At 58.6% G+C, this 57195-nt stretch carries 55 protein-coding genes and 6 tRNA genes (2 of these 61 running past the window's edge); 45 read left to right on the top strand and 16 right to left on the bottom strand.

Going from position 1 to position 57195, the window contains the following annotated elements; genetic code table 11:
• From ABHT90_RS02120 to folB, 20 genes are all read left to right on the top strand, one after another.
• On the top strand, positions 1-488 hold the 3' portion of the coding sequence (locus tag ABHT90_RS02120) for a peptide ABC transporter substrate-binding protein (protein ID WP_117770485.1). The gene continues 1189 nt to the left of window position 1, outside the view; 488 of the gene's 1677 nt are visible here — the last part of the coding sequence; its start codon lies beyond the left edge, outside the window; it ends in the stop codon at positions 486-488.
• 156 nt (positions 489-644) lie between these two features.
• Complete coding sequence (locus ABHT90_RS02115) at positions 645-1682, top strand: ABC transporter permease (RefSeq protein WP_022094885.1); 1038 nt, start codon at positions 645-647, stop codon at positions 1680-1682.
• Positions 1683-1696: 14 nt separating this feature from the next.
• A complete protein-coding gene (locus ABHT90_RS02110; protein ID WP_035138881.1) occupies positions 1697-2632 on the top strand; it encodes an ABC transporter permease in 936 nt (311 codons plus the stop codon).
• 2 nt (positions 2633-2634) lie between these two features.
• Complete coding sequence (locus ABHT90_RS02105) at positions 2635-3726, top strand: ABC transporter ATP-binding protein (protein ID WP_022094887.1); 1092 nt, start codon at positions 2635-2637, stop codon at positions 3724-3726.
• The gene (locus ABHT90_RS02100) at positions 3726-4754 is read left to right on the top strand and encodes an ABC transporter ATP-binding protein (protein WP_022094888.1); all 1029 of its coding nucleotides are present in this window, start codon (positions 3726-3728) and stop codon (positions 4752-4754) included. Before ABHT90_RS02105 ends, ABHT90_RS02100 begins: the two co-directional genes overlap by 1 nt.
• A gap of 593 nt (positions 4755-5347) precedes the next feature.
• Positions 5348-5437, top strand: a tRNA-Leu gene (locus tag ABHT90_RS02095).
• A 59-nt stretch (positions 5438-5496) separates the two neighbouring features.
• A complete protein-coding gene (locus ABHT90_RS02090) occupies positions 5497-7842 on the top strand; it encodes a GAF domain-containing SpoIIE family protein phosphatase (RefSeq protein ID WP_346981417.1) in 2346 nt (781 codons plus the stop codon).
• A gap of 78 nt (positions 7843-7920) precedes the next feature.
• The gene (locus tag ABHT90_RS02085; RefSeq protein WP_346981416.1) at positions 7921-8667 is read left to right on the top strand and encodes an anti-sigma factor antagonist; all 747 of its coding nucleotides are present in this window, start codon (positions 7921-7923) and stop codon (positions 8665-8667) included.
• Positions 8668-8772: 105 nt separating this feature from the next.
• Positions 8773-8848 (top strand) — tRNA-Gly (locus ABHT90_RS02080).
• A 34-nt stretch (positions 8849-8882) separates the two neighbouring features.
• Positions 8883-8956, top strand: a tRNA-Cys gene (locus ABHT90_RS02075).
• A gap of 42 nt (positions 8957-8998) precedes the next feature.
• Positions 8999-9074 (top strand) — tRNA-Gly (locus ABHT90_RS02070).
• A gap of 303 nt (positions 9075-9377) precedes the next feature.
• On the top strand, positions 9378-10637 hold the full coding sequence (locus tag ABHT90_RS02065) for an IS256 family transposase (protein WP_430393361.1): 1260 nt from the start codon (positions 9378-9380) through the stop codon (positions 10635-10637).
• A gap of 95 nt (positions 10638-10732) precedes the next feature.
• The gene (locus ABHT90_RS02060; protein ID WP_346981414.1) at positions 10733-12466 is read left to right on the top strand and encodes a glycoside hydrolase family 13 protein; all 1734 of its coding nucleotides are present in this window, start codon (positions 10733-10735) and stop codon (positions 12464-12466) included.
• A 141-nt stretch (positions 12467-12607) separates the two neighbouring features.
• Positions 12608-12683, top strand: a tRNA-Gly gene (locus ABHT90_RS02055).
• Between the two features lie 3 nt (positions 12684-12686).
• Positions 12687-12761, top strand: a tRNA-Val gene (locus ABHT90_RS02050).
• A 612-nt stretch (positions 12762-13373) separates the two neighbouring features.
• Positions 13374-15596 (top strand): anaerobic ribonucleoside-triphosphate reductase, encoded by a 2223-nt coding sequence (gene nrdD, locus ABHT90_RS02045; protein WP_055309732.1) that lies wholly within the window; start codon positions 13374-13376, stop codon positions 15594-15596.
• 427 nt (positions 15597-16023) lie between these two features.
• Positions 16024-16605 (top strand): anaerobic ribonucleoside-triphosphate reductase activating protein, encoded by a 582-nt coding sequence (gene nrdG, locus ABHT90_RS02040; RefSeq protein ID WP_346981413.1) that lies wholly within the window; start codon positions 16024-16026, stop codon positions 16603-16605.
• 66 nt (positions 16606-16671) lie between these two features.
• The gene (gene folE, locus ABHT90_RS02035; protein ID WP_022094399.1) at positions 16672-17229 is read left to right on the top strand and encodes a GTP cyclohydrolase I FolE; all 558 of its coding nucleotides are present in this window, start codon (positions 16672-16674) and stop codon (positions 17227-17229) included.
• 1 nt (position 17230) lies between these two features.
• Positions 17231-17812 (top strand): HD domain-containing protein, encoded by a 582-nt coding sequence (locus tag ABHT90_RS02030; RefSeq protein WP_175406008.1) that lies wholly within the window; start codon positions 17231-17233, stop codon positions 17810-17812.
• A 43-nt stretch (positions 17813-17855) separates the two neighbouring features.
• Positions 17856-18341: a dihydroneopterin aldolase gene (folB, locus tag ABHT90_RS02025; protein ID WP_346981412.1), complete on the top strand. Its 486-nt coding sequence runs from the start codon at positions 17856-17858 to the stop codon at positions 18339-18341.
• 6 nt (positions 18342-18347) lie between these two features.
• On the opposite strand, the gene ABHT90_RS02020 is transcribed toward folB, so the two are convergent.
• Together ABHT90_RS02020 and ABHT90_RS02015 are read right to left on the bottom strand one after the other, a co-directional pair.
• Positions 18348-19124: a M48 family metallopeptidase gene (locus ABHT90_RS02020; protein ID WP_346981411.1), complete on the bottom strand. Its 777-nt coding sequence runs from the start codon at positions 19122-19124 to the stop codon at positions 18348-18350.
• Between the two features lie 74 nt (positions 19125-19198).
• Entirely contained in the window at positions 19199-20212 is a 1014-nt protein-coding gene (locus tag ABHT90_RS02015; protein WP_117640822.1) for a dipeptidase, read from the bottom strand.
• 120 nt (positions 20213-20332) lie between these two features.
• On the opposite strand from ABHT90_RS02015, the gene ABHT90_RS02010 reads away from it, so the two are divergent.
• From ABHT90_RS02010 to ABHT90_RS02000, 3 genes are all read left to right on the top strand, one after another.
• Complete coding sequence (locus ABHT90_RS02010) at positions 20333-20761, top strand: FKBP-type peptidyl-prolyl cis-trans isomerase (RefSeq protein ID WP_117640821.1); 429 nt, start codon at positions 20333-20335, stop codon at positions 20759-20761.
• Between the two features lie 3 nt (positions 20762-20764).
• Positions 20765-21343, top strand: a complete 579-nt coding sequence (locus ABHT90_RS02005; RefSeq protein ID WP_195232125.1) for an urease accessory protein UreE — start codon at positions 20765-20767, stop codon at positions 21341-21343.
• An 84-nt stretch (positions 21344-21427) separates the two neighbouring features.
• Complete coding sequence (locus ABHT90_RS02000; RefSeq protein ID WP_195232124.1) at positions 21428-22225, top strand: HAD-IIB family hydrolase; 798 nt, start codon at positions 21428-21430, stop codon at positions 22223-22225.
• A gap of 15 nt (positions 22226-22240) precedes the next feature.
• On the opposite strand, the gene ABHT90_RS01995 is transcribed toward ABHT90_RS02000, so the two are convergent.
• From ABHT90_RS01995 to ABHT90_RS01975, 5 genes are all read right to left on the bottom strand, one after another.
• The gene (locus ABHT90_RS01995; RefSeq protein ID WP_195232123.1) at positions 22241-22621 is read right to left on the bottom strand and encodes a Fur family transcriptional regulator; all 381 of its coding nucleotides are present in this window, start codon (positions 22619-22621) and stop codon (positions 22241-22243) included.
• Between the two features lie 61 nt (positions 22622-22682).
• Positions 22683-23093: an acylphosphatase gene (locus ABHT90_RS01990; protein WP_346981410.1), complete on the bottom strand. Its 411-nt coding sequence runs from the start codon at positions 23091-23093 to the stop codon at positions 22683-22685.
• Positions 23094-23095: 2 nt separating this feature from the next.
• A complete protein-coding gene (locus ABHT90_RS01985) occupies positions 23096-24202 on the bottom strand; it encodes a Gfo/Idh/MocA family protein (protein ID WP_346981409.1) in 1107 nt (368 codons plus the stop codon).
• Between the two features lie 73 nt (positions 24203-24275).
• Positions 24276-24812 carry a ribonuclease HI gene (gene rnhA / locus ABHT90_RS01980; RefSeq protein WP_117848769.1) on the bottom strand — a complete coding sequence of 179 codons (537 nt, stop codon included), beginning with the start codon at positions 24810-24812 and terminating at the stop codon, positions 24276-24278.
• Between the two features lie 48 nt (positions 24813-24860).
• Positions 24861-25763, bottom strand: coding sequence for a LysR family transcriptional regulator (locus ABHT90_RS01975; protein WP_346981408.1), 903 nt, complete (start codon positions 25761-25763; stop codon positions 24861-24863).
• Between the two features lie 273 nt (positions 25764-26036).
• On the opposite strand from ABHT90_RS01975, the gene ABHT90_RS01970 reads away from it, so the two are divergent.
• The 3 genes from ABHT90_RS01970 to ABHT90_RS01960 all read left to right on the top strand — a co-directional run bounded on the left by ABHT90_RS01970 (position 26037) and on the right by ABHT90_RS01960 (position 28832).
• Positions 26037-27347, top strand: coding sequence for an O-acetylhomoserine aminocarboxypropyltransferase/cysteine synthase family protein (locus ABHT90_RS01970; RefSeq protein ID WP_346981407.1), 1311 nt, complete (start codon positions 26037-26039; stop codon positions 27345-27347).
• Positions 27348-27659: 312 nt separating this feature from the next.
• Positions 27660-28436, top strand: coding sequence for a hypothetical protein (locus ABHT90_RS01965; RefSeq protein WP_346981406.1), 777 nt, complete (start codon positions 27660-27662; stop codon positions 28434-28436).
• A 189-nt stretch (positions 28437-28625) separates the two neighbouring features.
• A complete protein-coding gene (locus ABHT90_RS01960; RefSeq protein ID WP_346981405.1) occupies positions 28626-28832 on the top strand; it encodes a hypothetical protein in 207 nt (68 codons plus the stop codon).
• A gap of 110 nt (positions 28833-28942) precedes the next feature.
• Here the strand turns inward: ABHT90_RS01960 and ABHT90_RS01955 are convergent, their stop codons facing one another.
• Both ABHT90_RS01955 and ABHT90_RS01950 read right to left on the bottom strand, forming a co-directional pair.
• Positions 28943-29866 carry a ketopantoate reductase family protein gene (locus ABHT90_RS01955; protein WP_346981404.1) on the bottom strand — a complete coding sequence of 308 codons (924 nt, stop codon included), beginning with the start codon at positions 29864-29866 and terminating at the stop codon, positions 28943-28945.
• A 113-nt stretch (positions 29867-29979) separates the two neighbouring features.
• Positions 29980-30174: a cyclase family protein gene (locus tag ABHT90_RS01950; RefSeq protein ID WP_055309748.1), complete on the bottom strand. Its 195-nt coding sequence runs from the start codon at positions 30172-30174 to the stop codon at positions 29980-29982.
• 163 nt (positions 30175-30337) lie between these two features.
• Here ABHT90_RS01950 and ABHT90_RS01945 point away from each other — a divergent pair, with 163 nt between their 5' ends.
• The 6 genes from ABHT90_RS01945 to ABHT90_RS01920 all read left to right on the top strand — a co-directional run bounded on the left by ABHT90_RS01945 (position 30338) and on the right by ABHT90_RS01920 (position 36909).
• The gene (locus ABHT90_RS01945; protein WP_346981403.1) at positions 30338-31528 is read left to right on the top strand and encodes an aldo/keto reductase; all 1191 of its coding nucleotides are present in this window, start codon (positions 30338-30340) and stop codon (positions 31526-31528) included.
• A gap of 88 nt (positions 31529-31616) precedes the next feature.
• Complete coding sequence (locus tag ABHT90_RS01940) at positions 31617-32636, top strand: Gfo/Idh/MocA family protein (RefSeq protein ID WP_346981402.1); 1020 nt, start codon at positions 31617-31619, stop codon at positions 32634-32636.
• A 153-nt stretch (positions 32637-32789) separates the two neighbouring features.
• Positions 32790-33656, top strand: coding sequence for a deoxyribonuclease IV (locus tag ABHT90_RS01935; RefSeq protein ID WP_195544140.1), 867 nt, complete (start codon positions 32790-32792; stop codon positions 33654-33656).
• Between the two features lie 147 nt (positions 33657-33803).
• The gene (locus ABHT90_RS01930) at positions 33804-34664 is read left to right on the top strand and encodes an ABC transporter substrate-binding protein (protein ID WP_148345627.1); all 861 of its coding nucleotides are present in this window, start codon (positions 33804-33806) and stop codon (positions 34662-34664) included.
• 118 nt (positions 34665-34782) lie between these two features.
• Positions 34783-36144 carry an ABC transporter permease subunit gene (locus ABHT90_RS01925; RefSeq protein WP_346981401.1) on the top strand — a complete coding sequence of 454 codons (1362 nt, stop codon included), beginning with the start codon at positions 34783-34785 and terminating at the stop codon, positions 36142-36144.
• Between the two features lie 12 nt (positions 36145-36156).
• Positions 36157-36909 carry an amino acid ABC transporter ATP-binding protein gene (locus ABHT90_RS01920; protein ID WP_006234381.1) on the top strand — a complete coding sequence of 251 codons (753 nt, stop codon included), beginning with the start codon at positions 36157-36159 and terminating at the stop codon, positions 36907-36909.
• 117 nt (positions 36910-37026) lie between these two features.
• On the opposite strand, the gene ABHT90_RS01915 is transcribed toward ABHT90_RS01920, so the two are convergent.
• A complete protein-coding gene (locus tag ABHT90_RS01915) occupies positions 37027-37446 on the bottom strand; it encodes a flavodoxin (protein ID WP_346981400.1) in 420 nt (139 codons plus the stop codon).
• Positions 37447-37492: 46 nt separating this feature from the next.
• Positions 37493-38197 (bottom strand): DUF3793 family protein, encoded by a 705-nt coding sequence (locus tag ABHT90_RS01910; protein ID WP_161144863.1) that lies wholly within the window; start codon positions 38195-38197, stop codon positions 37493-37495.
• Between the two features lie 175 nt (positions 38198-38372).
• Here ABHT90_RS01910 and ABHT90_RS01905 point away from each other — a divergent pair, with 175 nt between their 5' ends.
• On the top strand, positions 38373-38756 hold the full coding sequence (locus ABHT90_RS01905; protein WP_346981399.1) for a heavy-metal-associated domain-containing protein: 384 nt from the start codon (positions 38373-38375) through the stop codon (positions 38754-38756).
• Positions 38757-38782: 26 nt separating this feature from the next.
• On the opposite strand, the gene ABHT90_RS01900 is transcribed toward ABHT90_RS01905, so the two are convergent.
• Together ABHT90_RS01900 and ABHT90_RS01895 are read right to left on the bottom strand one after the other, a co-directional pair.
• The gene (locus tag ABHT90_RS01900; protein WP_022094427.1) at positions 38783-39208 is read right to left on the bottom strand and encodes a hypothetical protein; all 426 of its coding nucleotides are present in this window, start codon (positions 39206-39208) and stop codon (positions 38783-38785) included.
• Positions 39201-40706: a Y-family DNA polymerase gene (locus ABHT90_RS01895; protein ID WP_052044227.1), complete on the bottom strand. Its 1506-nt coding sequence runs from the start codon at positions 40704-40706 to the stop codon at positions 39201-39203. The genes ABHT90_RS01900 and ABHT90_RS01895 overlap by 8 nt, the downstream gene beginning before the upstream one ends.
• 224 nt (positions 40707-40930) lie before the next feature.
• Between ABHT90_RS01895 and ABHT90_RS01890 the strand changes: the two genes are divergently transcribed.
• Both ABHT90_RS01890 and pgi read left to right on the top strand, forming a co-directional pair.
• Positions 40931-41455, top strand: coding sequence for an iron-containing alcohol dehydrogenase (locus tag ABHT90_RS01890; protein ID WP_035138860.1), 525 nt, complete (start codon positions 40931-40933; stop codon positions 41453-41455).
• 199 nt (positions 41456-41654) lie between these two features.
• The gene (gene pgi / locus ABHT90_RS01885; RefSeq protein WP_035138859.1) at positions 41655-43349 is read left to right on the top strand and encodes a glucose-6-phosphate isomerase; all 1695 of its coding nucleotides are present in this window, start codon (positions 41655-41657) and stop codon (positions 43347-43349) included.
• 141 nt (positions 43350-43490) lie between these two features.
• On the opposite strand, the gene ABHT90_RS01880 is transcribed toward pgi, so the two are convergent.
• From ABHT90_RS01880 to ABHT90_RS01870, 3 genes are all read right to left on the bottom strand, one after another.
• A complete protein-coding gene (locus ABHT90_RS01880) occupies positions 43491-44795 on the bottom strand; it encodes a VirD4-like conjugal transfer protein, CD1115 family (protein WP_346981398.1) in 1305 nt (434 codons plus the stop codon).
• Complete coding sequence (locus tag ABHT90_RS01875; RefSeq protein WP_022094432.1) at positions 44788-45405, bottom strand: ATP-dependent Clp protease proteolytic subunit; 618 nt, start codon at positions 45403-45405, stop codon at positions 44788-44790. The genes ABHT90_RS01880 and ABHT90_RS01875 overlap by 8 nt, the downstream gene beginning before the upstream one ends.
• A 63-nt stretch (positions 45406-45468) precedes the next feature.
• Positions 45469-46515 (bottom strand): hypothetical protein, encoded by a 1047-nt coding sequence (locus ABHT90_RS01870; RefSeq protein ID WP_346981397.1) that lies wholly within the window; start codon positions 46513-46515, stop codon positions 45469-45471.
• Positions 46516-47133: 618 nt separating this feature from the next.
• Between ABHT90_RS01870 and deoC the strand changes: the two genes are divergently transcribed.
• The 10 genes from deoC to frlD all read left to right on the top strand — a co-directional run.
• On the top strand, positions 47134-47808 hold the full coding sequence (gene deoC, locus ABHT90_RS01865) for a deoxyribose-phosphate aldolase (RefSeq protein ID WP_346981396.1): 675 nt from the start codon (positions 47134-47136) through the stop codon (positions 47806-47808).
• Between the two features lie 149 nt (positions 47809-47957).
• Positions 47958-48800 carry a Cof-type HAD-IIB family hydrolase gene (locus ABHT90_RS01860; RefSeq protein ID WP_195624775.1) on the top strand — a complete coding sequence of 281 codons (843 nt, stop codon included), beginning with the start codon at positions 47958-47960 and terminating at the stop codon, positions 48798-48800.
• Between the two features lie 63 nt (positions 48801-48863).
• Positions 48864-49523 carry an HAD family hydrolase gene (locus ABHT90_RS01855; RefSeq protein WP_320677784.1) on the top strand — a complete coding sequence of 220 codons (660 nt, stop codon included), beginning with the start codon at positions 48864-48866 and terminating at the stop codon, positions 49521-49523.
• A gap of 150 nt (positions 49524-49673) precedes the next feature.
• Complete coding sequence (locus ABHT90_RS01850) at positions 49674-50417, top strand: GntR family transcriptional regulator (protein WP_117629749.1); 744 nt, start codon at positions 49674-49676, stop codon at positions 50415-50417.
• A gap of 218 nt (positions 50418-50635) precedes the next feature.
• A complete protein-coding gene (locus ABHT90_RS01845) occupies positions 50636-52099 on the top strand; it encodes a YfcC family protein (RefSeq protein ID WP_195239145.1) in 1464 nt (487 codons plus the stop codon).
• Positions 52100-52108: 9 nt separating this feature from the next.
• On the top strand, positions 52109-53692 hold the full coding sequence (locus ABHT90_RS01840; protein ID WP_346981395.1) for an amidohydrolase: 1584 nt from the start codon (positions 52109-52111) through the stop codon (positions 53690-53692).
• A 1-nt stretch (position 53693) separates the two neighbouring features.
• Positions 53694-54545, top strand: a complete 852-nt coding sequence (locus ABHT90_RS01835; RefSeq protein WP_346981394.1) for a sugar phosphate isomerase/epimerase family protein — start codon at positions 53694-53696, stop codon at positions 54543-54545.
• 61 nt (positions 54546-54606) lie between these two features.
• Positions 54607-55575: an SIS domain-containing protein gene (locus tag ABHT90_RS01830; RefSeq protein WP_117800382.1), complete on the top strand. Its 969-nt coding sequence runs from the start codon at positions 54607-54609 to the stop codon at positions 55573-55575.
• A gap of 14 nt (positions 55576-55589) precedes the next feature.
• Positions 55590-56453 (top strand): PfkB family carbohydrate kinase, encoded by an 864-nt coding sequence (locus ABHT90_RS01825; protein ID WP_006234359.1) that lies wholly within the window; start codon positions 55590-55592, stop codon positions 56451-56453.
• Positions 56454-56574: 121 nt separating this feature from the next.
• Positions 56575-57195 carry the 5' portion of a fructoselysine 6-kinase gene (frlD, locus tag ABHT90_RS01820; RefSeq protein ID WP_195239143.1) on the top strand. It continues 180 nt past the right edge of the window, so 621 of the gene's 801 nt are visible here — the first part of the coding sequence; its start codon is at positions 56575-56577; its stop codon lies beyond the right edge, outside the window.

Genomic DNA, 57195 nt, shown 5'->3' with positions numbered 1-57195 from the left:
GGGATCGTGGCATTAGCGTGACCCTTTCCTACAACCAGGACGGCGGTCACAAGGAGATCATGGAGTCCATCATCGGTGACCTCGCCAAGGTTGGCGTTACCGCTGTCTCCGATACCCCTGAGTGGTCTGCCTTGCTCGAGCAGTACCAGAACTTTAACTATCAGTTCGGTCGTCTGGGTTGGATTGCCGACTACCCGATTATGGACAACTTCCTGTATCCGCTGTTCCACTCTGATTCCCTCGGTGGCGACAACCGCTCCGGTTACAACAACCCCGAGTTCGACGCCAAGGTCGACGAGGCTCGTACTATTGTTGACGACGAGGAGCGCGTCGCTAAGATGCAGGAGGCCGACGCTATGGTCGCTGCCGACTGCCCGGTCATCCCGGTGATGTTCTACACGCACACCATCGTCGGCTCCGATCGCATCAAGCACCTCTATGTCGATCCGCAGAAGCACGCCGAGCTGGGTACCGCTGAGCTCGCCTAAGAGTTTGCAGCTTCCGTGAGGGTCAAGTATTTACGTAGACCTCATGGGAAACATACAGTTCTCCCTAACCTGGGGTAAACTGGCTGATGGTAATTTTGGGATGCCGGTCTGGCGATCGGCATCCCATTTAGGTTAATCCCTAGATAGGGGAGTGGTATGGGTAAGTACATCGTTAAACGTGTGCTTCAGTTCATCCCGGTATTTTTGGGCGTTACGCTGATTCTGTTCGCCCTTCAGAATATCGTGCCGGGAGATCCGATCAAGCTGATCGGTGGAGACAAGGCTCTGTCCCCCGAGGTGGAGCTTCAGCTTCGCGTCCGCTATCACCTGGTCCAGTCGGACGAGGACGGCAACGCGATCCTTGACGAGAACGGCGACCCCGTTCAAACGTCGCTCGTGGACCGTTACTTGTATTACATGAACGGCCTGCTTCATGGCGATCTGGGCAATTCGTATCAGCGCAAGCTGCCGGTTACGGAAATCTTTGCCCAGAAGTATCCGTATACGGTCAAACTTGCCGCGTGCGCCATCGTGCTCGAGGCAATTATGGGTATCGGCGCGGGTATCATTTCGGCGGTAAAGCGTTATTCCTTCTGGGATATTTTGGTAACGCTCACCACGTCGATCCTCGTTGCGGTCCCGGCCTTCTGGCTCGGTATGTTGCTGCAGCTGTTCTTTGGCGTCATCCTCAAGGACGCTACGGGCGGTGCAATCTCCATGCCGATCTCGGGTGCCGGCGGTTCCAGCTCTCAGTATCAGGATTGGATGCACTATGTGCTTCCGACCATTACGCTGGCTTCGGTTTCGACCGCTTATGCCGCCCGCATTATGCGCTCGCAGCTGCTTGACGTCATGAACCAGGATTACATCCGTACGGCAAAGGCCAAGGGTCTCTCCAATCGCGCGATCATCGTCAAGCATGCGCTTAAGAATGCACTCATCCCCGTCGTTACCTATATTGGTGTCGACTTTGGCGGCATGCTTTCGGGCGCCATCCTGACCGAGACGGTCTTTAACTGGCCCGGTATCGGCTATGAGGTCTATCGCGCCATTAGCATGCGTGACTGGCCCATCGTTATGGGCGGCGTTACGCTCATCGTTGTCGTCGTCATGGTGATCAACCTGCTCGTCGACATTAGCTATGCATTCCTCGACCCGCGCATCCGCCTTGGCGGTCCGTCGGATAAGGCCTAAGGGAGGTACGTCTCATGCAGGAAACTGATTCTCAGTCTCAGGAGCAGGCTACCGCCACCAAGGCCGCATCTGCTCCCGCGAAGTCCCGCACGCTGTGGGGCGACGCTTTTAAGCGTCTTCGTAAGAACAAACTCGCCGTTATCGGTGTCTGTTGGATCATCATCGTCGTTGTGGTTGCCCTGACCGCAGATCTGTGGGCTAAGCCCTGGCTCGGTTCTCCGACGGCTTCCGACTCGACCACCATGGCCGAGACGTCGCTGCTGGCTCCGTGTGCAGAGCACCCGTTTGGCACCGACGCCCTTGGTCGTGACATTCTCGTCCGCGTTATCTACGGTGCGCGCGTTTCGCTGTCTGTCGGAATTATGGCCACCGCGATTTCCACGCTGATCGGTCTGGTCATGGGTGCTCTGGCCGGTTTCTACGGCGGCATCTGGGATACGATCATCATGCGCTGTGCGGACATCTTCCTGGCGTTCCCGTACGTGCTGTTCGTTGTCGCCATGATCGCCGTTATCGGCCGCGGTCTTCAGAACGTCTTTATCGCCATCGGTATTCTCGGCTGGCCTTCGATTGCGCGTGTCTTCCGCTCTGCGATCTTGACCGTCAAGGAAAACGACTATGTTGATGCTGCGCGCGCGATGGGTGCATCTGATGCTCGTATCGTCGTGCGTCACATCTTCCCGAACTCCGTCGCCTCCATCGTGGTCTACGCGACCATGAACATTGGTGGCGCCATCCTGACCGAGTCTGCTCTGTCCTTCCTCGGCATGGGCGTTATTCCGCCTACGCCTTCGTGGGGCTCCATGATTCAGGACGGTCAGCAGTATCTGCTGACTGCTCCCTGGATGATGATCATGCCCGGTCTGGCAATTCTCTCGACGGTGCTCGCCTTCACCCTGCTGGGTGACGGTTTGCGCGACGCCCTCGACGTCAAGATGAAGGACGCATAAGGATGAAGAAGAACAAGAACTATGTGGACCTGAAGGACCAGCCGGTTCCCGAGGGCCAGCATCTGCTCGAGGTCGATGACCTAAAGATGTATTTCCACACCGAGGATGGCGTCGTTCGCGCTGTCGACGGTGTCTCCTACACGCTCGATCGCGGCGAGACCCTGGGCGTCGTCGGTGAGTCCGGCTCCGGTAAGTCCGTGACTGCCATGACCATCATGGGCCTTATCTCGATGCCTCCGGGAAAGATTGAGGGCGGCGACGTTCGCTATCGCGGTCGTTCTATCCTCGAGATGACCGAGGAAGAGATGCAGCACATTCGCGGTAACGATATCGCGATGATCTTCCAGGATCCTATGACCTCCTTGAACCCGGTCTATAAGATCGGCAAGCAGGTAGGCGAGGGTCTTCGTCTGCACCGTGGCTACTCCAAGCAGGAGGCGCTCAAGCGCGCCACCGAGCTTTTGGACCTCGTTGGCATTCCCGAGCCCGAGAAGCGCGTCAATGAGTATCCGCACCAGTTCTCTGGCGGTATGCGTCAGCGCGTCATGATCGCTATGGCTCTTGCCTGCGATCCCGATATTCTGATTGCCGACGAGCCCACGACTGCCCTGGACGTTACCATTCAGGCTCAGATTATCGAGCTCATGCAGGAGATGCAGGAGAAGAACGGCAACGCCATTATCATGATTACCCATGACCTGGGCGTCGTTGCCGATATGGCCGATAAGATCATGGTTATGTACGCCGGCCGTCCCGTCGAGTTCGGTACTGCTGAGGAAATCTTCTACGAGAGCCGCCACCCCTACACCTGGGGCCTTATCCGCTCCATCCCAGAGCAGGCCATCGAAGAGAAGAAGCCTCTTACGCCGATTCACGGCAACCCGCCTTCGCTCATGAACCTGCCCGAGGGCTGCGTATTCTCTCCTCGTTGTCCCTATGCGACGGACAAGTGCCGCAAGCAGCGCCCCGAGCGCGTTGTCACCGAGTCCGGCCACTATTCTGCGTGCCACTACTCCGGTGACCCCGAGTTCCTCAAGAACGCTCCTGAGACGTCCCGTACGCGCAAGGATTCCAAGAAGGGAGGCGAGGCGTAATGGCAGATACCAACGAGCGTACTCCGCTGCTGAAGGTCGAGCACCTCTCTAAGGAGTTTCCCGCTGAGTCCGGCATGTTCGCCAAGCGTTTTTCCAAGCGTGTCGTCTCTGCTGTGAACGACATTTCGTTCGAGATTTATCCTGGCGAGACCTTTGGTTTGGTCGGCGAGTCCGGTTGCGGTAAGTCCACCACGGGCCGTACCATCATGCGCCTGACCAAGCCGACTGCCGGTAAGGTGTTCTTCCAGGGCAAAGATGTTGCCGAGATGAGCAAGCATGAGATCAAGGACATGCGTCGTGAGATGCAGTTTATCTTCCAGGATCCTTATGCTTCGCTCAATCCTCGTATGACCATCGGTGAGATTGTCTCCGAGCCCATGACCATTCACGGCGTGGGCACCAAGGAGGAGCGCATTGAGCGTGTCCGCGAGCTGCTGGACGTCGTCGGTCTGAATCCCGAGCACATCAACCGCTATCCGCACGAGTTCTCCGGCGGTCAGCGTCAGCGTGTCGGCATTGCCCGTGCATTTGCGCTGAAGCCCAAGCTGATTATCTGCGACGAGCCGGTTTCCGCTCTGGATGTGTCCATTCAGGCCCAGGTTCTGAACCTGCTCAAGGAACTGCAGGACAAGTTCGGTACCGCGTATCTGTTTATCGCTCACGACCTGTCCGTCGTGCAGCACATCTCCGATCGCGTTGCCGTTATGTATCTGGGTAAGATGGTCGAGGTTTCGGACTGGAAGACGCTCTATAGTGAGCCTCACCATCCGTACACGCAGTCGCTGCTGTCTGCCGTGCCGGTGCCCGATCCGGATATCCAGAAGACCCGTAAGCGCATCATCCTTGCCGGCGATCCGCCGTCACCGCTGGATCCGCCGACCGGTTGCCGTTTCCACACCCGCTGCCCGATCGCGCAGGGCATCTGCTCTGAGAAACTTCCCGAGTTTAAGGAAGTTGCACCGGGTCACTGCTGCGCCTGCCACTTCGCGGAGCCGTTCCCGATCAAGGAATCGCACATCGACCTGTAGTCGGTTGTTCTTGTCCGGGCCCGCCCTGGTGTTACTTTTCAGAACGTCCTCGGACATGCAAGAAACCCCCGCTGCGCACTTCGTGCGGCGGGGGTTTCTTGCGTCCTGCGGAGTGTTCTGAAAAGTAACACCAGGGCGGGCCCTACGTTAACTCGGCAGGGGGAGTGCGATTCCTTGATCGCTCACTTTGTCTAATAAGAAATTTAGTGAGGCCGGAGCTTTGGCTCCGGCCTCCCCATATAAGGGCTCGGCTTTGCCGAGCCACTAAATTTATATCAGCCCCCAGAACATGTTTGAGAACTGTGCCTGAAGTATGTATTTGCAGGCCCCGAATCGGTGTTGCCTCCCGGCGCATTCCGCAGGGGGAGCGATATTTTGCAGCACGAAGTTCGCAACAAAATATCGCTCATGCCCGAGGACGCGCCGGGAGGCAACACCGATTCGGGGCCGAACATATAGATCTACCAGCGCATTTACAAATTCGTAAACTTTTTTGAAAAAAGTGCTTGCACAGTTCTCGAATCATAGGTTATTATCTTCCTCGTTGAACGCGCGGGTCCAACAAAATGAACCGCGAATCAACAACATAGCATGTCGGAGTGGCGGAATTGGCAGACGCGCTAGCTTGAGGTGCTAGTGACCGCTTTTTGGTCATGCGGGTTCAAGTCCCGCCTCCGACACCATCGCATTTGAGAAGCCTCTTCGGAGGCTTTTTTGTTACCGATAGACGGTGGGGTCCACGATGGAAACGCTTGAACGCAACGAGTGGGCAGACGTTGCCCAACTAGTCGAGATCACGAGCGATGCTGTCATCATCTGTGAGCTCGACGGAACCATTCTGCATGTGAATAATCGCTTACTTGGTTTGATGTGCGAGGAACGCGCCGACGTCATCGGTGGAGATGTTAAAGACGTCCTGTACTCGTCCGCTTTTGAACGTGCGACGGAACATCGTCTGCCATTTGAAACTGATGGCTCCGAGAGCGAACTGATGCTCAAGCTGAGCGATGGCTCCTTTATCCCCGTCTTGGTTCGTGCGGGCTCCGTAACGCCTCCACGCATTTTTGGGCGCCGCGCACCACGTGTCCTGGTGGCGCTTCACAGTATCGAGGAACAGTATTCACACGACCGTCAACTCAAACGTGCGTTATCGGAGCTTAGAGTGGCGAACAAGCGTCTCTCTGGCACGCTCTCGGTCATTATGAGCACTGTGGGCTCCGATGAGTTACCCAGCCTGCTTGATACCGTTTTGAACCAGCTTGTAGGAACGCTCGATGCTTCGGGTGCCGCTATCTATTTTTCTGAGAGCGGCGGTTTTAAGCTACGCGGTGTTTCCAAGGAGCTGTACGACAGCTACCTGCCCGAGTTCTTGCCGTATGGCGCTGGTATTCCGACGTATGTTCTTCGGGAGTCGCGCGCCTGTCGCTTGTCGATTCAACAGGACCTTGAGGGCGATAGGGCCGCCTCCGGTATGTTCATGGACCTGGACAATCGTTCTAAGCACCTGTTGCGCGTGCAGGATATGCCTCCGTACCGCAGCGAGATTTGTCTTCCCGTTTTTTACGGTACGCAGATCCTTGGCGTGCTGGAAGTTGGTTGGAAACGCCCCCAGGCACCGCTCGCCTATGACGTTAATGTACTCGAGGTCATTTGCGATTACCTGTCTATCCAGCTGGTCGGCATGGCATCGAGCCTTCGCTCTCGTCGTACGGCCGAGCTTGGCCGCTCGCTCAATGTCTTACGTGATGAGTTGTTTACCTTTCTAGACGATTCCGCCGCGGCTACCCAGGCGGTATCGTCCGAGATCTGCAATATGCTCAACTGCCATTTTTGTCCTGTTGAGTATGACGCCAGTCTGGACTCCTACGTCATAGATTTTGAAGGTGGCAGTCGCGTTGCTTTGCCGGACGATCCCGAGAAGCTATTCTTTTCCACGACGGCGCCGGCGGCACGTCTGGGGGCTGGCCCTGATGGCTTTGAGGCATCTGTTTTGGGCGGCACGAGTGCCGAGGACCTTAAACACGTCCGTATAACTCGCGTTGACGAATCGATGCCTATGGGAGGCTGGCTTAGGGCACATGGTCTGCCTTGTCAAGGTCTCTACGTCGACTCCGGCATCGAGGCTGGGCGCCCGCGCTCTGAGGGTGATGGCAAGCACAGTAACGACGCGATTGTTCCTGCTTCTGTTGCGAAGAGCCCGACAACGCGCGCGCTACTGCTTCGTGATGGTAGCCAAGAGCCGATTGATGACCTTGAATATGACTACTTGGTGCACTTGGCGCATGACTTTGAACTGATTTACGAAGGCGAATCTCAAAAGCGCGAGGAGCGCCATATCGCTCAGACGCTCCAGATCGGCATGAGAAATTCCCTGGGGGATGTTCCGGGTATCGCAACCGATTCGGTGTACCTGTCGGCCACGAATTCGGCGTTGGTCGGAGGCGATTTCTATACGCTCATTCGTCTTCCCGACGACTGCGCCGTCATGATTCTGGGTGATGTGTCTGGCAAAGGCATTGAGGCCGCATCGATGTCCGCGCTCGTCAAGACGGCCCTGACGGCATATGCCTGGGAGGGCGCTGGACCGGCCCGCATGGCACGCTCCCTTAACAGCATGCTCATGGGCTTTTCGAGGGTCGAGACGTTCGTGACGGCCTTTATCGCCAAGATTGACCTTAAAGCCGGACGCGCAACGTATTGTTCGGCGGGCCATCCTCCGACCATGGTCATCAGGCCAGAGTCGATGCCGCTGGGTGGCGGCGAGGCCCGTGGGGGAGAGGTTGAGCTGCTTGGATGCCAATCGGGCGTAATCGGTGCCTTTGAGAGCATGGTGTACGAGACAGGCGTGTTTACGTTCGCCCCCGGCGACATGCTCTTCATGTATACGGATGGAACGATTGAGGCCCGCGACCGCACCGGAGCGTTCTTTGGCGAGCAGCGCTTGCGCGACCTTCTGCTTTCTGTTTCGGGGGAGGGCGTGTCGGGCATTTGCGGCAAGGTCTTGGGCGAGCTTGACCGATTTACCGAATCGGCGCTGGACGATGACATTGCATTGGTGTCCCTTGAGTTTTTACGGGGTCGTTCATAGACGACGCTGGGCGGGCTGAATCCGTACGGTTGGGGAAACGAATGCATCGAGTGGGCTTTTTTGGGGAACCATGGTCGTATGAATGAGTGGAATGACATAGCGGTTTTGACGCCACCAGGCGATATCGACATCGTCACGGTGCCTGCGCTGCGTCGGCGGTTGGATGCTTTGATTGGCCGCGGCGTGCGTCGTGTTGTCATCAACTGTCAGGCTGTTAGCTTTATCGATTCGACGGGCTTGGCATTCCTGCTTACGCGCGCTCGTGAGCTCATGAGGCGAGAAGGCCTGCTTTCGCTCGTCAATGCATCGGGTGAAGTTGTTCGCTTTTTGGAGATTGCTCGTCTTGTCGATATCCTTCATGTCGCGGGGCCGGCACGGGAGTCTATTCCCGCCATTCCGGTGGGGGAGCTGCCTCGCTGGAGTAAGAGCGTCGAGGTCCGTCAGGGTATCGAGAATCTTCCATACTACCGACATCGCATCGCCGAACTCCTTGAATCGCTTCCGTTGCGCCGTGACGAGCGCTACGATGTCGCATTGGCGTCGGGGGAGGCGCTGGGTAATGCCTATGACCATGCGGACGGTATCGGGTGCGTCCTGACGGTTCAGGCCTATGGCGATCGCGTTGTGGTTGAGGTGCTTGATCGAGGTGCCGGCTATTCTATCGATGAAACGAGCGAGCCGGTCGCATCCGAGGAGCGCGGCCGTGGCATCAAGCTTATGCGTATGCTCGTCGATAACGTGGAGGTTGCTCGTCGTACGGACGGCGCCGGCACGCGCGTGCAGATGGTGAAGCTGTTTAGCGGAGCGCTGGAATCGTGTGCCTAGCCAATCGCTTTAGCGCGTTTGGCTATTAAGAACATGCGGCAGACAAGTTTTTTGAAAAAAGTACTTGCGTCTTTTGGACAACTCGCGTAAATTAATAACCCGCAAGCGGACATGGCTCAGTTGGTAGAGCACAACCTTGCCAAGGTTGGGGTCGCGGGTTCGAGCCCCGTTGTCCGCTCCATTGCATTTCCGGACCGTTTAGGCGGTCCTTTTTCGGCGAAGTGGCCAAGTGGTAAGGCAGAGGCCTGCAAAGCCTTTACCCCCGGTTCGAATCCGGGCTTCGCCTCCAGGCAACATCCGGGCGCTCCGGCGCCCGTTTTGTTTTACATATGCGGACATGGCTCAGTTGGTAGAGCACAACCTTGCCAAGGTTGGGGTCGCGGGTTCGAGCCCCGTTGTCCGCTCCAAACGCAACAGCCCGGCTACCACGGTAGCCGGGCTTTTTTGTATCCATCGCATGGGCTCGAACCCGAGAGGGGGCGATCGTTTTGGGGCGTGGCTGTGGCGTTGTTTGTCGCGAATGTCCGCTTTGGGCGTATCATCGTGGGCATCTCGCATAACCTCGTTGCGATCGCGTCGGAAATGTTGGTGTAAGCGCGCCGACGGCTGACCGCCAAACGCAAGCGGCCCCTGTCCTAGAATCTGGAATTGCTACATAACACAGGTTCTGGGAAAGGACAGGGACCGCTATGGAGATATTAGCAGACGCGATGCCGGGTAGGGCCGCCATCCCGAGGTCGACCGACGGGTTGGTCGACATCCAGTCGCTGCTCAGGCTGCTCGCCGAGCAGGTGGTCAACGCCATCATGGACGAGGAGGCCGACCAGCTCTGCGGCGAGGGGGCCAACAGCAGGAACGGCTACCGCAACCGCACGCTCGAGACGTGCGTGGGCACGCTCAACCTGAGAATCCCCAAGCTCAGGACGGGCAGCTTCTTCCCCGAGGACGTCCTCGAGCGCTACCAGCGCGTCGACCGCGCGCTCGTCGCGGCGGTGGCCGAGATGTACGCCACCGGCACCAGCACCAGGAAGGTGCAGAGGATAGCCGGGAAGATGGGCATCGAGAGGCTCGGCAGGGACCGCGTGAGCGCGATCGCCGCGACCCTCGACGCCGAGATAGCCGACCTCGCGGAGGGGCCGCTCGATGCGCGCGCGATACCCTACATCTGGCTCGACGCGACCTACGTCAAGTGCCGCCGCGGGGGCCGCGTGGCTTCGACCGCGGTGGTCACGGCGATAGGCTGCGACGAGTCCGGCTGGAGGCGGGTGCTGGGGGTGTCCGTGGTGGACACGGAGTCCTACGAATCGTGGCTCGGTTTCCTGCGGAAGCTGCGCGACCGCGGCGCGACCGGCACCGAGCTCGTCGTATCCGATGCCCACGGGGGCCTGGTCAGGGCCATAGGCGAGGTCTTCCAGGGGGCGGCCTGGCAGCGATGCGCCGTGCACCTGATGCGCGACTGCATGCGCGAGGCCGGCTCCTGGCAGCTGAGGCGCCGCGTGGGGCGCATCGTCTCGTCGGTCTTCCGCGCCGGGGACGCCGCCACCGCCGTGGCCATGTACCACGCGGCGTGCGAGATGCTGGAGGGGTGCTGCCCGAGGGCGGCGAGGGTGCTCGAGGAGGCGGAGCCCGACGCGCTCGCGTACCTGGACTTCCCGCCGTCGCACTGGAAGCGCCTGCGCACCAACAACGTGCAGGAGCGCGCCAACAGGGAAATCAAGCGCCGCTCGCGCGTGGTGCAGGTCTTCCCGTCGGAGAGTTCGCTGCTCAGGCTCGTGGGCGCCGTCATGTGCGACCAGGCCGAGACATGGTCCGGCTCGCGCTACTTCTCGGAGAGGAAGATGGCCGAGATGCATGACGCCGCGTTCAGAATGGGTGCCGCGGGCGAGCACGACTGGGCGGAGCTGGAGAAGGCGGCCAGGAAGATGATCGAATCCAGCCTGGAACTTGCCGACAGCGTGGAGGCGGCCTAGGATATCAACTGATTCCGGATATCGGACACAGGGGCCGCAAGGGCCCTTACACCAACTTTCTCGACACTACCCTCGTTGCAAGGGAGATACGCCCCATGGCTACAGAAAAGTCTTCTTCGCGCTCATGGATGTCCGATGCCGCGATCTATCAGATCTACCCGCGCTCGTTTAAGGATTCGACTGGTTCGGGTCTGGGCGATATCGCGGGCATTACCCAGCAGATGGACTATCTTGAGCGACTGGGTATCGAGGCCATCTGGCTGAGCCCGTTTTATCCATCGCCTCTTGTCGATGGCGGCTATGATGTGGCGGACTACTGCGATGTCGACCCGCGTCTCGGCTCGCTTGACGACTTCGATGACATGATCGCTGCGGCTCACGCGCGCGGCATCAAGGTCATCGTCGACATCGTGCCCAACCATTCATCCAACCAGCACCCCTGGTTCAAAGCCGCTCTTGCCGCCGGCCCCGGATCGCCCGAACGCGCCCGTTATATCTTCCGCGATGGTCGCGGCGAGCATGGCGAGCTGCCTCCCACCAATTGGAATGCCAACTTTGGCGGCCCCGCATGGACGCGTGTTGCGGACGGTCAGTGGTATCTGCACATGTTTACGCCCGAGCAACCGGACTTTGACTGGTCATGCCCCGAGGTTCATGCGCTCTTTTGCGACGTCCTGGCGTTTTGGAGCGATCGAGGCGTCGACGGCTTTCGCATTGATGTGGCGCAGGGTCTCGCCAAGGATCTCGACCGCGATGACCTCGACCGGTGGCATCTCGCCGAGGGCGATGACATGGTTGACGACGGCACCCATCCGCTGTGGGACCGCAATGAGGTCCACGAGATCTATCGCGAGTGGCGCCGCGTGTTCGACCGCTATAATCCGCCGCGCAGTGCCGTTGCCGAGGCGTGGGTGCTGCCCGAGCGCCAGTATCTCTACGCGCGTCCCAGCGAGCTTGGCCAGACATTTAACTTTGAGTTTGCCAAGGCCACTTGGACCTATGATGACATGCACACTGCAATCGAGAAGGGCTTGAAGGCAGCCGTCGAATCCGATTCCGCCTCGACCTGGGTACTCTCCAACCACGACGTGCCGCGCGTGGCGACACGCTATGCCCTGCCGCAAATCAAGGCGACGCGCTACCACCAGATTGCGCTCGACTGGCTCTTGCGCGACGGGTCGTCTTATGACGAGGACCGTGAACTCGGCGAGCGCCGCGCGCGGGCGGCCCTTTTGCTTGAACTGGCGCTTCCGGGCTCGGCATACGTGTATCAGGGTGAGGAGCTCGGCCTTTTTGAGGTGGCTGACATCCCGTGGGCTGCACTCGAAGATCCTACTGCGACCAATACGCGCGGACCGAAGCGTGAGAAGGGGCGCGACGGCTGCCGTGTGCCCCTGCCGTGGGTGGCGGCGGACGATCCCGCGCAGGGCGGATCGTTTGGGTTTTCGCCGGCGGACGCCGATGCGGCGCCCCATCTGCCGCAACCTGCATGGTTTTCCGATTACGCTGCCGATAGGGAAGAAGCGGACCCGACATCGATGCTTGCGCTCTATCGTGACGCCCTCTGGCTTCGGCGCAAGCTGCGCGGTTGCGCCAACGATCTTGCGTGGCTCGATCTTGACGGGCGCACCGGTCTTGCGGATGGTGCCGAGGGCGCCGAGGGCGGCGTCATCGCCTATCGCCGCGACAACGGCTGGGCGTGTGTGACGAACTTCGGCGCAGCAGCCGTGGAGCTGCCGGCGGGCAGGGTCCTGCTCACCTCATCACCGCTTGCAGACGGCAGGCTCGCGCAGGACAGCTCTGCCTGGATCATGCTCGGTGAGATGTAGGGGTCTCTTGCGGCGAGATTGCGTTTGCCCGCGCCTTCCGTGGTGGCTGATGTCTTCGCGAGGTTCGCGAGGGCGTTGCAAAACTTTTTAAAAAAAGTTCTTGCATAGGATGCGGGCATCACGTAAGATTAATCCTCGTAAGCGGACATGGCTCAGTTGGTAGAGCACAACCTTGCCAAGGTTGGGGTCGCGGGTTCGAGCCCCGTTGTCCGCTCCATTTGGGCGTTTAGCTCAGGGGGAGAGCGCTTCCCTGACACGGAAGAGGTCAGAAGTTCAAATCTTCTAACGCCCACCAAATGTTCGCAGCTCAGAGGCTATGTCCTCTGGGCTGTTTTGTTTTGCTACCAAGCACGCCGTCAAATATGCCACCAAATATTGATCCAAGGTCCCCGTAGAGGTGCCGGCAGATTGCATACGTCCTGGCCGACCGTGACCGCAACATGTTGGTCAAGCATAATCTTTTGGATTCTTTTGGCGTGAGCGGCTTGGTTTTGGTAGGATTTGTCAGCGGCTTGACTAAGGGGGTTTTATAACTGCCATGCAGGTAGCCGTGTTGGTAACGTTTTACCGACTTCCCAAGAACCCCTCATTTTTAATGCGTCTGCAAAATGACTAATTGCTTTGACCTGCTGAAACACTATATGTTGTGTTTGACCTAAAAAAAGAATACAGGATATAGATGCCTCTTTGTCGTATGATAGATGGCGGACAGAGAACGAAGACCTTAACTGCCTCTTTTGAACGTGTCCTTGAGCCGCTTGATCGGCTCCAGGGAATGTCCGCATGGAGGCTTATGGTTTATCGAGAACACAGATTGCGCGACGGCGCCGCAAGACAGGGGCAAGCCCTGCCGGGTATCGTTTGGCTCTGAAGCGCGATGAGGCTACGATGCGAAAGAGGCAAGAGGATGAAGATCATCAAGCGCAGCGGCACCGAGGTTGTCTTTGACATCGATAAGATCGTCAATGCCATCCGCGCCGCAAACTTGGAGGTCGAGGAGAGCTCTCGTCTTACCGACCGCCAGGTGGTTTACGCGGCACAAAACGTCGCCGAGGCATGCGAGAACGCGGGCCACACCGTGTCGGTCGAGGAGATTCAGGATCTGGTCGAGGACGAGATTATGCGTCTCGACTGCTACGAGGTCGCTCGCCATTACATCATCTATCGCTATGTTCAGAGCCTGAAGCGCCAGAAGAACACGACCGACGACAAGATTCTGTCGCTGATTGAGTGCAACAACGAAGAGGTCAAGCAGGAGAACTCCAACAAGAACCCGACCGTCAATTCCGTTCAGCGTGACTACATGGCCGGCGAGATCTCCAAGGACCTGACCCAGCGTGTGCTGCTGCCCCAGGAGATTGTGGATGCTCACAATGAGGGTCTGATTCACTTCCATGATTCGGACTACTTTGCCCAGCACATGCATAACTGCGACCTGGTGAACCTGGAGGATATGCTCCAGAACGGTACTGTTATTTCGGGCACGCTGATCGAGAAGCCGCACAGCTTCTCGACTGCCTGCAACATCGCGACGCAGATCATCGCTCAGGTTGCTTCCTCCCAGTACGGTGGCCAGTCGATTTCGCTGACCCATCTTGCCCCGTTCGTCGAGGTGAGCCGTCAAAAGATTCGCGGCGAGGTCGCCCGCGAGCTCGAGGAGCTCGGCGTTTCCGCATCTCCCGAAAAGGTCCGCGAGGTTGTTGAGGACCGCCTGCGTGACGAGATCCGCCGCGGCGTTCAGACGATTCAGTATCAGGTCGTGACCCTTATGACCACGAATGGCCAGGCGCCGTTCGTGACGGTCTTTATGTATCTCAATGAGGCCCGTACGCCCCAGGAGAAGCACGACCTTGCCATGATTGTGGAGGAGACGCTTCGTCAGCGCTATGAGGGCGTTAAGAACGAAGCCGGCGTGTGGATCACCCCGGCGTTCCCCAAGCTCATCTACGTGCTCGAGGACGATAACGTTCACGAGGATTCCCCGTACTTCTACCTGACTCAGCTGGCTGCGAAGTGCACCGCCAAGCGCATGGTGCCCGACTACATCTCCGAGAAGAAGATGCGCGAGCTCAAGCTGTCGAAGGGCGAGACCGCGGGCAACGGCGACTGCTATACCTGCATGGGTTGCCGCAGCTTCCTGACGCCCGACCGCTCCGGTAACGGATTTAACAACGTGGCCAACGCGCTGAACTATGACCCGAACAAGCCCAAGTACTACGGTCGCTTTAACCAGGGCGTTGTGACCATCAACCTGCCCGATGTCGCGCTGAGCTCGCATCAGGACATGGATAAGTTCTGGAAGATCTTCGACGAGCGCCTTGAGCTGTGCCACCGCGCCCTGCTGTGCCGTCATGAGCGTCTGATGGGTACGCTTTCGGATGCCGCACCGATTCTTTGGCAGTACGGTGCCCTCGCCCGCCTGAAGAAGGGCGAGACGATCGACAAGCTGCTCGTGGGCGGTTACTCCACCATTAGTCTGGGTTATGCCGGCCTGTATGAGTGCGTCAAGTACATGACGGGCCACAGCCACACCGAGAAGGAGGGCACGCCCTTTGCCATGGCCGTCATGCAGCGCATGAACGACAAGTGCGCGGAGTGGAAGGCCGAAAGCGATATTGACTTCTCGCTGTACGGTACCCCGCTTGAGTCGACGACCTACAAGTTCGCCAAGTGCCTGCAGCGTCGTTTTGGCATCATCCCGGGCGTGACGGACAAGGGCTACATCACCAACAGCTACCACGTCCACGTGTCCGAGGAGATCGACGCATTCGACAAGCTCAAGTTCGAGGGTATGTTCCAGCAGCTTTCGCCGGGCGGTGCCATCTCCTACGTCGAGGTTCCCAACATGCAGGACAACCTCAAGGCTGTCATTCGCGTGATGCAGTACATCTACGACAACATCATGTACGCCGAGCTCAACACCAAGAGCGATTATTGCCAGGTGTGCGGCTACGACGGTGAGATCAAGATTGTCGAGGATGACGGCAAACTGGTGTGGGAGTGCCCCAACTGCGGCAATCGTGACCAGGAGAAGATGAATGTCGCCCGTCGCACGTGCGGTTACATCGGTACCCAGTTCTGGAACCAGGGTCGAACCGAGGAGATCCGCGACCGCGTGCTGCATCTCTAATACCGCTCCGGGGCTGAACCGAGAGGGCCGCTTGGGCATTTGCTCGCTATTTCGGACAGTCCTGCGCAAGACGAAGGCCACATTAAGTGGCCTTCTTTGCGTGCGGAACTCATATCGAGCAAATGCCCAAGCGGCCCTCTCGGTTCAGCCAAGTTGACGTAGCTGAGATGCAGCGCGCGGCCTGCTCGCTCCTCGAAGTTCTTAGCGGAAATAATTCGAGCTGCAGCTGCGATTTACTTGCGATAGCGGTTGAGCTGCAACAAAGTTTTTATTGGACTTCGAACCCCATACTCGATGTTCGCTTCGTTCATTGAGTTACCCTTTGCATGAGGCCGGGACATATCGTCCCGCCCGCAGTTTCGCAGGCCGAAGGCCGAGAATGTTTGAGGACGGGATGATATGTCCCGGCCTCCCGGGAGAGTTACCTATGAACTACGCGAACATTAAGTATTTCGATATTGCTGATGGAGAAGGCGTTCGTACTTCTCTGTTTGTGAGTGGGTGCCGTCGTGGGTGCAAGAACTGCTTTAACTCTGTCGCGTGGGACTTTGCTGCGGGCGAGCCGTTCGATCGCGCCGTCGAGGATAAGATTATCGAGAGTCTCGACCATCCCTTTATCGATGGCCTGACGATTCTGGGTGGCGAGCCCATGGAGCCCGAGAATCAGGCAGGGCTTGTTGACTTTATCGAACGCGTGCGTGCGGCCTATCCTGCGGGGTCGGGCAAGACCATTTGGTGTTTTACCGGCGACGTGCTCGAGGAGCTTATGCCGGGTGGTCGTCACCATACCGAGGCGACGGACCGTATCCTTGCCTGCCTCGATATGTTGGTGGATGGCCCGTTTGTTCAGGATCTGTACGATATCTCATTGCGCTTTAGGGGCTCGAGTAACCAGCGCGTGATCGATATGAACGCCACGCGCGCCCGTGCTGAGCGCGAGGGCGTTGCGCTTTGTGATGCGGTTGAACTTTGGCGTGATGATCCGGTCTATTCGACCCATACTATGTAGCTTGTGGTCGATGCCGAAGAGCGTGGTACCATAGCGCGAACGTGAAATCGGAAAAGTGAGGCCCAGATGGTCGATCAGGAAAAAGTCGAGGCCGCCATTAAGCTGTTGCTTGAGGGCATAGGCGAGGACCCAACTCGTGAGGGCCTGCTGGAGACCCCGGCGCGCGTTGCCCGTATGTATGGTGAGATCGCCGGCGGTATGGACCAGAGTGCCGAGGAGCACCTGTCCAAAACCTTTGCCGTCGCCTCGAACGACTTGGTTATCGAGCGCGACATTACGTTTTACTCGCTGTGCGAGCACCATCTGCTGCCGTTTTATGGCAAGGCTGCGATCGGCTATATCCCTAACGGTCGCGTGGCGGGTCTGTCTAAGCTCGCTCGCACGGTTGAAGTCTATGCCCGTCGTCTGCAGCTGCAGGAGCAGCTGTGTGCGCAGGTTGCCGACGCCCTCATGGATTATCTCGCTCCCCAGGGAGCGATTGTGCTCATGGAGGCTGAGCATATGTGCATGACCATGCGCGGCGTGCAAAAGCCTGGCACCAAGACCGTGACGCTCGCTCGCCGCGGCGTCTTTGAGACCGATCCCGCGCTCGAGGAGCGGTTCTTTAGGATGCTGGGCCGTTAGCATGAGGGTCGTCAACGACTTTACATCGAAGACCGATGAGGGGACGCCGCGTCGCGGCTTCATGGCTTCGGGCCTGGCCCCCTTTGATGCCATGCCTCGCATTGATTACATTTGTGCCAACGGGCTGTTTCGGCGGCACCTGGGCAACATTGCGCAGTTGGAATCGGGGCGCATCTTCTGCCGCCACGGTATTGACCATCTGCTCGATGTCGCTCGCATTATGTGGATCAAGAATCTCGAGGAACAGCTCGAATTTGACCGCGAGGTCATCTACGCCACGGCACTTCTTCACGATATCGGCAAAGATGAACAGTATGAATCGGGTATATCCCATGATGTTGCAAGCGAACGCGTCGCTGATGCGATTCTCGGCGGCATGCCCGATGATGTGGCGTTTGAGCCGGCCGATGCCGCAGCCATTAAGACGGCCATTCTGGGCCATCGAAAGCTGCGCGTGAACAGCCAACCGCTTGAGCGTCTGCTCTATGCGGCCGATAAAGCGTCGCGCGCCTGCTTTGCATGCCCCGCGCGCAATGCTTGCAACTGGAGCGATGATAAAAAGAACCTGTCGATTCGCGTGTAGTTAGTTTGCGCGGTCGGGGTTCTAAACGAAGGAGACGATCGCGATGAGCAATAAGAAACTGCCCGAGAATGCAACCAAGACTGAAGGTGCCGAGCTCGCCCGCCGTGGAAGGGGCGAAATATCCACCGCAACGGCGGTACCCCACGTGAGCTATGACGATCTGCGCCATGCCGACCGCATCACCGTTGAAGGTCTTGAGGTTTTTGCTAACCACGGCGTATATCCCGAAGAGAACGCGCTGGGCCAGAAGTTCATCGTGTCCCTGGTGCTCTATGCCGACCTGCGTGCAGCGGGGGAGCACGATAACCTGGACGCCTCGATTGACTACGGCTCGGTATGCCACGATGTCGATGGCTATCTGCGCGAGCATACGTTTAGGCTCATCGAGGCTGCAGCCGAGGGCGTGGCCCAGATGCTGCTACGTCGTTACCCCCTGCTGCTTGGCGTGCGCGTTAAGCTCGATAAGCCTTGGGCGCCCGTCGGTCTTCCCCTGGCAAGCTGCGGTGTCGAGATCGAGCGTGTGCGCTAACCGGTTCTAATACGTCTCTATGGGTGGCTGCTTGAGTCGCTGAGAAAGTGCTCTATTGTTGGGGCAGTATGTGTCGAGCAGGACGTGGAACCGCTGGTTGTGGCTTGGCTCGAGCAAGTGGACGAGCTCGTGGGCGACAACCATGTCGAGGCATTCGATGGGATAGGCGGCAAGTTCGCGTGCGATGCGAATGGCTCCGGTCTTGGGCGTGCATGATCCCCAACGCGTTTTCATGCTGCGTACGGAAACGCGGGATACGGCGACACCCATTGCGATTTCGTATGCGTGCACCATATCGCGCAGTGCCGATGTGACCTCGGACGTATAGAGCTGGTCAATATGGGCTTGGATCTCACGGGGCGTTAAGCCGTCGAGGGTCGCGTTCCACTTGGCCTGCGGACGTCCGTTTGGCTCGTCGGTACCCATAAAACTTGCGAAGGTAGCCTGCTTGGGCCGCGGTGCGGGTGATGCAAAGTTATGATCGAGTGCATCCTGTACCGTGATGGGCTTGCCCCAAAGTGCAATGATGGACGAGGGGCTGAGCGGCTCTCTCGCCGTCGCCTGACGTTGCTCGCGCTGGGCAAGTCGGCTGATAATCCAGGCGCTGTTGCGCTTCACAAACGCTTCGATACGCTCACGGCTGGCGCCGATCGGTGCGCTGGCGTGGACCTCACCGCTCGATGTGACGCGTAGGTTGAAGTTCTTGACGCGCTTTTTGGTAACGACGACGGGGATGGGCGTCCCATCCGGTCGGGATACGGAAATCGTAAACTGCTGCGTCAAAAGCGGTCCTTCAGATTGGGGACGGGCCGGCATGTCGACCGTTCGGCATGCCGGCTCGCTCAGGGGATGTGAAATTAATAACGCTCGAAGAAGGCAAGGGCATTATCGCTGCAGAGCTTCTGCATCACGGTCTTGCCAAAGTGCTTGGAGAGCATGTTCTGGAACTCGGGCATCTTGCTGGCATCGGAGAGGAAAGCGGGCACCGTGGCACCGTCCCAGTCGCCGCCGAGCGCGATGACGTCCTCGCCGCCCAGGTCGAGCCAGTGCTCGATATGTGCCGCCAGCTGGTCGAAGGTGACGTCTGCGGCGGTCTTGTCGGTTGCGTCGTTGGAAAGGAACTCGCTGCAGTAGTTGAGGCCGACGATACCGCCCATGTCGCGAATGGTGCGGAACTGGTCGTCGGTAAGGTTGCGTTTGACGCCGCAAACCGCACGGGAGTTGGAGTGGCTGGCGACGAAGGGACGTGTGGCGTGGGCGACAACCTCGTCAAAGCACTCATCGTTGAGGTGGGAGACGTCAAGCACCATGCCGGCGTGCTCCATCTGCGTAAGTGCCTCGATGCCGGCGGCGGTGAGGCCGGCGTGGGTATCGTGTCCGCTCGCGAGCGGTCCCTGCGCATTCCAGCTGAGCGATGACATGAGTACGCCCAAGCTCTTGAGCACCTCGATCAACGCGGGGTCCTCGGCAAAGAACGTGGCGTTTTCGATGGTGTGGATGCAGGCGACCTTGCCGTCTTTGAGCGCGGGGCGAATGTCTGCCGCGCTGCGTACGTTGACCATGCGGTCGTGGTTGAGCATTGCCTGGCCGCTCATATGCGCCATGATCTGCGCCTGGAAGCGCGCGGCGTGGGCGGTGGGAATCTCATCGGGGACAAACGTGGCGAAGCACTGTGCCCATGGCGTGTTGCCGATCTTTGCGAGCGAGATGGCGCAGGCGTTGCCCTCGATGAGGTCGAAATCTTGCGGATGCGTTTCGTCGCCGGGGAAATAACCGTCGGTGCCGGCGGTAAAGCGCAGGTCGAGATCGAGCGTGGCCCAGCCGATGCGGTCGGCGGTGTCGCAGTGTAGGTCAAATACGGGATATGCCATGGTTCCTCCGGTTGCAGCGTTTCTTTGCAAACTGTCATTGAATTGTATGACTAGGGTATAGTTAGCGCCATATGTTCACGGCGGCCCGCGTTGTGCGCCGCCCTTATCACGGAGGTTACCATGTCCAACCAGGGCAAGAAGGTCAAGACTCATTATCGCGGCACGCTCGACGACGGCACGCAGTTCGATAGCTCCTACGATCGCGGCGAGCCGCTGGAGTTCACCTGCGGCGCCGGTCAGATGATCAAGGGCTTCGACGCCGCTGTTGTCGACATGCAGGTGGGCGAGAAGAAGACCGTGCACATTCCTGCTGCCGATGCCTACGGCGAGCACAATCCCGAGATGGTTATTACCTTCCCGGCCGAGCAGGTTCCCAACATCGAGCAGATCGAGAAGGGCATGAAGCTCTTCCTGTCCACGCCGAGCGGCATGCCCGTCCCCGCCGTCGTCATCGACGTAACGCCCGAGGCCGTGACGCTCGATGCCAACCACGAGCTTGCCGGCAAGGACCTCAACTTTGATATCGAGCTCGTCGAGGTCGAGGACTAGGCTATGCCTGTGAATCTGGTTTCGACAGCGTGTCTCGGAAATCTCAACGACCCGTCCTATGAGCTTTTGCTTCGCCGGGAGCTGGGCGGTGTCTTTGAGGTCGATGAGCTACTACTCGATTGGGACCAGGCCGATGCCCGCACATTTGTGGGCGTGACGGAGCTGGGGCGTACGGTCGATATTCGGCTGGGCGCTGCCGATGGCGATCGCCTTGCCGATGGCGATGTGCTCGCCATCGACCGTTCGGGCATGGTGCCCGTGGCGGTTGTCGTGCGCCTGCGCAGTGCCGAGGTTTATTTGGTCGAAGTCGACCGCATGGACCCGATTGCGCTCGCGCATGCGTGCTGGGAGATCGGCAATATGCACGCGCCGCTTTTCCGAGGCGATTCGGACGAGTATACCGTGCGCATGTATACGCCGGTGCAGCCTGTTTTGGGCCGCATGCTCCGGGGCGTCGAGGGCGTTTGGCTCTCGGTGGTTACCCGTGAACTCGATGCGGACCGGCGCTTTGCGTCGAGTGCGGCGGATGCCGTTGTGAGTATGGCTCCCGACTTTACGATCGTAAAAAAGGCGCGCGGTTAACGTGCGTATGAGTAAGACGGACTTTGAGAGGCAGCTATTCAAAGTCCGTCTTACTGTTGATGAGGTGCTTTGGGGGGAAAGCATATGGGTCTTGAGGGAATCAAGCTGATTGCATGCGATTTGGACGGCACGTTGCTGCATCGGGGGGAGCGCGAGCCGCGTTCCGAGGCCTTTGAGCTCATCGATGAACTGCATCGTCGCGGTATCGTGTTTATGCCGGCGAGCGGTCGTCAATATGCGAGCTTGCGCTATCTGTTTACCCCGGTGGCCGATGAGCTCGCCTATGTATGCGAGAACGGAGCCCTGGTGATGAGCGAGGGGCGTGCCGTTGTCAAGCGCTCCATGGAGCGTAGTCTTGCTATGGATATCGCGAATGCCGTGGTTGCGTATCCCCATGCCGACGTGACCCTTTCGTGTGAGGGACACCTCTACACCATGAGCGGCAACGATGCGTTCGTCGACCATTTGCGCTATGAGGTCCACTGCGATGTGGCGGTGGTCGACCGCCCCGAGGACATCGACGAGGACGTCATTAAGATCGCCTTCCAGACGCCCGAGGTGGATCAGCCGGCGGCCCTGGAGTATTTCGAGCGCCTCTTTAGCGACCGTGTTGACGTGATGACGTCGGGAACCGAATGGACGGACTTTATCGGTTTCGGTTCGGGCAAGGGCTCCGCGCTTGCCGACTACGGTCGTGCCCTGGGTATTTCGCCCGATGAGATGATGGCGTTTGGCGATAACGAAAACGACCGCGACATGCTCAACGTCGTGGGCCATCCCTATCTGATGGAGAGCTGCAACCCCTCTATGCGTGGCATCAACGACCGCGTCCGCTACGTGCGCACGGTCGAAGAAGAACTGCGTCGTCTACTTGCCGAGTAGGCATGCCCCAAACATCTACCGGCAGTCGGGGCAGAGACCCTCGAAGATGGTGTAGTGCGACGTGACGTGCCAACCGATTTGCTTGGACGCCTCGGCGTCGAGCTGGGCATCGAAGGGGAGCGGCACGTCGATGACGCGGCTGCACGAGGTGCAGATGATATGTGCGTGCGGCTCGATGGTGCGATCAAAGCGACTCCCGCCCGGCGTCTTGATCGAGAGGATTTCTCCGGCATCTGCCAAGAGATTGAGGTTGCGGTAGACCGTGCCGCGGCTGATCTTGTCATCCTGTTCGCGCACGGCGTTGTAGATTTCGTCGGCGGTGGGATGGTTATAACTTTGGCGCACGGCGTCAAGAACCAGCTTTCGCTGCCTGGTATTCCTTCTTTGCACCGCCATGCGCCTCGCCTCTTTTCTATTAACGGTCGTAGGTAAATGATACCGTATTTAGCACACAATACTAATAATGAGGACTGAAACCGTCTTCATTGGCAAGTGGGGCTCGGGCCTGGGCGTCTACGAGGCGAAAACGCGTTCCCATGCACTCGTAGGAGGCATGAAGCGCCTCGAGATGAGATAGGATGTTTGCCGGAGCTCCCTGTATCTCCATCTCGACTGAGCCGTCTTCCATGTTACGCACCCAGCCGGTGAGGGAGCGTGCCTGCGCGAGGTTGGTGGTGGTAAAGCGAAAGCCAACGCCTTGGACTTGCCCCGCCCAGCGCAGGAAATAGCGCAGGGGAGTGTCTTGAGTGGCCTCGTCGCTTGCGAGCACAGTAAGCCTGCGGCGCAGCTCGAGCTCGACGTTTGATGGTTTTTGAGGTTCTCGACTGCCGCCGGTGACGCTGGAGAAGAACGTATCGAAGAGGCCCATCGCTATGCCTGCTTGCCTGCGTCGGCCGGGAAGGTAATGCCGGCCTGCTGGCGCACGGCATCCATGATGCGCAGCGAGACGAGCGTGACATCGCGGTAGTGGCCAAGCTCGTGGCGTCCCGCCGGGGTCTCCCAAATCTCTTCCTTGACGATATCGATGTCGCCGATGGCGGTGATAAAGTCTGTGAGTTCGTATTCCATAGTGTTGCTCGATTTGGGCAGGTCGAGCACGCGGCCGTTGTCGCCCTGTTCGCGCGGTGCCTCGGTCGCCGAGCCACGTACGACATCGCCGCGATAGTCGATGCTGACGTTGCGGGGCGTGGACAGATGGTCGATCTGGATAGTGCCACGCTCGCCTTCGATCTGAGAGGGCAGCAGGTCATTCGTAATTTTGGAGTGCGCGAGCTCGACGGAGATGCGGCCTCCGCCATAGCTGGCGAGGATGGAACCGCAGCCGTCGATGGGGCCGTGCGTGAGCTGTCGCGTGGTGGGGTCGAGCAGAGTAGTCATGCTCGTAAGGCCGGAGGGCATGCCGAAAATCTCGACCATGGGCTCGACGGCGTAGACGCCAATGTCCATGAGGGAACCCGATGCCATATTGCAGTCGAAGATATTGGTGGCGCGTCCCGCGAGAATCTCGTTGTAGCGCGAGGAATACTTGCCAAAGCGCAATGAGGCGCGGCGGATGGGGGCGATCTCGCCCAGGGCGTCCTCGATGGCGTGGAAGGCGGGATCGTGGAGGGGACGCATGGCCTCGAGAGCCACGACACCTGCTGCCTCGGCAGCGCGGAAGACTTCCAGCGCCTGCGCTTCGGTGGCGCAGAAGGGTTTCTCGACGATGACGTGCTTGCCACCGGCGATGCAGGCAAGGGCCTGCTCGTAGTGAAGTGCGTTAGGGCTGCCGATATAGACGGCGTCGACGTCGGCGGCTGCCGCAAGCTCATCGAGTGACGTAAAGTTTCGCTCGCCACCGCGCTCGGCGGTAAAGGCGGTACCGCGATTGGCGTCGCGTGAAAGCGTGCCCACAAACGCGGCTTGGTCGTTGGCGTTGACGACTTGGATAAAGTCGTCGGTGATCATGGATGTGCCGATGGTCGCGATGCGCAGCATACGTCCCCCTTGCGTTGTTTGGTCTACAGGATGAGTGTAGCGCGTGGGGATATAAAGCTGCGCGAAAACGCTATTACAGGTCGCTCTCGTTAAAGCCGGTGTCGATATCGAGGTTACTGCCGTCGGCCGCCGTGGTGGCGAGCTCATCGCAGCGCTCGTTGAGCTCGTGACCGGCGTGACCCTTAACCCAGATGAACTCAACCTTGTGCTTGCTTTTGGCGGTGAGTAGGCGCTCCCACAGGTCGCGGTTCTTGACGGGCTGCTTGTTGGCGGTTTTCCATCCGCGCTTTTTCCAGCCGTCGATCCAGTGCTTGTTAAAGGCGTTGACGACGTACTGCGAATCGGAATGGACCTCGACCTCGCAGGGGCGGTTGAGCGCCTCGAGCGCCACGATGACCGCCATGAGTTCCATACGGTTGTTGGTGGTCTTGGCGTAGCCGCGTGAAAGCTCGGAGGTGAAGGTCTTGCCGGCGGGGTTGGTGTATTTGAGTACGGCGCCGTAGCCGCCGCGTCCCGGATTTGATCGGGCCGAGCCGTCGGTATAGATGATGACCTTCACATGGTTCCTTTCGTTGGGTACGTTTCGTGTGAGTGACCATTGTAGCGCCATGCCCGCCGGGGGCTAGCAATCTACGATTTCTACCCCGTCTTCCGACAGTTAGTTGGCATGGATGATGCGGTTGAGCTCGTCGAGGTATTGCTGCAAGAGGGGAGAGGGCTTGCGCTCGTCGTGCATGATATAGCCTACGTGCATCGTTGGGGCGTCTGCTAACGGGATCGATGCCATACCCCATTGCATTTCATTGGAGAGGACACCGGTCGACAGGGTGTAGCCGTTCGACGTGATAAGTAAGTTGGTAAGTGTTCCGCGGTCCGAGATTCGTATGTTGCGGTCGCAAGGGATATAGCTAAAAGGTTCCTCGGCGTAATAGAAGGAGTTCGAGGTGCCTTGCTCAAAGCTGTAGCGCGTATATGGTGTGAGGTCGGCAAGGGACAGCTGCGGGCGGCGGGCAAGCGGGTGGCGCTCGCTAACGAAGACGTGGACCGTCGCGTCGAATAGGGGATGGAAGCTCGCGCGCGCATCGGCAAAAGCCTTCTGCAGAACGCGGACGTTAAAGTCGTCCAGATAGAGGATGCCGATGTCGCTGCGAAACGCGCGGACGCCATCGATGATCTGCGATGTGGTGGTCTCGCGCATGATGAACTCGAACTTGTCGTCCCGGCAGCGCTCGACGACGTTGACGAAGGCCTCGACCGAAAAGGCGTAATGCTGGGTGGAAATGGCGAGGCGGGCTTGCGGGGTGCCGCCGTCCTCGTAGCGCGCCTCGAGCATGTCGGCCTGCTCTACGACCTGGCGCGCATAGCCCAAAAGCTCGGTGCCGTCGTTGGTGAGCGTGACGCCGCGGCTGGAGCGCGTAAAGATCTCCAGGTGGAGCTCCTGTTCCAGGCTTTTGACGGCGTTTGAGATGTTGGACTGAGCGGTATAGAGGCGCTGGGCTGCGGCATTGATTGAGCCGGACTCTGCTACGGCGATCAGGAAACGAAGCTGCTGGAGGGTCATCGGCGCCATCCTTTCGAGTGTTATCTATAAAACCGATAACAGGTTAGCGCTTTTAAGTGATTGACCGAGGGAAACAATGCTCGTACTATTCAAAACACACAAAGGCGGTAGGTAATTAAGCCAACCACGGAACCGGGATGCGAAAGGAGGCCCGCATATGAATTGCTTACTAAGACGAATGCCGGGCTCCTGTTTGCGCCCGTCGGCGTGATCAGGAGACAGCGACTTACTTCTCTCTAATTTATTAACTTTTGTTCGATCAAGGAGATCATCGTGAGCCAGTTCATCAACAACCCCGAGCACACCTTTGGTTTCGATACCCTGCAGCTTCACGTTGGCCAGGAGAGCGCCGATCCCGCATCCGACTCCCGCGCCGTGCCTATCTACCAGACCACGAGCTATGTGTTCCGCAATTCCCAGCACGCCGCCGACCGCTTTGGTCTTGCCGACGCCGGAAACATCTACGGCCGTCTGACCAACTCCACCCAGGGCGTCTTCGAGGATCGTATCGCCGCGCTCGAGGGTGGCGTGGCAGGTCTTGCCGTCGCCTCCGGTGCTGCTGCCATCACCTATACCCTGCAGGCTCTTGCCCAGGCCGGTGACCACATGGTGGCTCAGAAGACCATCTACGGTGGCTCCTACAACCTGCTGGAGCATACGCTCTCCCAGTTTGGCGTCGAGACCACCTTCGTCGATGCCCACAACCTGGACGAGGTCGAGGGCGCCATCAAGGACAACACCACGGTCATCTATCTCGAGACGCTCGGTAACCCCAACTCCGACATCCCCAACATCGACGCCATCTCCGAGATCGCCAAGAAGCACGGTCTGCCGGTTGTCGTCGACAACACCTTCGGCACCCCGTATCTGTTCCGTCCGCTGGAGCATGGTGCCAACATCGTCGTTCACTCCGCAACCAAGTTCATCGGCGGCCACGGCACCTCGCTGGGCGGTGTGATCGTCGATGGCGGTAACTTCGATTGGAAGGCGAGTGGCAAGTATGCCCAGATCGCTGAGCCCAACCCCTCCTACCACGGTGTTTCGTTTGCCGAGGCTGCCGGTCCCGCCGCCTTCGCAACCTATGTCCGCGCTATCTTGCTGCGTGACGAGGGCGCCTGCATCAGCCCGTTCAACGCCTGGGTCCTGCTCCAGGGCACCGAGACTCTGTCGCTGCGCGTTGACCGTCATGTCGAGAACACCAAGAAGGTCGTTGAGTTCCTGGCTGGTGACAGCCACGTCGCCAAGGTGAACCACCCGAGCCTGCCTGAGCACCCCGATCATGAGCTCTATCAGAAGTACTTCCCCAACGGCGGTGCCTCGATCTTTACCTTTGAGATTAAGGGTGGCCAGGAGGCAGCTTGGAAGTTCATCGATCATCTGCAGGTGTTCTCGCTGCTCGCCAACGTGGCCGACGTCAAGTCGCTCGTCGTGCACCCGGCTACCACCACGCACTCCCAGCTGTCTGCCGAGGAGCTCGCCGAGCAGAACATCACGCCCTCCACGATCCGTCTTTCCATCGGTACCGAGAACGCCGAGGATATCATTTGGGACCTGAAGCAGGCCTTCGCCGCGCTGGACGAGTAAAGCGACTTGTGCAAGGACCCCTTGCGACTCGATAGGTATAACTGCATAAAATGCCTGCTCAAGGCGCCTGTGCGAACAATGGTTGCACAGGCGCCTTTTTTGCATAGAGAGGGTGCAAAAACAGGGTTTTTGACACGCTTTATGCATTCGAGTTGTGGAAAACTCCTGTTGAGAGGATGTGAGTTTTACGCAATTGACGTGCGCCTTTTGAGTAAAACTGCAGGTCGCGATTTGCTCGGGGTACTATGCAGCGCAATCGAATCACACGCAGCTCAAACGCAGCAAAAACGCACTACGGAGGTTTCCAGCTACATGAGGATCGATTCACGAAAACCGAAAGCCGCCGCCCTTTCCGCCGCTCTGACCGTGGCACTTTTGGCGGGCGCCGGTGCAACTGATGCCCACGCCGCAACATTGTCCGATACGGTTGGATCTGCGCCGTCCGAGACGACGCTGGTACAGCCCGTTGACTATCGCGGCGATGGTTATGGTTCCATGCAGGAGTGGAACGCCTCGATGGAGGCCAAGCGCGATTCCCTGGAGATGCGCGCTCAGATCATCATGAATATGTATGGCGACTATGCCACCGATGACGAGCGCGCTGTGCTGCAGGGCTGTATCGACGGTGCGGGTAGCCTGTTGACGATGGGGGAGGTCGACGCCAAGTCGACCGAGCTCGATGAGCTGCGCACTGCGCTTGAGGATGCCAAGCGCGAAGCGCTCGAGGCTGCGGCCGCCGAAGCCGAGGCCGCTGAGGCCGTTCAGGCTTCGTATTACAACGCCGGCTCCGGTTCGTCTTACGCGCCTGCTGCGTATTACGCGAACGGCTCGGGCCTGACGCGCTCGAGCGGCGTCAATAACTATAACGGCCGCCGTGAGACCTATTACAGCAGCAACGTGTTGTATCACCACCGCACGGGCGAGTGGACTCAGGATTCCGAGGGCTTTTGGCGCGATTCCGATGGTTACTATGTCGTGGCCGCGGGCGATAAGGCTCAGGGTTCCACGTTTACCGGTTCCAAGGGCGAGTGCAAGGTCTATGACTCCGGCTGCGCTGCCGGAACCACCGACTACTATACCGGTTGGTAATCTGCCATAAGGAAAATTGGCACATGATGGGCGGGCGTCTTTACTGAGCTTTTAGGCAACGTAAAGCCGCCCGTTCTTTATGTGCGTTCGAGTTAACAGAGCCCTTACCGTGGCGGTACGCTGGGCGTATGGGTGCGGGGCACACTAGTTCATGAGAAATAAGGTCTTTCTCTTGGAGGAAGTGGTCTTGTGAATGCTCGAGATATCGCCGTTGCCGCCGTCGCGTTGATGCTTGGCTGCCTTGGTCCCACGGCCGCGCTCGTCGCGGGCATGCAGGGGACATGCGGGACTGCTCCTATCGTGGTCGGCGCGCTGATCGCGGCCGCACTGCTGGGAAGCGCGGGCGTGGTTCTTTGCCGCGACGATGAGGACGAGGTGCCGGGGTCGCAACGTTAACTGTTGTGAGATTGGCCGCCGGTCATAGACGAAGATGAAGGCCGCCGCAGGGGGAAAGGTTCCCTTGCGGCGGTTTTGCTGTTAAGGCTGTTGAATGCGGCGCGTTGGCGCTACCAGCTTTTCTCGATATCGCGGATGCGCCGATAGAGCCACTCGTTTTGCGGTGCCTGGATATCGTGTTTGGCTGCGAGGCGGCAGATGGTGCCCGCGAACTCATCAACCTCGGTTTTGCGCCTTGCGATGCGGTCTTGAGCCATCGAGGGCATACCGGCGGGGTCGATTCCCTCGATGAGGTGCACCATTTGCGTCAGGTCTGCCTCGGTCAGCTCAACGCCTTCGGCGTTGGCGACCGCAAGCGTTTCGCGCATGGCGGAAACAAAGCAGCGACGTTGCTCGGAGCCCGGCTCCGTGGCGCTTCCGTAGGTCCCGCCGTAGGCCATGCAGGTCTGGTTGATACCGTCGTTGAGCATGAGTTTGGCCCACATGCGGCGGTTGATGTCGTCCTCGACGGTGTGGGCGATGCTGCAGCGCATGTAGAGCCCGTCGATAGCGGTGACGGTCGCGGGGTCGGTGCCGGCGGCCGCACCAAAGCGGATCTCGCCCGCATTGGTAAAGGTGAGCGCGCCGTTGAGGAACACGGCGTCCATGCCTTGGCAGATACCCAGGACGGTATGCTCCCAGCCAAAGCGTTCGGCAATCTTTTGCTCGCTCGTAATGCCGTTGCACAGCGAGGCGATGAGCGTGTTGGGTCCCACGACACGCTCCATAGTCTTGAGTGCTTGGTCGAGACCGGTGGTCTTGACCGTCAGGATGACCAGATCGGCGGGCGCTGCCTCGCTGGCACGGACGGACGTGAGATCGCAAGGCTTTCCGTTGACGGTGAGCGCATCGCCCGCGTGACGCTCAAAACGGGCGTCATCCATAACGTATTGGACGGCGTCATTGCCGAGGGCCTTGGCAATCATGCTGCCGTAGAGCAGGCCGACGCCGCCCTTGCCGATAAAGGTGACCTTGTTGATCTGTATGTGAATCATCTCCCCATATAAAAGGCGCCCGCGTAAGGGGGCGCCTGATGGATTGTATGCTGCCAGGGTGATTGGTGGGTGCGCGGGGCGGCTGTTATAAAAAAGAAACGTTTGCCTGGACGCTACGCTGCAGGGCAGACCGCAAAGACGCGGGCGGGGTATCCGACGCCATCGCGGACCTTGGGGAAGGTGCAGAAGATGACGGCACCCGTGGCGGGAGGCTCGTCCAGATGGTCCATGACCTCGATCTGATAGCGGTCGACCGAGAGGATGTATTGCTCGCCGGGGTAGGGGTAGGCGTCCTCGCGCGTGGTCATGCCCGGCTCCTTTCATCGGGCTTTTTGCTGATGTTAAAGCGGTGCCGTGACAGCTCGATTTCTGCTGCGTTACGATACGTTCTCGATTGCGATTCCACGATGTTTCGGCTGCGTGACCATTGTGTTTCGCCTTGCCGGGGCGCTGATGGCGAAGGGAGGGGCCGTGCAATATCGCGTTGACCCCAAAAGCGGCAACCGTATCTCGGCGTTGGGTCTGGGCTGCATGAGGTTTCCCGGTGCGCCGGGACGTCCGGATGCGAAGACAGCCGATGCCATCATTTCCCGTGCGGTGGAGCAGGGGATTAATTATCTGGACACCGCGTATCTCTATCCCGGTAACGAGGCGTGCGTGGGCGCCTCGCTTGAGTGCTTGGGGCTGCGTGACCGGGTGTTGCTGGCGACCAAGTTGCCGCATGCTTCGTGCAAGTGCGCGGAGGATTTCGACCGGTTCTTCGATGAGCAACTGCGGCGCCTGCGGACCGACCATATCGACTATTACCTCATGCATAACATTACCTCGCCCGCCCAGTGGGAACGTGTGGTGGCGTTGGGCATTGAGGACTGGATCGCGTGTCAAAAGGCGGCGGGGCGCATTCGCCAGATTGGTTTTTCGTACCACGGCAGCGCGGTGGATTTCCTGACGATGCTTGACGCATATGACTGGGATTTTTGCCAGATACAGTACAACTATGCCGGCGAGCGTTACCAAGCGGGAACGGCAGGACTCATGGCGGCTGCGGAGCGCGGGCTCGCGGTGTTTGTGATGGAGCCGCTGCTGGGCGGGCGTTTAGCGGGCAAGCTGCCGCCACGGGCCCGCGCTGTGCTCGATAGTGCCCGTGACCCGCATTTGCGCACTCCTGCCGCCTGGGGTCTTTCGTGGGTGTGGAATCATCCTCAGGTGACGATGCTGCTTTCGGGTATGACCGATATCGCGCAGGTGGATGAGAATTCGTCACTGGCAGACCTCGCGTTGCCGAATTCGATGACTGCCAACCAGCTCGACACGATTGCGCGCGTGTTGATGGAGTTTGAGAAATCGAACCGTGTGCCCTGCACGGGATGCGGCTACTGCATGCCATGCCCCAAGGGTATCAACATTCCCGGCTGCTTTGCCGCCTACAACGCGAGCTATGCGCACAGCTGGTTTACGGGGCTGTCGCAATACTTTACGGCGAGTGCGGTGCGCACGAGCGAGCCCAAGCTCGTGAGCAATTGCGTCAAGTGCGGCAAATGCGCGCGCCACTGCCCACAGCACATCGATATTCCCGAGCGTCTCGACGATGTGCGCCGACGTTTCCAGCCTGGTCCCGTGACGGCGGTGCTTAAGTCCTTCGGCAAAACGCGCTCCTCATGACCCTTTTATAACTTGCGGTGGAATAGTTCCTGTTTGGGGCAATAGGGGCCCAACAGGAACTATTTCACCGCAACTGAAGGGGGCTGTCGTGGGTCATCGGGATTCATGTGATGATTTGTGTGAGGTTTGTTGGGGCGTTTTGGGCGCTGGACACATTTCGCATCGATTTGCATCGTCGCTCAAGGAGGTGGACGGGGCACGGCTTGTGGCTGCCGCCGGCCGCACTCCTTCGCATGTTGAGGAGTTTTGCAGGGCGTTTTCGATTGATGCCGCGCACAGTTATGCCACGGCTGACGATAGCGGCGATGTGGCTTATGATGCGCTGATTGCCGACCCCGATGTCGACGCAATCTACTTGGCTCTTCCACATGGCATGCATGCGCATTGGGTCTGTCGGGCACTGCGCGCGGGAAAGGCCGTGCTGTGCGAAAAGCCGGCCGTTTTGAGTGAGGAAGAGGCTCTCTCGATTGCCTCCACCTCTCGTGAGCGCGGCGTGCTGTTTATGGAGGCGATGAAGAATCGGTTTTGCCCGATGCGCACTCGCGTGAAGGACTTGCTTGCGTCGGGTGAGCTTGGCCGTATTGTCTCGATTGAAAGCGTGCAAAAGCTCGATTACGGCGAGCCTCCTTCGGGCTATCTGCTTGATTCGTTGCAGGGCGGCTGTCTATATGACATGGGCTGCTATGCGGTCGGTTGGTTTGAGGATTTGCTCGCGGGCGCGTGCGAGGTTTCATCCCGTGAAGTTCGCTGGCGTGACGTATCAGGCGGCCGCGTCGATTGGGCCGACGAGATCCGTATGAGCGTCGGCGGTATACCCATTCATATGGTGTGCGACGGCAAAGCAACATATGAAAGCCGCTTAACGATTGTCTGTGAGCGAGGCTCGTTGGAAATCGAGCGTCTCCATCGCCCCGAGCTCGCCCATGTGAAGTATTCCGACGGTCGAACGCTCGAAATAAATGCCCCGTTTGAGATCGATGATTTCTACGGCGAAATCCAGCATGCGACCCAGCTCATCCGGGCGGGGAAACTCGAGAGTCCCGCCATGCCCCTTGCCGCCACGCAGCGCTGCGCGCGCATTATCGATGCGATTCGCTTGAAACTTTAGTGCGTGGGGGCATGGCGCCAGCGCCTGGAATGCCTTGGAGGCCTTTGCCCCTGATGCCCCTTTTATAACTTGCGGTGGAATACGGTCTGTTTGCGCCAAAATAGGGCACCAATAGACCGTATTTCACCGCAACTGATGAGGAGGGAGCTGGAGATGCTGACGATCGGGTGTCATCTTTCGACGACGAAGGGCTATCGGGCGATGGGGGAGACGGCGCTATCCATTGGCGCCAATACCTTTGCATTCTTTACGCGCAACCCGCGCGGCGGCAAGGCGAAAGAACTTGACATGGATGACGTGGCGGCTCTGCGCGAGCTTATGTCGCAAAACGACTTTGGACCGCTGGTGGCGCATGCCCCGTATACCTACAACCCCTGTTCTGCCAAAGAGCGGGCGCGCGAGTTCGCCTTGGAGGCTATGGCAGAGGACCTGCGGCGCATGGAGGCGCTGCCCGGCAACTACTACAACTTCCATCCCGGTGCGCATGTGGGGCAGGGCTCCGACGCCGGCATTCAGATGATTGTCGACGCCCTGTGTCAGGTGATGTTTGAGGGCCAGCAGACGACGGTGCTGCTCGAGACCATGTCGGGCAAGGGCACCGAGGTGGGCCGCAGCTTTGAGGAACTGGCGCTCATCATTGAGGGTGTTGCCGGCAAACGCCCCGAGCTGTCGGCCAAGCTGGGCGTTTGCCTAGACACCTGCCATGTGAGCGATGCCGGCTACGACATCATCCATGATCTGGACGGCGTACTCGACGAGTTCGACCGCGTGGTGGGTATCGATCGCTTGCATGCCGTACACATCAACGATTCGAAGAACTCTTGTGGCGCCCATAAAGATCGTCACGAGTGCATCGGCAAGGGATACCTTGGCAGTGAGGAATTTGGTGGAGGTATGCAGGTTATGCAGAATATTGTATCGAATGGCCACTTGCGTTCGCTGCCGTTTATTTTGGAGACTCCGAACGAACTTGCAGGTTATGCAGCTGAAATTAGACTATTAAGGTCATTGCAGCAGTAATGACTGTCACAAAGTAGAGTATTCCATTCACGTTATGGGTTTGTTTCAATCAGTTTTCTCATTGCAGATTCGTAATTCCGGGTGCATAATAGCCAACAGTTTTTGCAGACCTCTGAATCAAACGAGGTCACCGGAAGGAGACTGATTATGAAGCTGAAGAAGCTTGGCGCATTTGCCGCCACGGGTGCTATGGCGCTCGCCCTTGCTCTGACGGGCTGCGGTTCGTCCAACGCCACCTCTGGTTCTGATGCCGGTTCCAGCAGCTCTGACGACGCTAAGGTCGAGAAGGTCGACGGCTCCAAGGAGTACGCGCTCGTCAAGGACGGCACGCTGACCGTCGGCACCTCTGCCGAGTACGCGCCGTTTGAGTACAAGGATGACAACGGCGACTACCAGGGCTTTGACCTTGAGCTCATCAAGGCTATCGGTGACAAGCTGGGCCTGGATGTCGAGTACGTCAACAATGACTTTGACACGCTGGTTCCGGGTGTCGCTTCGGGCGCCAAGTACGACGTCTCCATCGCGGCTATCACCGACACGCCCGAGCGTGAGAAGGAAGTCACTTTCTCCGATTCCTACTACATGGACGATCAGGCTATCGTGACCAAGGTCGATAACACCGACATCACGGCCGACAACTACAGCGAGAAGCTCAACAACGCCGACGCTACCATCATCGTTCAGTCTGGCTCGACCGCCGAGTCTTTTGCCCAGGAGAACTTCCCCAAGGCCAAGATCGTCCCCTACAAGGACGCTACCGAGTGCTTCAGCGCCCTGCAGTCCGATAAGGGCGACGCCGTAGTCACCAACCGCTCCGTTGCCAGCCAGCTGACCGCCGAGCAGTTCAACACCTGCCAGACCATTAAGCAGATCAGCACCGGCGAGGAGTACGCCATCGCCATCAACCAGGGTAACACCAAGCTCAAGGAAGACATCAACCAGGCCATCAAGGACCTGACCGACGACGGTACCATTGACGCCCTCATGGCTAAGTACAACATCAAGTAAAATAGCTACTTGATTGCTCGCGGGCCCTTTCCGTTTTGGCGGAGAGGGCCTTTGCGCTTCTCTTGACGGAGAGTATTTCCGTCTCGTTTTGCCGGCAACTTCTACGATAGGAGCCACCTTGTCTCGACTGAACAAAGGGGCCGCGGAGCAGCGTTTTCCACTGCCCGCCTTGCTCCAAAAGCTAGCCTGCGCCATGGCCGTGGCGCTCGCGCTGGTGTGCGCAGGGGCATATGCGCCCACGACCGCCCAGGCGCTTGAGACCGCAAAGATTACCGCCCGACCCAACACTGGTTCGGGCAGCGCTGTGGTCGGCGGTACCGAGACGCGCATTACCTGGGAGGTCCAGGCCGATGCCGACGAGGAGCTGAGCGGTCTTTCGCTGACGTTTGTCGACGGCACGACGTTTGGTACCGATGACACGCGATTGACGATGCTCTCGGGCGAGGACCTTATGGATCGTACGCCCATGAAGCCCACGTGCAAGGCTGACGGCCAGACGCTCAAGATTGACTTTGGCGAGACGGCGCCTGCCGGCGGCTTTTTCCGTGTCGAGGTTTACGGCGTGACGTTTCCCGTCGAGGGCGGCGAAGAGGCCTTTAGCGGCACCTATACGCTCGCCGACGGTTCGACCAAGAAGATTTCCAAGATTCCGTCGGTGGAGATCAAGGGCGTGACGGCATTCGATAACTTCCTGGCCGATCTTAAGGAGCAGCCGTTGGTCGAGGCCTGGAACTCCAATATGTTCCTGCGCCTGTTCTTAAACCCAGTCATTTTGGTCCAAAGCCTGCCGATCGTCTTTAAGGGCTTCCTTATGTCGCTCTCGATCGTGCTTGTGGCGTTTCCGCTGGCAATTCCCTTTGGCTTTGCCTTGTCGCTCATGCGCATCTCCAAGTCGCGCATCCTGCGCTGCCTCGCCGGCATCTATGTGAATATCATCCGCGGTACGCCGGCGTTCCTGCAGATCTATATCGCGTTCTTCGGTCTGCCGTTGGCCGGCGTCAAGGTTGATGACTACGTGCTTGGCGTTATCGTCATGGCCATGAACTCGTCTGCGTACCTGTGCGAGATCTTCCGTGCCGGTATTCAATCGATCCCCAAGGGCCAAAACGAGGCTGCTCGCTCTCTGGGCATGAATGCCTTCCAGACGCTGCTCTACGTTATGATTCCGCAGACGTTCCGCAATGTTTTGCCTACGCTGACCAGCGAGTTTATCTTGCTTTATAAGGATACGTCGCTGCTTGCCGCCGTGGGTGTGGTCGAAATCGTCATGAACGCCCGAACCATCGTGGCCACGACGGGCTCCATTACACCGTACGTGGTTGCCGCCCTGTTCTATCTGGTCATCACCCTGCCGCTCGCTCGCTTGGTGAGCGGTCTTGAGGCGAGGCTTTTGGGTACGACCGAGACCAAGAAGAAGCGTCCCGCTAAGAGCGCCGGACAGGTTGTCGCGACGCCTGCCGATCACATCGCCGGTCTGTAAGGAGGTCCTATCATGAGCGAAACCAATAACTCGAACGAGGTCGTCGTCAGCATCAAGAACCTTCAGAAGGCTTTTGGCGATAACGTGGTCCTGCGCGATATCGATCTGGATGTGCACAAGGGCGAGGTCGTCGTAGTCCTGGGTCCTTCTGGCTCGGGCAAGTCGACGATGCTTCGCTGTATCAATCGCCTGGAGCATCCCACGAGCGGCTCGATTGTCGTCGAGGGCGTGGATGTGTGTGCCAAGGGCGTCGACCTCAACAAAGTGCGCACGCACCTGGGCATGGTGTTTCAGCAGTTCAACCTGTTCCCGCACCTGTCGGTCAAAAAGAACGTCATGCTTGCGCAGCAAAAGGTGCTCAAGCGCAGCAAGGAAGAGGCCGAGAAGATCGCCGTCGAGGAGCTGACCAAGGTCGGCCTGGCCGAGCGCATCGACTTTATGCCGAGCCAGCTCTCGGGCGGCCAGCAGCAGCGCGTGGCCATCGCCCGCGCCCTGTCGATGAACCCGCACGTGATGCTCTTTGACGAGGCCACGTCGGCGCTCGACCCTGAGCTCGTGCGCGACGTTCTGGGCGTCATGCGCGACCTGGCGCACGACGGTATGACCATGATCGTCGTGACGCACGAGATGGGCTTTGCCCGCGATGTCGCCGACCGCGTCGTCTTTATGGACGGCGGCGTCATTGTGGAAGAGGGTACGCCGAGCGAGGTCTTCGACCACCCCAAGAGCGAGCGCACCAAGGCGTTCTTGGGCAATATCTCGTAGCCGGTTGATGTAACTGCCGTTATAAAAGAGCGGGGGCTGGACTTGAATTCAGCCCCCGCTCTTTTGTAGGGATAAGGATGCGCTTTGATGCAGACTCTTTTGGAGGTCCTGGGTTCGTTACGCGAGCTCGGCTCCGAGGGCCTTGCAAGCGGTCTCGCCCTCATCGTCGGGCGCATCGTAGCAAATGACGGAATCGACGACATTGACGCCCGCCTCGTCGGCATCGGCCTTCCAGTTGTCCATCCACTCGCCCTCGGCCCACGAATAAGAGCCAAAGAGGACGACCTTCTTATCGCCGATGGTCTCCTTGACCTCGTCCCACATAGGCTGGAACTCGTCATACTCAAGCTCCTCGGAACCCATGGCGGGGCAGCCGAAGGCGAAGGCACCATATTCGGCGGCCTTGTCGGCAGAGAAGTCGGCGCAGGAGATGACCTCTGCCTCGGCGCCGGCACCGGTTGCGCCCTCGGCAACGAAGTTTGCCATGGCCTCGGTGTTGCCTGTACCGCTCCAGTAGACGACTGCGATCTTGCTCATATGTCTTCCTTTCGGTTGTGCGGCGTGCGGCCGCGTTTTGTATGCTCTATCGGGTTGCCTGGACAAGTTGTCCCAGAGTGCAGCCCTGTTGATAGATGTAGGTAAGGTATTGCGTGCATGCGCGATAGGAATCGAAGGTCGTGAGCGCCTGCTCAACGTTTGTGTATACCTTCCATGCGCCAAAGACCTTATAGTTTTCGCCGTGCTGGACGATAAACTGATGGACATCTTCGTAGGGATAGCCCAAAAAATAGCCAATTTCGTGGGGGAACTCGCATATGCACCCCGTATCGCAGTGCCTATTTCGCGCGAGTGCGCAGACGCTGCCGTCATAGGCGCTTTCTGCGGCATTGCTGCTTGCCAGCGTGATGCGCGCGGCGAGATGCACCAGGGATGCGGGCAGGTTGTGGACATCGTAACCTTCGGCGGCTAGCGCCGTCGTGGCACGGGGGTCGGAGAGGTATCGCATGAGGTCCGCAGGGCGGTACACATAGATGAGCGCTCCGCAGGGGCGCCAGACCAAAACGCTCATATGGATTCCGAGTGGCTGGAGCTCGCGGTTGCATTGGGCTATGACGGCGAGCAGGCGAGAGCGTCGCTCTTCGATATGGGCGGCGCCGGGTTTTCCGTTTTGGTTGGCGTAAACGCCGGGATAGGTAAAGAGCGAAGCCGGCTTGATACCTGCGAGCGTAGGGGAGCAGTTGCGTACGACAGCCGTTTGGTATGTTGGGATGTCAATGGTTCGAGTCACGATGCTCCTTTCGGGTCCTCAGTTGTTAGCCTAGGAAAACTTATACACGAAAGTAAGCCATGGTCAACAAAAAAGTTTGAAGAGGGAAACTAATTGACCGACCGGACATGAATTTGGGTTAAGATGGTGACACCCCATGGGGGTATCTAGATAGTGTTACTTGAAAGGGGAACGCATGAGTGACTTGCTCAACCCTGCGAATCTCATCGTGCTGGCCGTCATTGCCGTCGGCATGTTTTTTGGACTGCGTCGCATTGCCGCTTCGACACACGGGAAGAGTTGTTGCAGCGATGGTGCGAGCGGCAAGAAGGCCAAAAAGGTTGTTGTGGTGGATACCGATGCATCGCACTATCCCTATAGCGATGAGCTGCTCATCGGCGGCATGAGCTGTGACGGCTGCGCTCAGAACGTAGCCAATGCCCTCAATGCACTGGATGGCGTGTGGGCAACGGTGACGTATGCGGACCACACAGCGCGCGTGCGCTCCAAGCGGCCGATCGATCGCGGTGTCCTTGAGGCTGCCGTGAGAGATGCGGGTTACTACGTCATGACGCTGTAGGCCTTGCCTTGGATGCGCGTCCTTGTCTAGGCTCGTCCGCGTAGCTCGATGTCCTGGATGTCGTCGAAGTCGATGGCGATATCTTTGAGCTTGAGGAGTTTGAAAGCAGGGAGCGCCTCGTCGAGGATGCCGGTGCGGCTGCGATAGCCGTATGTATCGTAATAGGTGACACGAACCAAGTCGCCGCGCTTGAGGCCCTCGAGCTTTTTCGAAAGTTCGAGGGCTTTTTCTTCTGTGAGTTCGCATTTTGGCTCGGCGGTGATCTCTTGTTTACGCACGAGCTCGTAGTATCCCGTGAGGGCGGCAAAGGGCATAAACTGCGCGGCACGGCCGGCACGGACGGTGCCGTTGGCGGTGAGCCTGGGGTCGGCGGAGCGACGTCTTCCCTCGGGGTCCGCTAGGCGTTCAAAAGGTGTCGGTGGCCGCATCGGCTGTTGTTGGGACTTAGGCACGATGTCCTCCTACCTGATCGTTGCGCTCGCGCGCGGTGGCGCCGGCGGTAAAGCTTAATCCCTTGACGAGCGCGTTCTTGCCGTACTTGCCTTTCACGGCCAGGACGGCGCGCGCCAGGTCGCGCTCGCGCTCATCGGCCTCGATATCGCTGAACAGATCGATGGTGGCAAATTCCTCGGGCACAAGATTGCTAAAGCCCAGGTTGATGCGCTTGACCGGTCGTTTGGGATCGACAGTCTGCGCCCAGAGCTCATCGAAATAGCCCATGATCTTCTTAAACGAATTGGTACGCTCGGGCAGCTTGCGCGAGGCGTTGGAGTGCGCAAAGAGCGCGGCATAGCCACCACGCGGTTTGCCACCATGCTCTCCCACAAAGATGCCATCGATTGCCTGCGCTTCGCGCACCAGGCGGCGCCGTTCGTCATCGCGCTGGACGGGCTTGGGAGCACGGGGCGCGAGCTCGGGGCCGGCGGTTGCGGTGGGTTCGATGCTCGACGTACTCGAGCGCAGGTGTCCGCATCCGTCCACATATTGTGCAGTACCGCTGGCATCAAGCCTGCGTATGTCGGCGCGCTCGCTCGCGTAGCCCACAAAGAGCGAGATGCTGTCGCAGACCACGTGCTTATCGATCAAGTCCAACACGGCGTTGTCGACCATCTCGCGCAAGACGGTGTAGGCCTGCTCGTAGGCATAGCCCTTCGAGAGCACCTGTCCTGTGGTGGTCGAAGTTGCTTGCGGGCGATAGGCTTGGATATCGGCGATGGTTGTCGGCTCGCGTCCGAAGGCGTGGTCGATGAGATACTCGGCATTGACGCCGAGCTCGTCGTAAAGCAGGTTTTCGTCGAGCGCCGCGACGCCCATCAGATCGTAGACGCCGTATTTTTCGAGTCGTGCTGCCACGCCGGGGCCGATGCCCCAGATATCGGTGATGGGACGATGGGGCCAGATTTCCTTGCGAAAGGTCTCATCGTCGAGTATGCCGATGCGGCTGGGTACGTGCTTGGCGGTGATATCGAGTGCAACCTTGGCCTGGAATAGGTTGGGGCCGATGCCGACCGTCGCCGTGATGCCGGTGCGCGCCAGGACCTCGTCGCGCAACATGCAGGCGAAGCCTTCCGCATCGGTGTGATAGAGGTCCAGATAGGGTGTCACGTCGATAAAGCACTCGTCAATTGAGTAGACGTGCACGTCCTGGGGGCTGACGTATTCCAGATAGATGCCGTAGATTTGCGCCGACACCTCCATGTAGTGCTGCATGCGCGGCACTGCTTTGATGCAGTCGATGCCGTCGGGAATCTCGAACAGACGGCAGCGGTTGTGAATGCCTAAGTCCTTCATGGCCTGCGTGATAGCGAGGCAGATGGTCGTGCGTCCGCGCGATTCGTCGGCAACGACCAGGTTGGTGGTGAGCGGATCGAGCCCACGGTCGACGCACTCGACGCTGGCATAAAACGTCTTGAGGTCGATGCAGATATAGGTGTGCTGCTCGTGCGCCATCCGTGCCCTTCCATCAAACACATGTTCTTATCGAATACCTGTTCGATAATACCCGCTTGCACGGACACCGTCAAAATCTGTCCCTTTTTGGCAAGTATGGTCGTGCGGCTTCATCGGGGTTTTAACGCAGCCCTAAAGAGCGCGAAACAGCTCGGAAAAGCTCGCTTCGTAGCATGAGCCTAACGATCGATACCACCATAAAGCACGGAAGGGTTGTGGGGATAATGGTCAACTATGGGTTTGGTATGCCGACGCGCTTGGTTGCGGATGGGGATGTGGCTCGCTGGTGCGGGCGATTGGTTGCCCACTATGGCGGCACCAAGGCACTGGTCGTGCTAGGAGGCGACAAGCACACGCGCGATGAGCTCGTTTCGGCGGCGCTGGGCTCGCTCGATCGTGCCCTGCTCGAACGCGTACTCTTTCGTTGCGGTTCGGCCGGGGGCGACGGGGGAGACGATTTGGTCGATGAGGCCGTAGCCCTGGCAACCGATGAGGGCGTGGACTTTGTCCTGGCGATTGGCGATGCCGATACTGCTGGCTTTGCGCGCGAGCTCGCGCGTCGCATGGCGGCGCTCGATGCCGGCGAAGACGGTTTTGTCCCTTATGGATGCATTCTCTCGGAGGGCAAGGCGCCTGCTGTCGTGGGCACCGGCGAGGTTCCCGTTTTTGCCATTATCGCGCCCGAACTGCTGGAGGGCATCGGGTCTCCTCTGCGTGAGTTGCTCGGTAGCATCTGCGCCGCGGCCTAATATTTGCCATAAAAGGACGGGTTATTTTTGGTTGGTAAAGCGTTTGACCTGCCAAAATAAGCCTGTCCCTTTTTAATCGGTTGCCGTTTGGGGGCCGATTGGCAACGCTCGCTGATTGTAGTCTTGACCTGCGCTAGAATAGTGGCATCTGAATGTCCGGGCGCATGGAGGCGTGCGCCCGTATGCTGAGGAGGACTCTATGGCAACTGTTGCCGCACCTATCGATGCTACGTCGACTGCCGCTTGGAAGGCGCTCGAGGCTCATCAGGAGAAGCTCGAGGCCGAAGGTATCGACCTCAAGGCCTGGTTCGCTGCTGACGCCGACCGCGTGAACAAGCTGAGCTTTGACGCCGGTGACCTGCACTTCGATCTGTCGAAGAACCTGGTGACCGATGAGACCGTCAAGCTGCTGTGCGATCTTGCCCGCGAGGTGAAGCTCGAGGAGCGCCGCGACGCCATGTTCTCTGGCGAGCACATCAACACTACCGAGGACCGCGCTGTCCTGCACACCGCGCTGCGCCGCCCGGCAAGCGAGAAGGGCCAGCTCATCGTCGACGGCCAGGACGTCGTCGCCGACGTGCACGAGGTCCTCGACCGCATGTATGCCTTCGCCGAGCGCGTGCGCTCCGGTGAGTGGAAGGGCGTTACCGGCAAGAAGATCGAGCATCTGGTGTCCATCGGCATCGGCGGCTCCGACCTGGGCCCGGTCATGGCCTACGAGGCTCTGCGTCCCTATGCCGACGCCGGTATCGACTGCCGCTACATCTCCAACATCGACCCCAACGACCAGGCCGAGAAGCTCAAGGGCCTGGATCCCGAGACCACGCTCGTAATCATCGTCTCCAAGACCTTCACCACGCTCGAGACCCTCACCAACGCCCGCGAGGTCAAGACCTGGATGCTCGAGCAGCTCAAGGCTCAGGGCGCCATCGACGGCTCCGATGAGCAGAACGCCGAGGCCGTGGCAAAGCACTTCGTCGCCGTTTCCACCGCACTCGAGAAGGTCGAGGCCTTCGGTATCGACCCCGCCAACGCCTTCGGTTTCTGGAACTGGGTCGGTGGCCGCTATTCCGTTGACTCCGCCGTGGGCCTGTCGCTGATCGTCGTGCTCGGCCCCGAGCGCTTCCAGCAGTTCCTCGAGGGCTTCCACGCCATCGACGAGTACTTCTGCAACACCCCGCTCGAGAACAACGCCGTCGCGCTGATGGGCCTGCTCAATGTCTGGTACGTCAACTTCTTCGGTTCCAAGAGCCACGCCGTGCTGCCGTACTGCCAGTACCTGCACCGCTTCCCGGCCTACCTGCAGCAGCTCACCATGGAGTCCAACGGCAAGCATGTCCGCTGGGACGGCAGCGCCGTGACCTCCGACACCGGTGAGATCTTCTGGGGCGAGCCCGGCACCAACGGCCAGCATGCCTTCTATCAGCTGCTGCACCAGGGCACTGTGGTGGTTCCGGCCGACTTCATCGCCTTCGCCAATACCGCCAACCCTGCGACCGACGGCGGCCAGGATGTCCACGAGCTGTTCCTGGGCAACTTCCTGGCCCAGACCAAGGCGCTCGCCTTTGGTAAGACGGCCGATGAGGTTCGTGCCGAGGGCACGCCCGAGCAGATCGTCCCGGCCCGTTGCTTTGAGGGCAATCGCCCGACGACCTCGATCTTCGGCGACACGCTGACCCCGTTCGCACTCGGCGAGCTCATCGCCCTGTACGAGCACATCACGTTTGTCGAGGGCACGGTCTGGGGCATCGACTCCTACGACCAGTGGGGCGTCGAGCTGGGCAAGCAGCTTGCCAAGCAGATTACCCCGGCCTTCCACGATGACGCCGCCAAGGCCGAGCAGGACGCTTCGACCCAGGCGCTCATCGAGTTCTATCGCGCGCATCGCAAGTAGTCGCTGCTGTTAACGCATCGCGCCTTATAGTCAGGGGCCCGTATCCTATCGGATGCGGGCCCCTTTGCTTTGCCGTAGTCCCTGGGCGCACGGCCTTTGTGGAACATCGCTGGGGCGCCGCGCGCCGCGAGAACCCTGCGCCTAGATCTCGGCCTCCGCATGGTCTCGCTGCGCCTCGGGCAGCTCCCCGTAGAGCGGATGGTCTTCGAGCCTAAAGCGCTCGACCTGTTCGGGAGTGCGACCGCGCACAAAGAGCCACGAGCGATCGATCGGCGTCGCCATGAGCATGCTGGGCAGCGCGTCGGCGCGGTCGGAAAACACCCGGGCACTCTCGGGATCCTGGAACGCCAGCACCAGATGCGTGTCGCAGTTGCCCATGATGGAGCGTGCGCGTGCCTCGCCATAGAGCGCATCGAGCTGGTTGGTCGACTGCAGCAGCAGCGTTGCCCAGATGTTGCGGCTTCGGATAATCGAGAGCACGTTGTCGATCTGGGGAATCTGCAGATTTGCGAAGTCATCGAGCATAAAGCGCACGGGCACGGGCAGGCTGCCGTCGGGCTGCCTATCGGCCTCACGAATGAGGCCCATAAACGCCTGCGAAATAAAGAGGCCGGTCAGCGGATCGAGATTGCGGTCAATATCGCTCACGGTTACAAACAGGACGCAGGGGGTGTGTCCCATGGAAGCGAAGTTCACCTGATGGCACTCACGATAGAGCTGTGCCGCACCGTCGAATCCCAGACACATGACCTTTTCGGCAAGGATGCCGACGATGCTCGCGTGCATGCGCTCGGCATTTTGCGTAATGGCGTAGCGCCGCCATAGCGAGAGGGCATAGCTTTGGGGGTCGGTCGTGATCAGGTCGTCAAACAATCGACCCGTGGCACCGTCCTGCAGGTGCTCGATCAGCTTGATGACCGAGCTGATCGTCTGCTCGTCGGCGGGTAGCTGTTCGGTGACGTAGGCGATAAGACACGACAGCAGGTTTGCCGCCGCATGATCCCAAAAAGGCTGGTTGTTGTCCTCGATGGGGCAGATGGCCTTTGCCACCGAGAGGATGTCCTGCTGGTTGGGCCTGCCGTCCGCCTTGCGGCGAATGTGCCTCAGGGGGTTGTAGCCGCAGCGCTCGATGCCGGGCGCAAGGGCCGGGACGGTGTTGAGGTCGGCGAAGTTGAGGCATTGCACGCGGTAACCGTGGGCTGCCAGCACGGGTCCCACTTCGCGACAGAGTGTGCCTTTGGTGTCGAGCACGATGTAGCTTGCGTTCATTTGCAGCAGGTTGGGCTTGAGGACGTTTCGGGTCTTGCCGGCTCCCGAGGGGCCGATCACAAGTGCGTTGTTGTTGAGTCCCGTTTGGCGGGTGTCGCAGGAGAGCGTTCGATCCTTGGCGAGGATGGTGGACGATGCGGACTCAGATGCGGCGAGGCGGCTGGCGAGGTTAGACATGGGCGACCTCCTTGGTGGTCGAGAGAATTTCGTGGGCAAAGCCGAGCTCGACGGCGCGCTCGGCCGAAAGGTAGGTGTCTTTTGCAGTGAGGGACTGGATGCGCTTGGGCGTGAGGCCGCTGCGGTCCGAGAGGATTTGCGTGAGGGTCTTGCGGGTCTGCATGAGACGCCGGCTGGTTTCCTGCAACGCAAGTGCCGAGCCGCCTGCCCCCTGGGGGATCAGCGGGTCATGAATCATGAGCTCTGCATGGGGCGCCATACGGCGATCGTCGCCGCCCATAAAGATCACGGCGCCCATGGACGCGGCGAATTCCAGGCAGACGGTGCGGATGGGGCACGATGCGAGGCGCATGGCGTCATAGATCGCAAGACCCGATCGCACGCTTCCGCCGGCGCTGGCGACAAATATGGTGATGGGGCGGCTGGGGTCGGTGGCATCGAGCAGACGAATCTGCTGGCATAGGTCGTGGGCCATCGGGGTTTCGATGTTTCCCATGACGGAGAGCTCGCGACGGGCGAGCATCTCATCGTAAATGCTGGTGAGCGTGATACCTCGGGCGGATTCACGCATGGTGAGGGGGCTGATGATGGGGGAATGATTGGTGTCCATGAGGACTCCTTTCTGTTGGTTGTGTTGTGGAATAGGATTGTTGCCCGCGGAGGGGCTGGCGGGCTACAGGGTTCGTCCGAGCCTGAGATCGAGCTCGGTTGTGGGGCAGGCTGCCTGTTCGTGCGGCTCGCAAGCGCCAAGGGCTCCAAAGCGATGGAGCGTTGCGACGGGCGTGGTGTAGGCGAGCCGCAGCTGATGCTCGACAGGGGCACATCCGTCATTTTTGTAATGAGCCGCGTAGTACTGCGCGATGCTGGCGTTCATCTCGCTGCCATTGCGATGGCGCTCAAACTGGCGTCTGCAGGTTTCGATGATCTTTGCTACCGACTTGGGTGCCGTCGCGGGAACAAGGGCGAGATAGCCCTCAAATAGCTCGTTGATGCTCAGAAGGCACAGCAGGTCGATCAGCGTCCTTATGGCTGCTCCCTCGGCGGAAAAGTGCGCGGTCATGCGGTTATATCGGTTGCGGTCGACGATGGCCGCATGGGGTCTTGGAGTTTTCTGCCCCGTGGTCCCGGGCTTTTGCCGCGCCTGTGTATTGAGCTCGACGTTGCAGCGCTTGAGGCCGTCCAACGGAAGGAACAGTGCGGTGCGCAGGGTGTTCCGCTTACTTTCGAGTTCATGACGCTCGTCGGGTTCCCATTCGAGCTTGAGTTTCGTGTCGAGCGCCGTAAGCATATGGGCTAGGCAGCCTACGGTAAGAACGTACGAATCGTTGTCGCGTTTTGGGGCATAGGGGTCTGTCAGCTTGCGAATGTCGGGGTCGCCCATGATCTTTGTGCAGCGCTTCAGCAGTTGAGGGTGGTCGGCCAAGATCGTCGCGAGCGGTAGCGACGCGTAGTTCTTTATGGTCGCGGCGGCAAAGGCGGCGTCATATTCGTTTGCATATGCTCGCTCAATGCGGGCATCCAGAATGCTTTTCTTATCGCCGTCTTCAGCGTGGTGGTTTGTCATAGCTTCTCCAATCGGTTGATGTTCGTGCTGTTTGTTGATGTGTTGGTTGTCGTGAGTGATGTGCTTGCCGTGGGTGATGTGCTGACGTTGGGGTGCTATGCGGTTTTCAATGAGCCCGTGAGGCAGTTGCTGCAGGGGCGGGATGGAACGGCCCATGCAAGGCGGAAGGCATCGTGCTCAAAATCGAGACAGCAATGCCCTGGGTGCCTCATATGTGGCAGTTACCTCATTAAGTTGTCATTGCGTTTGGGGTTGTACTTTGCCGATCTTCCTTCTCTTACACGCTGAAAACTGAAACTTCATATGCTCGATCTACTTAAAACCGCAACGGCGGTCTTTTATCAACTTATATGTCGGAACGTGTCTTTGCAAGTACTTTTTTGCGTTTGTTTCAAATGGGGTGGTTTTGCAACCGTCACGCGCCACGCTATGCGAACGTGCCCCGGCTCGGATAAGATGGTGCGATCGAGTTCTACCGCGCTCACTGCAAGTAGTCTTTGTTGCTGAGATAGGTCACGGCCGAAAGGGGCCCGTATCCCAACAGATACGGGCCCCTTGCTATTTAAATGGGCATGAGGGTGTATTGAGGGGGGATGTCTTGCTGTCGGCATCCGCGTGCGGTGCCATTCGCTGTCCGTAAATTATACGTTTACGGCTAATTTCATACCACTTGTCGGAATGCGGACGCTGTCCTTGCATGCCGGGCGTACATTGAACGTGGTTTTTCGCGTGAAGCCACGAATCGGTTGCCAGCCCTGAACAAGGAGGCCCAGCATGACGCTTGCCAAACCCATCAATAAATACATCGACTATATCGATGCCCCCGAGGACACGTTTGAGCAGTATGTCGAGAAGGCGTTAAAGTACAACTTTCGCTGCGTATTTGCGAACCTGCAGGAGTACGAGACGGGCCGCGCCATGCTCGAGGACTCTGACATCATCCTTGCCGGCGCTATCGACTTTCCCCAGGGCACTATGACGCTTGAGGAGAAGCTTGCGAGGTTTGAGGAATACGCTGCGTGTGGCTTTACCGAGATTGACTACGTTTTGAATCAGGGGTCGATCGAGAACCGCGATTTTGATGCCATCGAGCGCGAGATGACTACCATTGCTGATTCTTGTCGCGCGCATGGCATCACTGACAAGGTAATCGTCGAGATGTGCAAGCTGGACGGCGACGACGCCGCCAAGCGCCGTGTATGCGAGATCGCGCTGGAGGCCAAGCCGGGATTCCTTAAGACATCGACCGGCAGAAGCTTTGGCGGTGCTAAGCTCGAGGACGTGCGGCTGATGCACGAGGTGCTCGGCGATGCCGTGGCAATCAAGGCGGCGGGCGGTATCCATAATTACGAAGAGGCTTGCGCATTCATCGAGGCCGGCGCCAGCGCGTTAGGTGCATCGGCGGGCATCGCGATCGTCGAGGGCGCACCGACGGATGAGCGTCGCTAGCAGACGTATTTGACCTGAGCGATAAAGCTTCACGACCACACGCCGTTCATGTTCGAGACAATATGACTTTTTGCCCGTTGTAAACGGAGTCGCGATGGGTGTTCTGTATGATGGCTCAGACAAGGTTGTTCAATGACAGGGAGGCATATATGGCAATTAAAGCCATCGCAATGGATATCGACGGTACGCTTACCAACGATCAGAAGGTGATCAGCCCGCGTACGCGCGAGAAGCTGCTCGCGGCGCAGGAATCGGGTATTAAGCTCATCTTGGCTTCGGGCCGTCCCGCATGGGGGCTACATGCTCTGGCACAGGAGCTCGACCTCCAAAACCATGACGGTCTGCTAGTCGCTTTCAATGGCGCGCATGTGGTCGACGCTCAGACCGATGAGGTCCTTTTTGACCAGGCCATGCCGGCTGACGAGCTGCACCGTCTGATTGATCATCTGCAAAACTATGATGTGATCCCCATGATCTCGCTCGGTCGCGACTTGCATGTCGAGGACTCGTACCACTGCATGATTACGCTGCCGGATGGCTCGCAGAAAAACATTGTCAAATACGAGCGCGATGCCTGCGACCTTAAGATCCGCGAGGTCGAGAGCTTGCATGAGGTCGTGGACACTTATCCCGTGGACAAGCTGCTGACGGCGGGCGATCCGGCCTACCTGCAGGCACATTACGAGGAAATGTACGCGCCCTTTAAGCAGACGCTTTCGGGCATGTTTACGGCCGACTGGTACTTTGAGTACACGGCGCCCGGTATCGACAAAGCCCGTGCGCTCGAGGGTGCTCTGCCCAAGCTCGGCATCGATGCCAGCGAGGTCGTATCGTTTGGCGACGGCCAGAACGACAAGTCCATGATCGAGTGGGCTGGTACCGGCGTCGCCATGGGTAACGCTGTCGATGAAGTCAAGGCCGTGGCCCAGATGGTGACCGCCAACAACAACGAAGACGGTATCGCGGTGGCACTTGACCAGCTACTGGGTTAGAATCGCCGATAGTGCATGGTTCGGGCGTCCGCTTGCGGGCGCCCTTTTGTTAGGGAGAGTGCCGTGTCCGCATTTCCGTTCGACGCCGTTATCTTTGACATGGATGGCGTCATCGTCGATACCGAGTATTACTACCTGGGCGAGACTGCCGCGTTTGCCAAGGAGCTTGGGCTTAATCTGACTCAAGAGGAGTTGAATGGGCAGGTCGGTACCTCGCATCAGTTCTTCCTGCATATGCTGGTCGATTGGTTTGAGCGCGCCGGTAAGGGGCATTTCACTGGCGATGAAGCGTTGGCCCGTTGGGACGAATGGGCTCATAAGCGTCCGCGCGACTATCAGGCTTTGATTAACCCAGGCGCCGTGGATACGATTCGAGAGCTGCCGCGCCGTGGCGTTCGCGTGGCGCTTGCCAGCTCGTCTCCCATGGTTAGCATCGAGGAAGTGCTCAACGCATGCGGGCTGTCGGATGCCTTTGAGTATGTGGTGAGCGGCGAGCAGTTTAAGGAGAGCAAGCCCGAGCCCGACATCTACCTGCATGCGCTGGACCTGCTGGGGCTGCCCGCGAATCGCTGCTGCTGCGTCGAGGATTCGGTGCCTGGCATCACTGCCGGCAAGCGAGCCGGCCTGACAGTCATTGCCAAGCGCGAGGAGCGCTTTGGCTTTAGCCAGGATGCCGCGGACAAGATTATCGACCAGCTGCCGGAGCTGCTCACGCTTTCTTAGGAGCGCGGTAGTTGCGCGTTTTTCGGGTCTGATGAGTAAATAGCCGACATTTTGGTGCGACACCTAGCATACTTTAAGCTAATGCGGACTTAAGGGCTTGTTGAATGCCCTTAAGCCCGTTTTAGAATTAATTGTGCTGGGAGAGGGTATATGCCACCGACTGAAGGGCCAACTGACGGTAAAGCAGCGATACCGCTGTACCAACAGGTTATTGATATCATCAAAAACGAAATCAACTCCGGCGCCTACAAGGCGGGCGCGCGGATACCCAACGAATTCGAATTGGCTGAGAGCTATAAAGTTGGCCGCGTTACCGTGCGACGCGCTATTGAGGAGCTCGTCCAGCAGGGCTATCTAACGAAGCGGCAGGGGAAAGGCACGTTTGTCAATGCCCCCAAGCTTAAGCGCAAGATTCGCCAGAAGGATGACGTCCAGAGTTTTTCGGACGCATGTCGCGTTAACGGAATGGAACCGGGGGCGTGTGTCATTTCGAGAAAGATACTGCCGGCGGATTCCACCGAAGCACAGTTCTTTGGTGTTCCCGTTGGAACTGACTTGATTTGCGTTGAGCGCGTGCGCACTGCCGATGGCGTCCCTGTCATGCTCGAGAACAACATATATGTTTACGAGGACAACGCCTATCTATCAACGGCACCTCTATCTAACCAATCCATTTTTGAGTTCGTGCGCAACCGGACGGGCCGCACGCCCGCGTTTACCGACCCGTGCACGCTCGAGATCGCGTGCGCGTCGCCCGAGGTCGCTCGACTGTTGGCAGTTCCCGTTGGCGAGCCCTTGTTTTATATGGAAGCCTTCTTTTTCGATGAGCAGCGGCGGCCGTTTATCATCGGTCGTCAGCGGATCGTTGGGTCTCGCTACGTTTTTGACATCTAGGACATTGCGAATGGAAACGCCCGGTGGATCATCTCGCCGGGCGTTTCCATACCGTTCACGGCGCAAACGCAACCGTTCAACCGCGTTGCGGCAATCAGTTTGAAATTATCTTGATGAAGGAAAAAGCTGCTGGTAATCTATGGAACGTCATAGAACGTTTGCATTGTGCAAACGTTGAAGCGAGATGCGATGCAGTCTCGAGTTCTTTGGAGGTATCTATGTCAGATACGAAGGCGAAGAAGACAAACAGACGTTTTAAGTTCAAATTACCGCATGTCTATACGATCATGTTCTTGCTGATCGTTGTCTTTGCGGTCCTGACTTGGATCGTTCCCTCTGGTCAGTATCAGCGCAAGACGATTTCGACAGCGGCGGGCGAGCGTGAAGTCGCCGTTGCTGGAACCTATGAACAGGTCGATAAGAACTACACCGATTCCGAGACCGGCGAGACCATCAATCTGGGCCAGGATATCTTCGCGGTTCTGCAAGCGCCCACCAAGGGCATCCAGGAGGCTGCCGACGTCGTTGCGTTCGTCTTATTGATTGGCGGATCGTTCGCGATCATCACCAAGACCAACGCTTTGAATGCCGGCATGAGCCGTGTGATTAAAAAGCTCAAGAACAAGGACATCCTCATCATTCCCATCACGATGACATTGCTGTCCATTTGCGGCACTACGTTTGGTATGTCTGAGGAAGCCCTGCCGTTCTATGCCATCTTCATTCCCATCATGATGGGTATCGGTTATGACTCGATGACGGCATTCATCATCTGCTTCCTTGGTCCTAACCTGGGATATTGTGCTTCGACCATCGACCCGTTTAATGTTTTGATCGCCCAAGGCATCATTGGCATCGAGGGTAATCCGCAACTGTGGCTGCGCGCCGTTTCTTGGGTTATCTTCACTGCCGTCGGTATCGCATGGGCCATGCGCTACGCCATGCGCGTCAAGAAAAACCCCGAGTCGTCCATTGTGTACGAGGACGATAAGCTCAAGCGTATTGAGTTTTCCGTGACCGATGCCTCCATCGAGGAAGAGTTCACTATCCGTCAGAAGCTCGTGCTCATCGATTTTGCTTGCGGTATGGGCATTATCGTCTGGGGTCTTGTTACCCAGGGCTGGTACATGAATGAGATTTCCGCCGTGTTCCTTGGCATGGGCTTGCTTGCCGGTATCCTGGGCGGTCTTGACCAGCAGACAATCGCAGAGGAGTTCGTTAAGGGTCTCGCCGACTTTGCGTACGCTGCCATCGTTATCGGTATCGCTCGCGGTATTCTGGTCATCGCCGAGGGCGGCATGATCATCGACACCATCCTCCAGGCGCTCGCTACCGCGCTCGCCGGTGCACCCGCCGCCGTCTACACCACGTTTATGTATATCGTCCTTGGCCTGCTCTCTTTGCTGGTTCCCTCGAGTTCTGGCCTGGCGGCGCTCACCATGCCCGTTATGGGCCCCCTGACCGAGCTCATGGGCCTCAATCCCGAGGCAGCCGTCACCGCGCTCCAGTTTGCCAACCAGACCATCAACACCATCAGCCCCGTGGCGGGCATGACGGTCGCCGGTCTTGCCGTGGCTAGGATTTCGTTTGGCCAATGGTGGAAGACCATTTGGAAGTTCTTCATTTTCATGGTCGTCTTTGGCGTGATTGTAACGGCAATCTCTGGCATGCTTCCGGTGTAGGTGGTTGTGATGTCTGATCGTTTGACGGCCCTGACGTCTAAGAGCGTCTTTACCGGTACGGGGGACCTGCCGTTTGAAGGTTTCGTAGCGGTCCGTGGCAATCGAATTGAGGCTGTTGGCACCAAGTGTGAGGTAGCTTCGTATTTGACCCAGGCGGACGAGGTAGTTGACCTGGGCGACCGCACCGTCATGCCTGGCCTGATCGATGTACATACCTTCTATACAGGCTGGGCGCTGCGGACGTTGGGGTCTGATCTGTCCGGCATCGCTGATGCCAAAGAGGCCGTGTCGCTCTTGCGTACATGGAAAGAAGATCATCCGGATTGCGCGGCGGCTTTTGGCCACAACCTACCCGAAACGTTGGCATCGGATGCCGAGAACGCAAATACGGCAGCTGTGTTTGACGATTGTTTTGGCGATATCCCCGTCGTCTGCTTTACATCGGGTGCGGAGACCTGCGTTCTCAATGCTGCCGCCAGTGCGCGATACGGCTTTACACCCCAGGCGTGCTATGCCGAGAAGATCTGGCGCATGATGAGCGATTTCCTCGCGCTGCCCGAGGTGCGTGCCGGGTATTCGGACTACATGAGCATGCTTAACGAGCGCGGCGTTACCGCCATCAAGGAAATGGCGTTTGATGACTACTACGGCTTTGCCGACGAAATGGCTCGCCGTGAGGAATCTGGTGAGCTGACGGTTCGCGTCTCTATGATGTCGCAGCCGGTGGGCGCCGGTGCAAATCTGGCATATGCCCGCGAGGCGCGAGAGCGCTTCCGGGGACCGTTCGTTCGTTTTTCTGGCTTCAACCGTATGACCGATCGCGGCGTATGGGCGGGGCTTGCCGAGATGATAGACCCCTATGAGGACTCGGCCGATGCGGGCGCTGCCGGCAAGACGGTCGTCGAGGAGCCAGAGTGGGATCTGATTGAGAACGAGCTGCGTGCAATTGATGCTGACGGCTTCCGATATTCCTTGCATTGCCAGGGCGATGGCGCCGTTCGTCGCACCGTGGCGCTCTATGCCTCGCTGCCTCGAGACGAGCATGGACGGATGCTTCGTCGCCATGCGATTACCGATCTCGAGAACTCTGACCCGACCGATCTTGTCAAGTTTGGCAAGTTAGGTGGAATTTGCGAGGTCTATCCGCAGATTCTGACGCTGGACCGGCGCGAGGATTGTCTGTCGATGATGCGTCGACAAATTGGCGAGACGCGACTTTTGCACAGCTGGAATCGCCGCGGCATGGAAGATTCCGGATGCACAGTGTGCTGTGGCACGGATTTGCCGCTGTTGATTCCGAGCTTGGGCGAGTCAATCTACAGTGCGTGCGGCGGATACTTCGACGACGGACTGCCCGTGAATGAGGTCAACACGCTGACGCTTGTCGAGCTCTTGTGCGCTTGGACTGCCGGGGGCGCGTACGACCTGATGCGCGAAGACGAGCTGGGTACGCTTGAGGTTGGCAAGCTTGCCGATATCTGCGTGCTCGATCGGGATGTGTTCGACCTCGATTATCGCGACGCACGTGATCTTGCGGTTGACATGACGATGTCGGACGGACAAATCGTGTTCGATCGAAATAAGGAGGCATAAGATGCCTGAATCCAAACCGACGCTGCGCCGCGAGCAGATTGCGGGCATGAATATTCACTACATCATGTGGTCGCTCGATTACTTCCTTGATGTGCAGCAGCGCTTGGGCTTTGAGTCCATTGAGCTGTGGTGTGCGGAGCCGCATGTGACGCTCGACCACACGGGCTACTTTGAGGCTGAGGTCCTGGCGAAAAAGGCTGCAGACCGTGGGCTTAGGTATCGTACTCTGTGCCCCGAGAATGTTGTCTATCCTTGGCAGTACTGCGCACGCAAACCGCTGCATGAACAGCGCAGCCTGGCGTACTTTAAGCACGGCATTGAGCTTGCCGAGGTACTTGGGTGCGACCGTATGTCCGTCAACTCGGGTTGGGGCGACTGGGACGAGGACCGCGAGGAAGCCTGGAAGCGCAGCCGCGAGCACTTGTCCATTCTGGCGGAGTATGCCGGCGAGCACGGTCTGGTGCTTACGATGGAAAGCCTGCGTCCCGAGGAGAGCAACCTTGTGACGACGGTTTCCGATGCGAAGCGCATGATTGACGAGGTCGCGAGCCCGTACTTACAGCCCATGGTTGATACAACCGCGATGGGCGTTGCAGGCGAGACGCTCGAGGACTGGTTTGCCGCCTTTGGTGATGGGGCAATTCACGAGATGCACTTTATCGACGGTGACCCGTATGGCCATCTGGTGTGGGGCGATGGCAAGCACGATATGGACGCCTTCGTCGCCACGCTCAACGCCCATGGTTTCGACGGCATGCTGGGCCAGGAAATCACGGACGGTCGTTACTACGATGATCCGGCGGCGGCAGATGCCAAGAACATGGCCGCATTCGAGAAATATCTGATTAACTAAAACAACTATCGGCCACGCAGCCAACGTCATTGATTGCGGCCAAACAAGAAAGGAACTGGATATGAACGCACACGATCTGATCAAAGAGGCAATTGCCGAGAAGGGCAAGTTCGACAGCGTCTACTGGATTGCTTGCGGTGGCTCCATGATCGATTTGATCCCGGCCCATGAGCTTCTGCAGCGCGAGGCAACCACCTTCACTTCGTATATCTATACGGCTCGCGAGTTCGATATCATGCGTCCGCGTCGTCTGGGCGAGAAGTCCCTGGTCATCGCTTGTAGCCACAGTGGCAACACCCCTGAGGTCGTCGAGGGCTGCGAGATTGCCCTTGCTGCCGGCGCTACGGTGATCGCCCAGACCGACAACGCTGGATCTAAGATCGACACCGGTAAATGGACCACGTGGGTCTACCCGTGGGGCGAGGGCGTGCCGCAGGCCGAGGTCCCCGCTGGCATTTCGCTGTCGCTTGCGGCAGAGCTGCTCGATCAGCAGGAGGGTTACGCCGATCTTGCCGATATGTATGCCGGTATCGCCGAGATGGATAAGATTCTTCCCCCGGCACGCGAGAAGGTAAATGCCGAGCTGGGCGATCGCTTTGCCAAGCTTTGCCAGGAGCACGAGTTCTTCTATATTCTGGGCAGCGGTCCCAACTTTAGCCAGACCTACGGTTTCGCTATCTGCTCTCTTATGGAGATGCAGTGGCAGCACTGCAGCTACATCCACTCTGCCGAGTACTTCCATGGCCCCTTCGAGGCTACTCAGGATGGCGTTTTTTACTTCCTGCAGATGGGCTCCAGCGAGTGCCGTGCTATGGACGAGCGCGCCCTGGCGTTCCTTAAGACGCATACCGATACGCTGATGGTGCTCGATGCCAAGGAGTACGGTATGGAAGCCGTGCCGGCGAGCGTCCGTGCCTATCTGGACCCGGTGCTGTTCTACGCCATGAACTGCGAGCTGCGTGCCGCACGCGGCAAGGTGTTTGATCACGATCCCGATTTCCGTCGCTATATGGGTGTTGTCGAGTACTAGAAGGAGCAAAGGCCATGGCATTTAACGTTAACGCGCTCGGATTTGGCGACAACGTCGTCGATCGCTACGAGCATATCCACACCATGTATCCCGGCGGCAATGCGGTGAACTTCGCCGTTTATGCCAAGAAATGCGGTGCCGCACGCTCCGCATACATGGGCATTTTTGGCAATGATGCCGCTGCCGAGCATGTCATTGCAAGCCTCGAGGATGAGGGTATCGAGCTTGACAAGTGCGAGCAGATGATTGGCGAGAACGGAGCGGCTCGCGTGACCGTCGTCGACGGTGACCGTGTCTTCCTCGGCTCCAACGAGGGCGGTATCCGTGGCGATGCGCGCTATGTCCTCGATCGCTTTGACCTTGCGTACATGAAGCAGTTCGATGTGGTTCATTCGGGCAACTATTGCTTTACCGAGCGCGAGCTGCCCAAGTTGAAGGCTGCGGGCGTCACGGTCTCTTTTGACTTTTCGGACGACTCCACCGACGAGTACTACGAGCAGATTGCGCCCTACGTCGATTTTGCTTTCTTTAGTGCGGCGGATGCCGCGAGTGAGGACGAGATTCGCGAGCGTCTGGCATGGGTGAAGGGCCTGGGTCCGCGTTTTGTGTCGGCTACGGCGGGCGCCGAGGGCTGCATTGCTTACGACGGCGAGCGTTATTACCGCCAGCTGGCTAAACCGGTAACGGACATGAAGGACACCATGGGGGCGGGCGACTCGTTCCTCACCTCGTTTTTGATGTGCTATCTCGATTCCGCCAAGCGTGGTGAGGATGGCGCCGAGGCCATCGAGCGCGCGCTCGACTTTGCTGCCGGGTTTGCCTCGACCGTGTGCGGTATGGAAGGTTCTTGGGGCCACGGGGCGCCAATCGTCGAATAGCTTAAGAAAGCGTACGGCGGTCTGGCTATGAGGCCTTGGACAGCCGATGCAAAACAATAAGCGAAACGCGAAAAGGGGGCTCGCCATGTGGTGGGTCCCCTTTTGAGCATTGGAGAAGACCATGGGTATTAAAGCGTGTGCGGCTGGTTTTTGCTGCGCGGACGTCTATCAAAACATCGGCGTGTTCTATCCGACTGGTAACGGCATTGACTGGGGTATCCATCTTGCACGAATGGGCGTTTCGGTATCCGCCGTGTCGGTTGTCGGCAAGGACGAGTACGGAGACAAGATGAGAGAGGCGCTGGCCGCTGAGGGGTTTGATATCTCTCATCTGCGGGTGGAGGATGGCGACACCTCGGTGATGCTCATGGCATTGAAAGACGGCGTCGATCGCGTGCATCTCGAGGCAATCGATGGCGTAATGGAGACATATCGTCCGAATGAAGACGACCGGGCGTTTATCCTAGAGCACGACATCATTCACACCGACCTGTTTGGCAATTGTTTGGACCTCCTGCCCGAATGGCATGATGCGGGCAAGACGGTGGTTATGGACTTCTCGGTGTTCAGCCAGGATCCCGAATATGCATGCGAGGCTCATTTTCCTTACGTAGACTATGCGTTCATGTCGTTTGAAGAGGACACTCCGGAGCTGCGAGACTGGGTACGCCACGTGCAGGAATTGGGACCGCGCGTTGCGGTTGCCACGCTTGGCGAGAAGGGAAGCATTGCCTATGACGGT

This window comes from Collinsella aerofaciens (genome assembly GCF_039758815.1).
Taxonomy (GTDB): domain Bacteria; phylum Actinomycetota; class Coriobacteriia; order Coriobacteriales; family Coriobacteriaceae; genus Collinsella; species Collinsella aerofaciens_BP.
This window is presented reverse-complemented; position numbering and strand designations above follow the sequence as displayed.

Bases quoted from the DNA above. Each gene is read 5' to 3' on its own strand.
- ABHT90_RS02115 (WP_022094885.1), top strand. From the start codon at position 645: ATGGGTAAGTACATCGTTAAACGTGTGCTTCAGTTCATCCCGGTATTT.
- ABHT90_RS02110 (WP_035138881.1), top strand. From the start codon at position 1,697: ATGCAGGAAACTGATTCTCAGTCTCAGGAGCAGGCTACCGCCACCAAG.
- ABHT90_RS02105 (WP_022094887.1), top strand. From the start codon at position 2,635: ATGAAGAAGAACAAGAACTATGTGGACCTGAAGGACCAGCCGGTTCCC.
- ABHT90_RS02100 (WP_022094888.1), top strand. From the start codon at position 3,726: ATGGCAGATACCAACGAGCGTACTCCGCTGCTGAAGGTCGAGCACCTC.
- ABHT90_RS02090 (WP_346981417.1), top strand. From the start codon at position 5,497: ATGGAAACGCTTGAACGCAACGAGTGGGCAGACGTTGCCCAACTAGTC.
- ABHT90_RS02085 (WP_346981416.1), top strand. From the start codon at position 7,921: ATGAATGAGTGGAATGACATAGCGGTTTTGACGCCACCAGGCGATATC.
- ABHT90_RS02065 (WP_430393361.1), top strand. From the start codon at position 9,378: ATGCCGGGTAGGGCCGCCATCCCGAGGTCGACCGACGGGTTGGTCGAC.
- ABHT90_RS02060 (WP_346981414.1), top strand. From the start codon at position 10,733: ATGGCTACAGAAAAGTCTTCTTCGCGCTCATGGATGTCCGATGCCGCG.
- nrdD (WP_055309732.1), top strand. From the start codon at position 13,374: ATGAAGATCATCAAGCGCAGCGGCACCGAGGTTGTCTTTGACATCGAT.
- nrdG (WP_346981413.1), top strand. From the start codon at position 16,024: ATGAACTACGCGAACATTAAGTATTTCGATATTGCTGATGGAGAAGGC.
- folE (WP_022094399.1), top strand. From the start codon at position 16,672: ATGGTCGATCAGGAAAAAGTCGAGGCCGCCATTAAGCTGTTGCTTGAG.
- ABHT90_RS02030 (WP_175406008.1), top strand. From the start codon at position 17,231: ATGAGGGTCGTCAACGACTTTACATCGAAGACCGATGAGGGGACGCCG.
- folB (WP_346981412.1), top strand. From the start codon at position 17,856: ATGAGCAATAAGAAACTGCCCGAGAATGCAACCAAGACTGAAGGTGCC.
- ABHT90_RS02015 (WP_117640822.1), bottom strand. From the start codon at position 20,212: ATGGCATATCCCGTATTTGACCTACACTGCGACACCGCCGACCGCATC.
- ABHT90_RS02010 (WP_117640821.1), top strand. From the start codon at position 20,333: ATGTCCAACCAGGGCAAGAAGGTCAAGACTCATTATCGCGGCACGCTC.
- ABHT90_RS02005 (WP_195232125.1), top strand. From the start codon at position 20,765: ATGCCTGTGAATCTGGTTTCGACAGCGTGTCTCGGAAATCTCAACGAC.
- ABHT90_RS02000 (WP_195232124.1), top strand. From the start codon at position 21,428: ATGGGTCTTGAGGGAATCAAGCTGATTGCATGCGATTTGGACGGCACG.
- ABHT90_RS01995 (WP_195232123.1), bottom strand. From the start codon at position 22,621: ATGGCGGTGCAAAGAAGGAATACCAGGCAGCGAAAGCTGGTTCTTGAC.
- ABHT90_RS01990 (WP_346981410.1), bottom strand. From the start codon at position 23,093: ATGGGCCTCTTCGATACGTTCTTCTCCAGCGTCACCGGCGGCAGTCGA.
- ABHT90_RS01985 (WP_346981409.1), bottom strand. From the start codon at position 24,202: ATGCTGCGCATCGCGACCATCGGCACATCCATGATCACCGACGACTTT.
- rnhA (WP_117848769.1), bottom strand. From the start codon at position 24,812: ATGGCGCTACAATGGTCACTCACACGAAACGTACCCAACGAAAGGAAC.
- ABHT90_RS01975 (WP_346981408.1), bottom strand. From the start codon at position 25,763: ATGACCCTCCAGCAGCTTCGTTTCCTGATCGCCGTAGCAGAGTCCGGC.
- ABHT90_RS01965 (WP_346981406.1), top strand. From the start codon at position 27,660: ATGAGGATCGATTCACGAAAACCGAAAGCCGCCGCCCTTTCCGCCGCT.
- ABHT90_RS01955 (WP_346981404.1), bottom strand. From the start codon at position 29,866: ATGATTCACATACAGATCAACAAGGTCACCTTTATCGGCAAGGGCGGC.
- ABHT90_RS01950 (WP_055309748.1), bottom strand. From the start codon at position 30,174: ATGACCACGCGCGAGGACGCCTACCCCTACCCCGGCGAGCAATACATC.
- ABHT90_RS01935 (WP_195544140.1), top strand. From the start codon at position 32,790: ATGCTGACGATCGGGTGTCATCTTTCGACGACGAAGGGCTATCGGGCG.
- ABHT90_RS01930 (WP_148345627.1), top strand. From the start codon at position 33,804: ATGAAGCTGAAGAAGCTTGGCGCATTTGCCGCCACGGGTGCTATGGCG.
- ABHT90_RS01920 (WP_006234381.1), top strand. From the start codon at position 36,157: ATGAGCGAAACCAATAACTCGAACGAGGTCGTCGTCAGCATCAAGAAC.
- ABHT90_RS01915 (WP_346981400.1), bottom strand. From the start codon at position 37,446: ATGAGCAAGATCGCAGTCGTCTACTGGAGCGGTACAGGCAACACCGAG.
- ABHT90_RS01905 (WP_346981399.1), top strand. From the start codon at position 38,373: ATGAGTGACTTGCTCAACCCTGCGAATCTCATCGTGCTGGCCGTCATT.
- ABHT90_RS01895 (WP_052044227.1), bottom strand. From the start codon at position 40,706: ATGGCGCACGAGCAGCACACCTATATCTGCATCGACCTCAAGACGTTT.
- ABHT90_RS01890 (WP_035138860.1), top strand. From the start codon at position 40,931: ATGGTCAACTATGGGTTTGGTATGCCGACGCGCTTGGTTGCGGATGGG.
- pgi (WP_035138859.1), top strand. From the start codon at position 41,655: ATGGCAACTGTTGCCGCACCTATCGATGCTACGTCGACTGCCGCTTGG.
- ABHT90_RS01880 (WP_346981398.1), bottom strand. From the start codon at position 44,795: ATGTCTAACCTCGCCAGCCGCCTCGCCGCATCTGAGTCCGCATCGTCC.
- ABHT90_RS01875 (WP_022094432.1), bottom strand. From the start codon at position 45,405: ATGGACACCAATCATTCCCCCATCATCAGCCCCCTCACCATGCGTGAA.
- ABHT90_RS01870 (WP_346981397.1), bottom strand. From the start codon at position 46,515: ATGGGCCGTTCCATCCCGCCCCTGCAGCAACTGCCTCACGGGCTCATT.
- deoC (WP_346981396.1), top strand. From the start codon at position 47,134: ATGACGCTTGCCAAACCCATCAATAAATACATCGACTATATCGATGCC.
- ABHT90_RS01860 (WP_195624775.1), top strand. From the start codon at position 47,958: ATGGCAATTAAAGCCATCGCAATGGATATCGACGGTACGCTTACCAAC.
- ABHT90_RS01850 (WP_117629749.1), top strand. From the start codon at position 49,674: ATGCCACCGACTGAAGGGCCAACTGACGGTAAAGCAGCGATACCGCTG.
- ABHT90_RS01845 (WP_195239145.1), top strand. From the start codon at position 50,636: ATGTCAGATACGAAGGCGAAGAAGACAAACAGACGTTTTAAGTTCAAA.
- ABHT90_RS01840 (WP_346981395.1), top strand. From the start codon at position 52,109: ATGTCTGATCGTTTGACGGCCCTGACGTCTAAGAGCGTCTTTACCGGT.
- ABHT90_RS01835 (WP_346981394.1), top strand. From the start codon at position 53,694: ATGCCTGAATCCAAACCGACGCTGCGCCGCGAGCAGATTGCGGGCATG.
- ABHT90_RS01830 (WP_117800382.1), top strand. From the start codon at position 54,607: ATGAACGCACACGATCTGATCAAAGAGGCAATTGCCGAGAAGGGCAAG.
- ABHT90_RS01825 (WP_006234359.1), top strand. From the start codon at position 55,590: ATGGCATTTAACGTTAACGCGCTCGGATTTGGCGACAACGTCGTCGAT.